Consider the following 55,015-nt stretch of genomic DNA (forward strand, 5'->3'; position numbering starts at 1 on the left):
ACTGCGCGGTACTGCGGGTGTTGCGGTCAGTCCTTGCCGGACTTCAGAGCCTCCATCGCGCGCTCGGTCACATCGGTGACCTTGCCGAGCGCGGAAATGGTGACCACCAGGTTCTGGGCCCGGTAGTAGTCGATGATCGGCTCGGTCTGCGTGTGGTAGACCTCCAGCCGGGTGCGGACGGTCTCCTCGCTGTCGTCGTCACGCTGGTACAGCTCGCCGCCGCAGACGTCGCAGACGCCCTCGGTCGCCGGCTTGTTGTACTCCACGTGGAAGACGTGCGAGCCGTCGTTCCGGCAGATCCGGCGGCCGGCGATGCGCTTGACCACCTCGTCCTCGGGGACCTCCAGGTCCAGGACCGCGTCGAGCTTGGTGCCCTCGTCCTTCAGCATGGCGTCAAGCGCCTCGGCCTGACCCACGTTGCGCGGGAAGCCGTCCAGCAGGAATCCGTTCTCGGCGTCCGACTGGGACATGCGGTCCTTGGCCATCCCGATGGTGACCTCGTCCGGAACCAACTTGCCGGCGTCCATGAAGGAGCGGGCCTGCTTGCCAAGGTCGGTGCCCTGGCTGATGTTGGCGCGGAAGAGATCGCCCGTGGAGATCTGCGGAATCGACAGGTTCTTGGCAAGGTACGCAGCCTGCGTTCCCTTGCCGGCACCGGGCGGCCCGACGAGGACGATTCGCATCAGCGGAGGAACCCTTCGTAATTGCGCTGCTGGAGCTGACTCTCGATCTGCTTCACGGTCTCCAGACCCACACCCACGATGATGAGGATGCTCGTCCCGCCGAACGGGAAGTTCTGGTTCGCGCCACCGAAGCTTGCCAACGCCATCGTCGGCACAAGAGCGATCAGACCCAGGTACAGCGAGCCCGGCCAAGTGATCCTGTTGAGTACGTAGCTCAGATACTCGGCAGTAGGTCGACCAGCCCGGATACCCGGGATGAACCCACCATACTTCTTCATGTTGTCGGCGACTTCCTCGGGGTTGAACGAAATCGCCACATAGAAGAAGGCGAAGAAGACGATCAACAGGAAGTACGCCGTGATGTAGTACGGGTGGTCGCCCTTGACCAGGTTGTCCTTGATCCAGGTGGCCCAGCCCGCGGTGGAGTTCGAGAACTGGACGATCAGGGCGGGGATGTAGAGCAGCGAAGAAGCGAAGATGACGGGGATAACACCCGCCTGGTTGACCTTCAGCGGAATGTACGTGGACGTGCCGCCGTACGACCTGCGACCGATCATCCGCTTCGCGTACTGCACCGGGATCCGGCGCTGGGCCTGCTCGACGAAGACGACGAGGCCGACCATCACGAAGCCGATCAGGATGACGGTGCCGAACTCGATCCAGCCGTCGGCCAGCTTGCCGCTGGTCTTGATGGCCCAGAGCGAGCCCGGGAAGCTGGCGGCGATCGAGATGAACATCAGGATCGACATGCCGTTGCCGATGCCGCGGTCGGTGATGAGCTCACCGAGCCACATGACGGCCGCGGTACCCGCGGTCATCGTGATGACCATCACGATGGTCGTGAAGATCGACTGGTTGGGCACGATGTCCTTGGCCACCGGGCAGCCGCTGAAGAGCGCGCCGCTGGTGGCGGTGGCCACCAGGCCGGTGCCCTGGAGGATGGCGAGCGCGACGGTCAGATAACGCGTGTACTGCGTGATCTTGGCCTGGCCGGACTGGCCTTCCTTCTTGAGCGCCTCGAGTCGGGGAATGACCACGGTCAGCAGCTGAAGGATGATGCTGGCCGTGATGTACGGCATGATGCCGAGCGCGAAGATCGTGATCTGCAGCAGTGCACCACCACTGAACATGTTCACCAGACCGAAGAGGCTGTTGTTGCCCTTACTGGCCTGATCAACACACATCTGGACGTTCTCGTAACTCACTCCCGGTACCGGGATGTGGGCCCCGAGCCGGTAGATCACGATGATGCCGAGCGTGAAGAGCAGCTTCTTGCGCAGGTCGGGCGTCTTGAACGCCCGGGCGAACGCGGTGAGCACGGTGCCTCCTGCGACCCCCCGCGCAGAGCGTAGAGGTGACGGTCTTGAGGATCGACGAATACGTAAACAGCCAAAGTCCCCGGGCAGTAGCCCAGGGGTTACCACACAACGACGCACGCCACCTTACCGGCGACCATGCCCCCCTAGGAACGACCAACCGGGGATGCCCCAAATGAGAGGCATCCCCGGTCGGGTGGTTCAGGCCATCGAGTTGTCTCAGACGAGCTCGGTGACGGTACCGCCGGCGGCGGTGATCTTCTCCTTGGCGGAGCCGGAGACGGCGTCAACCGAAACCTGCAGCGCCACGGAGATCTCGCCCTGTCCGAGGACCTTGACGAGGTGGTTGTTGCGCACGGCACCCTTGGCGACCAGGTCGGCCACGGTGACCTCGCCACCCTCGGGGTAGAGGGTCGCGAGCTTGTCCAGGTTCACGACCTGGAACTCGGTGCGGAACGGGTTCTTGAAGCCCTTGAGCTTCGGGAGACGCATGTGGAGGGGCATCTGCCCACCCTCGAAGCGCTCCGGAACCTGGTAGCGGGCCTTGGTGCCCTTGGTGCCACGACCGGCGGTCTTACCCTTGGACGCCTCACCACGACCCACACGGGTCTTGGCGGTCTTGGCGCCCGGGGCGGGCCGGAGGTCATGGGCCTTCAGCGGCTTGTTCTCCGCCATGTCAGTCGACCTCCTCAACCGTCACGAGGTGGCGCACGGTGTGAGCCATGCCGCGGAACTCGGGACGGTCCTCCTTGACGACGACGTCGTTCAGGCGCTTCAGCCCGAGCGAACGCAGCGTGTCGCGGTGGTTCTGCTTGCTGCCGATGTACGACTTCGTCTGCGTGATCTTGAGGCGAGCCATTACGCACCCGCTCCCGCACGCGCACGGAGAAGAGCCGCGGGGGCGACGTCCTCGAGCGGCAGACCGCGGCGGGCCGCGATCTCCTCGGGACGCTGCAGGCCCTTGAGGGCCGCCACGGTCGCGTGCACGATGTTGATCGCGTTGTCGGAGCCGAGCGACTTCGACAGGATGTCGTGAACGCCGGCGCACTCCAGAACGGCGCGCACCGGGCCACCGGCGATAACACCGGTACCGGGGGAAGCAGGCTTCAGCAGGACGACGCCCGCAGCCTTCTCGCCCTGGATCGGGTGAGGAATGGTGCCCTGGATACGCGGGACCTTGAAGAAGTTCTTCTTGGCCTCTTCCACGCCCTTGGCGATGGCCGCGGGAACTTCCTTGGCCTTGCCGTAGCCGACACCGACGGTGCCGTCACCGTCGCCCACCACGACCAGCGCGGTGAAGCTGAAGCGACGACCACCCTTCACAACCTTGGCGACGCGGTTGATCGCGACAACGCGCTCAACGTACGCGGTCTTCTCGGCGGCAGCTGCGCCGCCGTCACGGCCCTTCCGGTCCCGCCGCTCGCCGCCACCGGCACCGCTTCCGCGGCGCTGGGGTCCAGCCATTGGATTTACCTCTCTCTGTTACGTCCGCTGTGCGTAGGAACCGGGCTCAGAACTTCAGACCGGCTTCACGGGCGGCGTCAGCCAGAGCGGCAATCCGCCCGGCGTACTGGTTACCACCGCGGTCAAACACGACGGCCTCGACGCCTGCGGCCTTGGCACGCTCAGCGACCAGGGCGCCGACCTGCTTGGCCTGGCTGCTCTTGTCGCCCTCGCCACCACGGATGGAGACGTCCAGGGTCGACGCCGACGCGAGCGTGTGGCCCGCGATGTCGTCGATGACCTGAGCGACCATGTGGCGGTTGGACCGCGTCACGACCAAGCGGGGACGCTCCGGCGAACCGGAGATGTGCTTGCGGACACGGATGTGGCGACGCTTGCGGGCGGCGCGCTTGTATGCGTCGCCCTTGGCGATCTTCACGCCGTATGCCATGGCTACTTACCAGCCTTTCCGACCTTGCGGCGGATGACCTCGCCGGCGTACTTGACGCCCTTCGCCTTGTACGGGTCGGGCTTCCGCAGCTTGCGGATGTTGGCCGCGACCTCGCCGACCTTCTGCTTGTCGATGCCCTCGACAGACAGCTTGGTCGGGGACTCGACCTTGAAGGTGATGCCTTCCGGCGCCTCGACGACGATCGGGTGGCTGTAGCCCAGGGCGAACTCCAGGTTGGAGCCCTTCGCCTGGACGCGGTAACCGACACCGCTGATCTCGAGCGCCTTGGTGTATCCCTGGGTCACACCGGTGATCATGTTCGCCACCAGCGTGCGGGACAGGCCGTGCAGGGCCTTGTTCTGACGCTCGTCGTTCGGGCGCGTGACGCTGATGAAGCCGTCCTCACCCTTGGTGACCTCGATCGGCGCGGCAACGGTGTGCGTGAGGGTGCCCTTGGGGCCCTTCACGGCGACCGTACGGCCATCGATGGTGACGTCCACACCGGCGGGAACCTGGATGGGGAGCTTGCCGATACGCGACATGAGCTATTCCTCCGTTCCCGACTACCAGACGTAGGCGAGGACTTCCCCACCTACGCCCTTCTTCTGAGCCTGCTGGCCGGTCAGGAGGCCGTGGGACGTGGAGATGATCGCCACGCCCAGGCCGCCGAGAACCTTCGGCAGGTTGGTGGACTTTGCGTAAACACGCAGACCCGGCTTCGAGATGCGCTTGATGCCGGCGATCGAGCGCTCGCGGTTCGGGCCGAACTTCAGCTCGAGGACGAGGTTCTTGCCGACCTCGGCGTCCTCGACCTTCCAGCCGGTGATGAAGCCCTCCTGCTGGAGGATCTCCGCGATGTGCGACTTGATCTTGCTGTGCGGCATCACGACGGAGTCGTGGTACGCCGAGTTCGCGTTGCGCAGACGCGTGAGCATGTCTGCGATGGGATCAGTCATGGTCATGAATTGGCCTTCGGCCTCTCTCGCCGGGGTTTCCTGTATGCGCCATCCCTCTCCCCGCTCAGAGGCGGGACGGGTGCGGTGCGGGGACCTACGGCGTAGTAAGTCGGTCTAGGGCGGCAGGCGCCCAACCCCACAAGCCTACGACATGTGGGAGCGGGCTCCTGCCGACCAGATGCTTACCGAGAGCTTTCCGGTGATTCCCAACGCCCTGGGGGCGAAGGAGAATTACCAGGAGCTCTTGGTCACGCCCGGCAGCTCGCCACGGTGAGCCATCTCACGAAGGCACACGCGGCACAGGCCGAACTTGCGGTAGACGGAGTGGGGCCGGCCGCAGCGCTGGCAGCGCGTGTACGCGCGGACGCCGAACTTCGGCTTACGGGCGGCCTTAGCGATCAGAGCCTTCTTCGCCACGGTCAGTTCTCCTTGAACGGGAAGCCGAGGTGACGAAGGAGGGCACGACCCTCGTCGTCGTTGGTCGCCGTGGTGACCACGGTGATGTCCATGCCCCGGACCCGGTCGATCTTGTCCTGGTCGATCTCGTGGAACATGACCTGCTCCGTGAGACCGAAGGTGTAGTTGCCACGGCCGTCGAACTGCTTCGGCGACAGACCACGGAAGTCACGGATACGCGGCAGCGCGAGCGACAGCGTACGGTCCAGGAACTCCCACATGCGGTCACCACGGAGGGTGACGTGGCAGCCGATCGGCTGACCCTCGCGCAGCTTGAACTGCGCGATGGACTTGCGGGCCTTGGTCACGGCCGGCTTCTGACCGGTGATCGTGGTGAGGTCGCGCACGGCGCCGTCGATCAGCTTGGAGTCGCGGGCGGCGTCGCCCACACCCATGTTGACCACGATCTTCACGAGGCCCGGAACCTGCATGACGTTCTCGTACGAGAACTCCTCACGCAGCTTGCCGGCGATTTCCTCGCGGTACTTCGTCTTCAGACGCGGAGTGGTGGTGGTAGCCATCAGATGTCCTCACCCGTCCGCTTGGCAACGCGGATCTTGTTGCCTTCGTCGTCGAAGCGGTAACCGACGCGCGTGACGACCTTCTTGCCGTCCTTCTCCACGACGAGCTGAACGTTGCTCACGTGGATGGGGGCCTCGGTCGTGACAATGCCACCGGTCTGCGAACCGCGAGCGGTCTGACCGGCCTTGGTGTGCTTCTTGACCCGGTTGACACCCTCGACGAGGACGCGGTCCTGAGCGGGGTAGGCCACGATGACCTTGCCCTGCTTGCCCTTGTCCTTACCGGTGATGACCTGGACCAGGTCGCCCTTCTTGATCTTCATGCTTACAGCACCTCCGGCGCGAGCGAGATGATCTTCATGAACTTCTTCTCGCGCAGTTCCCGGCCCACCGGGCCGAAGATGCGGGTGCCGCGGGGGTCACCGTCGTTCTTCAGAATGACGGCGGCGTTCTCGTCGAAGCGGATGTACGAGCCATCCTGACGGCGACGCTCCTTGACGGTGCGAACGATGACCGCCTTGACGACGTCACCCTTCTTCACGTTGCCACCGGGGATCGCGTCCTTGACGGTGGCGACGATGACGTCACCGATGCCCGCGTAGCGGCGACCCGAACCACCGAGAACACGGATGGTGAGGATTTCCTTCGCACCCGTGTTGTCGGCGACGCGAAGTCGCGACTCCTGCTGGATCACGTCTATCTCCTGATCGTCTGCCGGTTCCCGGCGGGGAGTCCCGTAAATGCTTTACGCGACTCCCCGCCGAGCCTGGCGGAACTTGCCTGAGGGGAGTGCCCCTCAGGAATTACTTGGCCTTCTCGAGGATCTCGACGACGCGCCACCGCTTCGTGGCGGACAGCGGCCGGGTCTCCATCAGGAGGACGCGGTCGCCGACGCCGGCGGCGTTCTGCTCGTCGTGCGCCTTGAGCTTGTTCGTACGGCGGATGACCTTGCCGTACAGCGCGTGCTTGACACGGTCCTCGACAGCGACGACGACGGTCTTGTCCATCTTGTCGCTGACGACCAGACCCTCGCGGGTCTTGCGGAAACCGCGGTCGGTGTTCGTCTCAGTCACAGTCTTCTCGCTCATCAGACGCTCTCCACCGTCTCGATGCCCAGCTCGCGCTCGCGCATCAGGGTGTAGATCCGGGCGATGTCCTTACGGACGGACTTGAGCCGACCGTGGTTCTCGAGCTGCCCGGTCGCCGCCTGGAAGCGGAGGTTGAACAGCTCTTCCTTGGCCTCGCGGAGCTTGTTGAGCAGCTCCTCGTTGCCCAGCTCGCGCAGCTCGGACGCCTTGGTTCCGGCCGACATCACGCCTCACCTGCCTCGCGCCGAACGATGCGGCACTTCATCGGAAGCTTGTGAGCTGCGCGGGTGAGCGCCTCACGAGCAATCTTCTCGTTCGGGTAGGACAGCTCGAACATCACCCGACCGGGCTTGACGTTCGCGATCCACCACTCGGGAGAACCCTTACCGGAACCCATGCGGGTCTCGGCGGGCTTCTTCGTCAGGGGACGGTCCGGGTAGATGTTGATCCAGACCTTGCCGCCACGCTTGATGTGGCGGGTCATCGCGATACGAGCGGCCTCGATCTGGCGGTTCGTCACGTACGCCGGGGTCAGCGCCTGGATGCCGTACTCGCCGAACGCAACCTGCGTGCCACCCTTGGACATACCGCTGCGCTTCGGGTGGTGCTGCTTGCGGTGCTTGACCCTACGGGGGATCAGCATTTCGGTCAGGCCTCCGTTCCGGTGCTCTCGGCAGCCGGAGCGGCAGCGGCGGGAGCCTCGGCCTTGGGGGCCTCGGCAGCCGGGGCCGACTGCTGCTGCGGCTTGCGGCCGCGACCGCCACGCTCGCCACCGCGGCCACCACGGCCGGCCGGGCGGTCAGCGCCGCCACGGGCCGGGCGGTTGCCGGCGCGGGCAGCGGCGTTCTCGGCGCGGACCTCGGCGATGTTCTTGACGTCGCCCTTGTAGATCCAGACCTTCACGCCGATGCGGCCGAAGGTCGTCTTGGCCTCGAAGAAGCCGTAGTCGACGTTCGCGCGGAGGGTGTGCAGGGGCACACGGCCCTCGCGGTAGAACTCCGAGCGGGACATCTCGGCGCCACCGAGGCGGCCACCGCACTGGATCTTGATGCCCTTGGCGCCGGCCTTCATCGAGGACTGCATGCTCTTGCGCATGGCCCGACGGAAGGAGACGCGGGAGGAGAGCTGCTCGGCGACGGCCTGGGCCACCAGCTGAGCGTCCACCTCGGGGTTCTTGACCTCGAGGATGTTCAGCTGGACCTGCTTGCCGGTCAGCTTCTCCAGCTCGCCGCGGATGCGGTCCGCCTCGGCGCCGCGGCGGCCGATGACGATGCCGGGACGCGCGGTGTGGATGTCAACGCGGACGCGGTCGCGGGTGCGCTCGATCTCAACCTTCGAGATGCCGGCCCGCTCCATGCCCTTCGTCATCATGCGACGAATGGCGACGTCTTCCTTGACGTAGTCCTTGTACAGCTTGTCGGCGTACCAACGGGACTTGAAGTCCGTGGTAATGCCGAGCCGGAACCCGTGCGGGTTTACCTTCTGGCCCATTACCGGGTTCCTTCCTTGCTGCTGACGACCACGGTGATGTGGCTGGTCCGCTTACGGATCCGGTAGGCACGACCCTGGGCACGCGGACGGAACCGCTTCAGGGTCGGGCCCTCGTCCACGTACGCCTCGCTGATGACCAGCGAAGAGGCGTCGGTGTGGTCGTAGTTGTGTGCGGCGTTGGCGATGGCGCTGTCCAGCACCTTGCCAACCGGCACGCTCGCGGCCTGCGGGGCGAAACGCAGGACCGCCTGAGCCTCCGTGGCATCCATGCCACGGATGAGGTCCACCACGCGGCGGGCCTTCATGGGCGTGACGCGGATGTACCGCGCCTGGGCCCTGGCTTCCATGGTTGTCCCTTCGGTGTAAGTCATTAGTCGTTCCACTCCGCGATTAGCGGCGCTTCGACTTCCGGTCGTCCTTGACGTGGCCGCGGAAGGTGCGAGTCGGCGAGAACTCGCCGAGCTTGTGGCCGACCATCGACTCGGTGACGAACACCGGGACGTGGATCTTGCCGTTGTGCACCGCGATGGTGTGACCCAGCATGGCCGGGACGATCATCGAGCGACGGGACCAGGTCTTGATGACGTTCTTGGTGCCTGCCTCGTTCTGTACGTCCACCTTCTTGATGAGGTGGCCGTCGACGAAGGGCCCCTTCTTGAGACTGCGCGGCATCTAAACCCGCTCCTAGCGCTTCTTGTTCGTCTTGCGGCGGCGGACGATGTACTTGTTCGATGCCTTCTTCGGCGAACGAGTACGACCCTCCTTCTGACCCCACGGCGAGACCGGGTGACGACCACCGGAGGTCTTGCCTTCACCACCACCGTGCGGGTGGTCAACCGGGTTCATCGCGACACCGCGGACGGTCGGGCGGACGCCCTTCCAGCGCATACGGCCGGCCTTGCCCCAGTTGATGTTCGACTGCTCGGCGTTGCCGACCTCGCCGATGGTGGCGCGGCAGCGGGCGTCGACCAGGCGGATCTCACCCGACGGCATACGAAGGTGGGCCATGGTGCCCTCCTTCGCCAGCAGCTGCACGGAGGCACCCGCGGAGCGGGCGAACTTCGCGCCGCCGCCGGGCCGCAGCTCGATGGCGTGGATGGTCGTACCGACCGGGATGTTGCGCAGCGCCAGGTTGTTGCCGGGCTTGATGTCGGCGGCCGGGCCGTTCTCGACACGGTCACCCTGCGACAGGCCACGCGGCGCGATGATGTAGCGCTTCTCGCCGTCCGCGTAGTGGAGCAGCGCGATGCGCGCGGTGCGGTTGGGGTCGTACTCGATGTGCGCGACCTTGGCCGGCACGCCGTCCTTGTCGTGACGACGGAAGTCGATCACGCGGTAGGCGCGCTTGTGGCCACCGCCCTGGTGGCGAACGGTCACACGACCGGCGTTGTTACGGCCGCCCTTGCTGTGCAGCGGGCGGACCAGCGACTTCTCCGGCGTGGACCGCGTGATCTCGACAAAGTCGGCGACGCTGGAGCCACGACGGCCCGGGGTCGTCGGCTTGTACTTGCGGATACCCATTTCTCAGTCCTCGTCCGATTCCGGACGATCCAGACCGCCCTTAGGCGGTCGGACCGCCGAAGATGTCGATACGGTCGCCCTCGGCGAGGGTCACGATGGCGCGCTTCGTGTCGGCGCGCTTGCCGAAACCGGTGCGGGTGCGCTTGCGCTTGCCCTGTCGGTTGATCGTGTTGACCCCGGTGACCTTGACCGAGAAGACCGCTTCCACGGCCTGCTTGATCTGGGTCTTGTTGGAGCCGGGCGCGACGATGAACGTGTACTTGTTCTCGTCGAGCAGCGCGTAGCTCTTCTCGGACACGACCGGCTTGACGAGAACGTCGCGCGGGTCCGAGTAGGTCTTGCTGGTAACGGTCGCCTCGCTCATCAGGCGTCGCTCCCTTCGGTCTCAGCGGTCTGGGGGCCAGACACGAAGGACTCGAAGGCGGCCTGGGTGAAGACCACGTCGTCAGAGACGATCACGTCGTACGTGTTCAGCTGGCCCGGCTCCAGGATGTGCACCTGGGGCAGGTTGCGGGCGGACAGCCACGCGGCCTCGTCGGCACGGTCGACGACCAGGAGCAGGTTCTTGCGCTCCGAGATCTTGCCGAACAGCGTCTTGGCGGCCTTCGTGGAGACTGCACCGTCGACCACGCCGGTGACGACGTGGATACGGGAGTGACGGGCCCGGTCGGAGAGGGCACCGCGCAGGGCGGCGGCCTTCATCTTCTTCGGGGTCCGCTGCGAGTAGTCACGCGGCTGCGGGCCGTGGACGACGCCACCGCCGGCGAACTGCGGCGCACGGGTCGAACCCTGACGCGCGCGGCCGGTGCCCTTCTGGCGGTACGGCTTGCGGCCACCACCACGGACCTCGCCACGGGTCTTCGTCTTGTGCGTGCCCTGACGGGCAGCTGCCAGCTGGGCGACGACGACCTGGTGGATCAGCGGAACGCTGGTCTTGGCGTCGAAGATCTCCGCGGGGAGCTCGACGGTACCGGCCTTGTCGCCTGCCGGCGAAAGGATGTCAATGGTGCTCATTACCTCAAGCCCCCTTGGCCGCGGTACGGACCAGGACGAGGCCGCCGTTCGGACCGGGGACTGCGCCCTTGATGAGGAGCAGACCCTTCTCCGCGTCAACCGCGTGGATGGTCAGGTTCTGGGTGGTGACACGCTCGTTGCCCATGCGACCCGCCATGCGCATGCCCTTGAAGACACGGCCGGGGGTGGCACAGCCACCGATGGAGCCAGGCATACGGTGCACACGGTGGGCACCGTGGGACGCCTTGCCGCCCTTGAAGTTGTGACGCTTCATCACACCGGCGAAGCCCTTGCCCTTGCTCTTGCCCGTGACGTCAACCTTGACGCCGGACTCGAACACCTCGGCAGTGACCTCCTGGCCCAGCGTGTACTCGCTGGCGTCGGAGGTGCGGAGCTCCACCAGGTGGCGGCGCGGGGTCACGTCGGCCTTGGCGAAGTGGCCCTTGAGGGGCTTGTTCACCTTGCGCGGGTCGATCTCGCCGAAGGCGATCTGGACCGCTTCGTAGCCGTCGCTGTCGTTGGTGCGGATCTGGGTGACGACGCAGGGCCCGGCCTTGACGACGGTCACCGGGACGACCCGGTTGTTCTCGTCCCAGACCTGGGTCATGCCGAGCTTCTCGCCCAGGACGCCCTTAATGTTCTTAGCCATCTCGCGCGTCACCTCAGAGCTTGATCTCGATGTCGACGCCCGCCGGCAGGTCGAGACGCATCAGCGAGTCAACCGTCTTCGGCGTGGGGTCGAGGATGTCGATGAGGCGCTTGTGCGTGCGCATCTCGAAGTGCTCGCGCGAGTCCTTGTACTTGTGCGGCGACTTGATGACGCAGTACACGTTCTTCTCAGTGGGCAGCGGCACCGGGCCTGCGACCGACGCACCAGTGCGGGTCACCGTCTCGACGATCTTCTTCGCCGAGGAGTCGATGACCTCGTGGTCGTAGGCCTTGAGCCGGATGCGGATCTTCTGTCCCGCCATGGCTACTAGTAGTCCTGTCTCTCTCGTAACGCTCTGGAACCCGGGGGTTCTCCTGACTCCGTCTCCGACCCACGCGGTCGGGCGTGTCGCATCCCCTCTACGCAGATCTCCCGAAGGATTTCCCAACCAAGGGGGTGCGGGCCCGAGGACCGCAGGACCGGGGGCGGAACACCCACCGGGTGCCTGGCCGGTGCCCCACTGACGCTTCCCGGAAGATTCCCGTACGTCCGACCCGCAAGGGGTCGACGAGTACTGTGGGACTCGCTTCCGGTCCTCCCGGCGGGAGGCGCGCAGCATTGACACTCAACCGAGCAACCTGGTCAGTGTGCCATACGGGACATGAGCCTGGCCAATCGGGCGGAGGATCTTACCCCGCGCGCTCCTCCGGTCAAACGCGGGCGCGCGGCGGGCGGTGCCGATCCGGGCCTCCGGGGCGTGATGCGGGACGCGATGCGGGGCGAAATCGGGTGGGGCGCCGCCTGCTGCCCCGCCTAGAGTGACCGGCCGGAAGGACCGTCGTCACCGGGGGCATCGATCATGCGTACGCACTATCCGCGCACCCCGCACCTCCCCTGGTCCCCCGGCGCCACCTCGGACGACGTACGGATCGCGGACCTCGCCGGGCTGACCGGCCGCGAGGTCGTCGTCACCGAGAAGCTGGACGGCGAGAACACCACTCTGTACGCCGACGGGCTGCACGCCCGCTCGCTCGACTCCGCGCACCATCCCTCCCGGGGCTGGGTGAAGGCGCTCCAGGGCCGGATCGGGGCGCGGATTCCGGACGGGTGGCGGATCTGCGGCGAGAACATGTTCGCCCGCCACTCGATCCCGTACGACGGTCTGGAGAGCTTCTTCTACGGCTTCTCCGTCTGGGACGGGGAGCGCTGCCTGGGCTGGGACCGGACCGTGGCGTTCCTGCGGGAGCTGGGGGTACCGGCACCGCCGGTGCTGTGGCGCGGGGTGCTCGACGCCCGCGCGGAAAAGGCGCTGCGGGCGCTGCGGCCGGACACCGGACGGCAGGAGGGGTACGTGGTGCGGCCCGCGGACGGCTTCGGCGCCGCGGACTTCGGGCGGCTGGTCGCCAAGTGGGTGCGGCCGGGCCATGTGACCACCGGGACGCACTGGATGCACGCCGAGGTCGTACCGAACGGGCTGGGTCCGGCCGCCGCGCTGTGGGCCGTACGGTCCGGCGCCCCGGCCGACGCGGGGGCGCTGGCCGCCGCGGCGGGCGCGGATACGGATACGGATACGGATGCGGATGCGTATCCGGGCACGGAGGACGCCGGGGCCGTGGCGGCGACCACGGACGCGCTGGACGCGCTGGGGGTCACCGGCGAGGACCGGCTCGCCGGGGTGCTGGCCGCGCTGCTGCGCCGCTCCCGCCGCGCCGGGCTCGGCGGGGCGCTGGCCCCGGCGCTGGGGATGCCGCTCGCCCGGCGCGTCGCCGACCTCGTGGGACTGCACCCGGGGCTGCACCTCCCGTACCCGGACGAGGAGCGCCACGCCGGGCTGGCCCGGATGTCCCGCGCCGCCGCCCTGCCGGTGCTCCACGCGCTCGCCGGGGCCCTGGCCGAGAGCGGCGAGGCGCGCGAGCAGGTGGAGTGGTCGGCCCTGTACGCGCGTGAGGTGGTGGAGCCGGCCGGGCTGCGGGAGGCCTTCGACGACCTGGCGCCCGACGCCGCCGACCGCTGCCTGGCGCAGGCCCGCGAGGCGTACGCGCTGGGCCGGGTCGCCACCGCCGAGGAGGCCGTCGCCGCGACCTGGCGGTGGCGGGACGGGGACTTCCCCCGCCTGGTGCACCTGGTCGGGCCCTCGGGCAGCGGCAAGAGCACCTTCGCCCGGGGGCTCCCCGGCGTCGGCACGTACCTGTCGCTCGACGACCTGCGCCTGGCCCGGGGCTCGCGCGCCGACCAGCGGGCCAACGGGGACGTGCTGCGCGAGGGGCTCGACCGGCTGGACGCGGCGCTCGCGGCGGGCGGCACCGTCGTCTGGGACGCCACCTCGCTCAACGCCCACCAGCGCTCCCTGGTCCACGCGGTCGCCCGGCGCCGGGACGCGCTGCTCACCCACGCCGTGGCCCTGGTGGACGGGGCGGAGCTGGTCCGCCGCAACGGGCGCCGGGACCATCCGGTGCCGCCCGGGGTGCTCGACGCGCAGCTGCGCCGTTTCGTGCCCCCGTACCCCGGCCAGGCGCACCGCACCTGGTACATCGGCGCGAGCGGGACCGTGGAGGACAGGGCGTAGATGAGGACGAGCGAGGAGATCTACCACCGGGTCCGGTGGGACGGCCGGTTCGATCCGGCGCGCTTCGTGATGGGCGTGGCGCAGCGCGGCCGGGAGGCCAAGCGGGTGCCGCTGCCCCGGTTCACGCCCGGCGGGGAGGTGCCCTGGCACCGGGTGCTGTTCTTCGAGGCGGACGGCGAGCTGGTGTGGGACCGCTCCTCGGGCACGGACCGGATCGACGCGACGGAGGCCGGGCGGGTGCGGGTGCCGCGCCGGCTGCCGTCGCCGTACTTCGTCTCCCGGACGCCGCACGCGTACGCGGCGGACCGGTCGGCCTGGGTGCCGGTGGACGAGGAGGCCCGGACCCCGGAGCCGCGCTCCGGTCCGCTGACGGTGCTGACCTGGAACACCCTGTGGGACCGCTACGACAGCGAGCTCATCCACACCGCCCGGCGCAGGCCCCTCCTGCTCGACGCGCTGCGCGACGCGGACGCCGACGTCATCGCCCTCCAGGAGGCCGAACCCGCCCTGCTCGGTCTGCTGCTGGCGGCACCCTGGGTCCGCGCGGAGTACACCGTCTGGGCCGATCCGGCGGGCCGCGACACCGGGGAGTACGGTCTGCTGCTGCTCAGCCGGGTACCGGTGGCGGAGGCGGGGCTGCACGCGCTCGGTCCGCACAAGGCGGTCGCGGCGGTCGTCGTGACCGGTCCGGACGGGCCGCTCACGGTCGCCGTGACCCATCTCAGCAGCGACCACTCGGCCGACGGCGCCGGCCGCCGGGATGCCGAACTGGCCGATCTGGCAACGGGGTTGGCAGCGGTCGAGGGCGATCTGGCGCTGCTCGGCGACTTCAACGACGGCGGGAGCACCCCGCAGGACCGGCTGGGGATGGCGGACGCCTGGAGCCTCGCGCACGGCGCGGACGACCGGACGCCCACCTTCGACCCCTCGGTCAACGCGCTGGCCGCGGTCTCGTCGCTGACCGGGCGGGTCTCCCGGCTGGACCGGGTGCTGCTCCGCGCGGAAGGGCTGCGGCCCGCCTCGGCGGTGCTGCTGGGCCGGGTCCCGGCGCCGGACGGGCTGTACGTATCGGACCACTTCGGGGTGCGGGTGGAGCTGGCCGCCGGGGAGCTGCCCGCAATGGACGAGACGGACGCGGCGGACGAGGCGCGTGCGGCCGGTGTGGTGCGCCGGGTGGCCGCCGCGCTGCCCGGGGCGTCCGTCCACCTGACCGGCTCGCGGCGGATGGGCTGCGCGCTGCCCGGCGCGGACGTGGACCTGGTCGCGGTGCTGCCCGGGACGGTGGACCCGGCGGCGACGGTACGGAAGCTGCTGGCCGGGGCGCTGCCGGATGCCACCGGGCTGCGCGAGGTGGCCGGGGCCCGGGTGCCGGGACTGCGGTTCGCGCTGGACGGGCTCGGGGTCGACCTGGTGACCGTGGCGGCGGGGACCGTCCCCCCGGCCGGTGCGGTGGGCCGCCGGGACGAGCTGGGCGCGGCGGCGGCCGTCGCGCTGAGCGCGGTGAGCGACGCGGAGGCGGTGGCCGGGGCGGCGGACCCGCACCGGGCGGCGTTCGTGCGGCTGGCCCGGGAGGTGAAGGGGTGGGCGCGGGCGCGCGGCCTGGACTCCGCCCCGTTCGGCGGGCTGCCGGGCCTCGCGTGGGCGGTGCTGGCGGCCCGTACCGCCCGGGAGTCCGGGCAGTCGGCCCCGCTCCCGTTGCTGCGGCACTTCTTCGCGACCTGGGCCACCTGGGACTGGGCCGAGCCGGTCGGCGACGGGCTCCAGGCTTCCCCGGGCACCCCCGGCCCGCTCACGGTGCTGACGCCGACCGCCCCGGTCCGCTCCTGCACCGCCCAGGTGTCCCCTGCCGGGCGTGAGCTGATCGCCGGGGAGCTGCTGCGGGCCTGGGAGATCCTGGAGTCGGCCGCCGACGCCGGACCCGTACCGCGCGCCCTGCTCCGTACCCCGCCGTCCCCGTACGCGGACCACGCGGCGTGGGCGCTGGTCTCCGTGCGCCACGGGGCGGACGAGGGCCGGTTCCGCGGCCGGGTCCTCGCCCTGCTCGCCGCCCTCGCGCAGGCGGGCGCGCCGGACGCCCGCGCCTGGCCCCGCCCGTGCGGCTCGGACGCCACCCACGTCCAGTACGCCCTCGGCCTCGGCCGCACCCCGCCCGGCCCGGCCCGGCTCGCGGAGATCGGCGCCGAACTCCTCCGGGGCCTGCCCGACGCCACCCTCCACCACGTGCCGACGGGCCAGGAGCCGGAGCTACGGTGACGCCGCCGGGCACGCCCGCGCCCCGACGCCCGGTTCGGCGGGCGCCGGGGCGCGGCTGCTCAGTTCCTCACACGTGCGAGACAAAACCAGCCCACGCACGGGGCGCGAACGCCAGGCGCGGGCCCTCGGCGTCCTTGGAGTCGCGGACGTTCACCGCGCCGGGGGCCACCGCAACCTCGACACAGTCGCCTTCGTTGCCGTTGCTGCTGTAGCTGCTCTTGAACCAGGCCGCCTCGGAGACTTCTTGCCCTGAAGTCGTACGGGTCATCTCTCCCCCAGTCATCTGCTCGACGAAGGCCAGCGTCTCCGGGGCGCAAGCCCCTCGCCCAGGAGACGCTGCTGCTCAGTTCCTCACACGCGCGAGACGAACCCTGCCCACGCACCCCGCGCAAAGGCCAGACGGGGTCCCTCGACATTCTTGGAATCGCGGACGTGCACCGTGCCGGGGGCGGCCGCGACCTCGACGCAGGAGTCGCCTTCGCTCCCGCTGCTGTAACTACTCTTGAACCATTCCGGCTCGGAAGCATCCCCGGCAGAGGTCTCGCTGATCATGTCTCTCCCAGCAGTTGCTCGATGAAGGCCAGCGACTCCCTTGGCGCGAGAGCCTGGGCCCGGATCATCCCATAGCGCAGCTCAAGGATTCGGAGCTGTTTCGGGTCGAAGACTGGGCGTCCAGCGAAAGCACCGTCCGACCGACCTACCGCAGTCCCGTCCTCGAACTTCAGCACCTCGACTCCACCGTCCATCCCCGCATGATCCTCGCGATCGGTCGGCATCACCTGAATCTCGACATTCCTCAACTGCCCAATATCCAGGAGCCGTTCGAGCTGTCGCCGCAGCACCATTGTGCCCCCGATGGGGCGGCACAGAGTCACCTCCTCTTGCACGAAGCTGAGCGTGGGCATCGGCGACCGCTCGAAGACCGCCTTCCTGGCCATGCGCGCCGCCAGCACCCTTTCCACTTCATCGTGCGAGTACGCGGGCCGCCTCATCTCGAACAGGGCGCGTGCATATTCCGGCGTCTGCAGCAGACCATGGATGCTGTGGTTGCTGTACAGCCCCATCTCGACCGCACGCTTCTCCAGCTTCGCGAGCTCCCGGATCTTCTTCGGATACCGGACCTCCGCCACGTCCTTCTTCATCGCGGCGAGCTTTCCGCGCGCACCCAGGACCTCGTCCGCCTTGTCCAGGAGTTCCGGGCGGGGGATGCGGCGGCCGCCCTCCACCTTGTAGATCAGGTCCTCCCCGTACCCGACCAGGGCACCGAAGTCCCCGGCCCGCATCCCGGCCGCCTCCCGCCACGCCTTGAGCTGGCGGCCCACCGCAGCGACCACGGCCACGCCCGACTCGTCGTCGGGGTCCACCTCCCAGCCCAGCTCGTCCGCTCCGGCGTCGCCCTGCTCCGTACCGGTCTCGTCCACGCTCATCCGTGCTCCACCTCCGACGCGCCTGCCGTTCTCGGCCCAACCCCCGACGTGCCCCGACCGTCACCCCGGACAGCCGGGACAGCACTGGACAAGCACGGGACAATCACCGTACGTAGGGGCTCCGTCACTGTTCACGGTACGCAGGCGTGGCCACGCTGAGTGGCGTGAACCCACACATCACTCGAACCGAACATTCCGCTCCCACCCGGGAGTTCAGCGTGACGCTCTCCCCCACCCGCCGAGGGGCCAGGCTCGCCCGGCTGCTCACCACGGCGCACCTGGGCGAGTGGGGAGTTCCGCCGGAGTCGGCCGCGCACATCGTCGCCGAGCTGGCCGCCAACGCCGCCGTCCACGGCCGTGTACCCGGCAGGGACTTCCGGCTCAGCCTGGCCGTCCACCGTGACGAGCTGCTGCGGATCGAGGTGACCGACACCCGGGGCGAACGGCCGCCCGCCGCTCCCTCCGACCCCGGCCCGCACGCGGAGAACGGGCGCGGGCTGCTGATCGTCGAGGCGCTCGCCGACCGCTGGGGCACCGTCGCCGGGCCCGTCCCGCGCAAGACCGTCTGGGCGGAGCTGGACCTCGCACCGCGACCGGCTCACCGGGTCGCGGATATCCACGACCCGGTGGACCGCGACCCGAGGGACCGCGACCCCGTGGGCCACGACGCATAAAGCTTTTAAGAACCTGGAGAAATGACCCTCCCCACCCAAACCCGACCCACGTCACTCGTGGGGGTGATTCGGGGCAACTGGGCTGGATTTCACGCAGGTTTGCGGGTTTATGCTCACCGCGACAACCAACCAGACATACGTCGGCCCCCGACGAGATTCACCGTCTCAACCGGGGGCCTGACCACCGAGGAAGCAGAGACCTTCCTGATGGATGCTCAGCAGAATACCGCGCCCCCGTGCGCCCCGTCCGCCGTACGCGGCGACGCCGCACCGTCCACGCCGCCACCCGCGCCGTCGTCCGGCGTGATCCACGTCAACTTCCGCCACGCTTCGGGCTTCACCGTCGTCGGCAACCACCTCACACAGCACCGCGGCCTCTCGCTGACCGCGATCGGGCTCGCCGCGCACATCCAGTCGCTCCCCGCCGGAGCCAGGATCGGCATCAAGCGCCTCGCCGAACGCTTCCCCGAGAGCGAGACCCGCATCGCCGCCGCCCTGCGCGAGCTGGAAGCCCACGGCTACCTCCACCGCAGCCGCTTACGCCTCGCCGACGGACGTGTCGTCACCCGCACGGTCTCGTACAACCAGCCCGGCGCCACCGCCCGGCCCGCCCCGGTGGCCCGCCCACGCCCCAGCAAGCCCGTTCCCCCGGCCCCGCTCCCGCCCGCACCGCCTTCACCACAGCGGCAACGGCACCGGCCACAGCCCGAGGTCACACGCACGCCCGCACCCGCACCGGCGCTTCCGATCCCGGCTCCCGTCCCCGGACCAGCCCGCATTCCTGCACCTGCACCCGCACCAGCCCCCGTTCCCGTACCCGCCCCCACCGCGCGCACCCGGCCACTCCCTCCGCTCCCCCTGCCGCAGCACCTCACGCCGGAGCTGCTGCGCACGGCCGCCGCGCTCCTCGCCGACCTTCGCCGCCACGAGAGCCTGCTCGTCCTCTCCGAGCACGACATCGAGACCCTGGCCCCCGGCGTCGCCGCCTGGCTCGAACGCGACGCCCGCCCCGACACCATCCGCCACAAACTCACCACCGACCTCCCCGCCCCCTTGAAGCACCCGGCCAAACTGCTGCGCCACCGCATCACGGCGCTCCTCCCGCCGCCGCTGCCAGGGGCCGACGCCATCACGTATGTACGCCCCGGCCCCGCCGTCACCCCGTTCCAGAACTGCGACGGCTGCGACCGCGCCTTCCGCTCCCACCACCCCGGCCGCTGCCGCGACTGCCGAGCCGAACTCCACTCGGCCGCGTGACCGGAGCACCATCCGGCCTGCGAACATCCGTCCATGGACACCAACCCCACCACCTGGACCCTGCGCCCCGCCCGCCCCACGGACGTGGAGACCGTCGCCGAGCTCAGGGCCGTCGTGATGCGCCCCGACCTGGAGCGGCTGGGCCGCTACGACGAGCACCGCGTACGGCAGCGGCTGCGGGACGGGTACGCGCCGGAGCACACCTCGGTCGTCGAGGTGGGCGGGGATTTCGCGGGCTGCGTCGCCCTGCGTCCCGTCGAGGGCGGGCTGTGGCTGGAGCACTTCTACCTCTCCCCCGCCGTCCAGGGGCGCGGCATCGGCACCGCCGTACTCCGTTCGCTGCTGGCGCGGGCCGACGCCGAGGGCGCGACCGTGCGGCTGGACGTGCTCCGGGGCAGCGCCGCCCGCGCGCTGTACGAGCGGCACGGGTTCGCCGAGGAACGGAGCGATCCGGTCGACGTGTTCATGGTGCGTACGCCGGTGCGTTGAGCCGGCAGGGTCACGCCCCGGCGGGTGCCGGTCCGGGCACTGCTGACCGGCATGTCACCGAACGGGACCGGAGCCGACCGTGTCCGGTGAGGACGGCACGGCGTGCGGCCGAGGCATCGCCGCCGGATTCGGGAGTGCGGTTCCGCCGCGGCGAATCCACAGCAGGGCTCCCGCGAGCAGCGTCGCGCCTCCCCACAGCCAGGGCAGCGGGCCCGGCGGGAGGACACCGATGATCAAGCCGGTGAGGGCCCCCACCAGTTGCTGGGCGAGGGACTGGACGGACAGCGCGGTGGCCCGGCCCGAGCTGGAGACACGATGGTGCAGGAGGTCGTTCTCGCTCGGCCCCGCCGCGCCGAGCCCGAGGTAGACCAGGCCGTAGCCGATGGCCGCGAGGACCATGGAGCCGGCTCCTCCGAACGCCGCGGTGGCGCCGAGCAGGAACAGGCCGCTCGCGCTCGTACCGAGGCTCACCATGACCGCGCGCTCGCCACTGCCCGCGAGCCGGGCGGTCAGCGGGGCGAAGTGGCTGCCGATCCCCCCGCAGACGAATCCGGCGCAGGCGAGCGAGGCGAAGAGGACCGCCCCCGACTCCGATGCGCCCGTGAGGGCCGCGGCGCGGACCGGTGTGAGCAGTTCGATCGCGGCCAGGGCGCCGCCGGCGGCCCCCGCGCTGAGGAGCACCCGGCGGATCAGCGCGTCGCGGCCTCCCAGGCGCAGTCCGTCCACGACGGTGGCCGGGATGCCCCGGAGCACGCCGCGCAGGGTGGCCGCCGGTCGGGGCGGCTCGCGAAGAGCGGTCAGGACGTACAGCACGAACGCGATCTCGACCGCGGCGCCGAACAGCATCGGAACGGAAAGGGGCAGCACCAGCCCGGAGGTTGCCTCGGCGAGCCGTGCGCCGAGGTCGGGGCCGAGTCCGAGCAGCCAGGGAAGGGCGCCGCCGAGCAGGGTGCCGGTGGCGAGCGCGGCGGACGTCGCGGAGCTGCCGCGGGCCAGTCCGGCCCGCAGTTCGGCGCCGGGGCCCGAGTGCGCCTGGACGGTGTCGACGTACCAGGCTTCGGCCGGTCCGCTGGACAGGGCGCGGCCCGCACCCATCAGCGCCGTGCCGAGGCCGAGCAGCCAGGGAGCGGTGCCCAGGCCCACGAGGGTGAGGGCGGTCAGGTTCAGCAGGCCGGCGGCGGCCAGAATCGTGCGGCGGCCCAGGACGTCGGACAGACCTCCGGTGGGCAGTTCCAGCGCGGCGGCCGTGAGCGAGTGCGCGGCGAAGAAACCGGCGATGGCGGCCAGGGCGATGCCGCGCTCGGCGAACAGCAGGATCAGCGGCGCGATGGTCAGTCCCAGCGGCAGCCAGAACAGAACGCAGACCGTGGCGTAGCGGCGGCCCGCGGTGCGTATGTCCAGCGGCCCGGTCATGACGCGTCCCCGGGATCGGGCGCGGCGGCGGAGTCGGGCGCGGAGGCGGGATCCGGCGCGGGGGCGGGGGCGGCCCCGGAGGCAGCGGGGTCCCCGGCGGCGGAGTCGCGCGGTGCCAGGGGCAGCCCGGCGGTGAGGAGTACCACCTGCGCCGCCCGCGGGTCCTCCGCGTCGCGCGTGGTCAGCTCCGCGAGTTTCCGGCCGAGCACCTCCCAGAGTTCGGTGAGCGACTCCGGGGTCAGGCGGGGCATCAGGTCGGTGATCCCGGACGGCTCCACCCACTCCTGGCCCAGCCGCCCGTCGGCGATGTCGGCCTCGTGCCGGGCGAGAGAAGCCTCCAGGTGCTCGATCTGGGCCCGGTGCGACAGACCGGACCAGACTTCACTGCCCGGCGCGCCCCTCATCGCCTTGTTGCTCCAGGAGGTCGTGGCGTGCACGGCCTGCCAGCGGCGCTCCCGCCCGTCACGGTGCTCGGCCTCCGCGACGAACGCGTACTTCGCCAGCACCCGCAGGTGATAGCTGGTGGAAGCGGACGACTCCCCCGTCCTGACCGCGAGCTCGCTCGCGGTGGCCGGGCCGTCCTGCCGCAGCATCCCGAGCAGCCGGATACGCAGAGGGTGCGTGAGGGCCTTCAGGGCTGCCGCGTCCCGCTCGGGATCGAGTACGCGTTTCTGCTCTTCGCTGACCATGAGGGGAGCGTAGAACCATCCGGGCACTTTCCAAAAGTATTTTTGCAGAATTTCTTTTGGAAAACTGACCGAGGTCGCCCGGGGCGGGCGGCCGGAGGAACGGGGCGATCCGGTCGACGTGTTCATGGTGCGTACACCGGTACGTTGAGCTGACCGGGTCACACCTGCGGAAACCAGGCAACCCGCCCCCGTCGATCACCGTCTATCCCGGCGCAGCAGCGGCACTCCCCCCACCGCGGTCTGCGCATCCGGCATGCGGCACGGGGCCGCCCGCCGTGGGGAAGTGGACGGAGCACGGTGTGACGGATCGATCTGCCCTGCGCGAACCCGGTTCGGGGACGGCTCGGCGTACGGTGCTGGCGGCGGCCGGAGCGACAGGGCTCGCGGCCCTCACCGCCTGTACCGCACCCAGCCCGCCCCGGCGCCGCGACCCGGCCGCGGACCCGATGCCGGGGCTGCCGATCAGCACCTCGCACCCGGCCCTGATGCTCCAGGTCCTCGCCCACCCGGACGACGACCTGTACTTCATGAACCCGGACACCCAGCAGGCCCTCGACGGCGGCACCCCGCTCGTCTGCGTCTACCTCACCGGCGGCGAGGCCACCGGCGTCAACCGCATCCCGGGCCGCCCGCTGCCCGCGCCCGACAAGGCGGCGTACTCGTCCGCCCGCCACCAGGGCCTGCGCCAGGCGTACGCGACCCTGCTGGGCGTCCCGATGTTCGCCGAGTGGCACCGGTCGGTCATGGAGCTGGAGGGCGGCCACCGCGCGGAGCTCAACACCCTGCGCCACCAGGGCCGCAAGGTCGACCTGGTCTTCGTCAACACCGCCATGCACACCACGTACGGGCGGCTCGGGCTGCCCAGCCTCTGGCAGGACCGGCGCCTGGTGCTGCCGACCGTCGTCGCCGAGGGCTCCCCGCTGCGCAAGGCCGGCTCGTACACCTACGACGGGCTGATCGACGTGCTGGCGGGGCTCTTCGCGCACTACCGGCCGAGCATCGTGCACACCATGGACCCGGACCCGGACATCCAGCACAGCAGCGAGGCCGTCCGCATCTCCGACAGCGAGCAGCCGGGCTACTCCGACCACCCCGACCACACGGCCACGGCCCTGTTCACCTGGGCCTCGCTGATCCGGTGGGTGGCGCGCTCCACCCGGGACGGCGGCCAGGTGCCGAGCTTCGCGGTCACCTCGTTCCGGGGCTACTACAACCGGCACTGGCCGAAGAACCTGCCGCCCGCGGTGCTCGCCGAGAAGGCCTCGCACCTGGTCCCGTACGGCGGTGAGGCCGACTGGCGGTGCGGCAATCCGGCGGGGTGCGGGGACTACAACGTCGGCGGCGGCCGGCCGCTGACCAACCGCAAGGGCTGGGTGCGGTCCACCCACTACCGCTACCCCGGCCCCCGCCCCACCCTGGCCACCGAGCCGGACGGCCGCCTCGTCGGCTACGAGGTGCTGGGGCTGCGGGCGGTCCGCCGCCGGGAGACCGTGCCGGGCAGCGGGGTGTGGGACACGCCGGACGACCTCGGCGGCGGCCCGCTGGCCCCGGTCCTCGGCGGTACGACGCTGCCGGACGGGCGCCACGTCCTGGCCGGGCTGCGGTTCTCGGCCCTGGAGGGGCACGGCGGCGACAACGAGCGCGAGATCGTCGTACTCGAACAGCGCTACCCGGGCGGCGCCTTCCGCGCCTGGACGGGCCTGGGCAACCCGGAGCGCACCCACGACCACGGGCGCCGGCTCGGCGTCCCGGTCCTGGCCACCGCGCCCGACGGCCGGGTCCACCTCTTCGTACGGAACGCGGAGAAAGGTCTCAGCACCCGGGTACGGGAGACGGACGGCCGGTGGGGCGACTGGCGGGACACCGGCGGCGGCGAGGTCCAGGACGGGCTGAGCGCGGTGGTGGACGCCGAGGGCCGGGTCCATGTCTTCGCGGCGGGCCGGTTCGCGGTGCACCACTGGACGCAGGACGAGCCGGGCAAGGAGGTGACCGCCCGGACGCAGGTCACCGGGGTGCCGGTGCCCGGCGACGGCCCGGCCGCGCTGCCCGGGCCGGACGGCAGCATCGAGCTGTACTACCGCGCGGCGGCGAAGGCGGCCCTCACGACCGTGCGGACCGGGGAGACCGCCGAGGAGACCGGCATCGACGGATACGGCCGCCGGGTCCCGGACCGGGCGGGCTTCGACGGCTACGGCCCGGTCGCCGCCGCGGGCACCCCGGGCGCCCCGGTCCTCCTCGGCCGCACCGACTCGGGCCTGCTCCAGCTCCGTACCCCCGCGGGCCTCCTCGTACAGCGGGACCGCCCGGTGGCCCTGGACGGCCCGGTCCTCCACCTCACCCCGGCCGGCCGCCCGGTCGTCGCCGCCCTCGGCCCGGACGCCGTCCCCTGGCTCTGGCGGCCCTGAGACCGGGCCGGTTACCGGCCCCGGGCCGGAACCCCGGAACACACCGAAGGGCCCCGCCCCACCGCATAAGCGGCGGGACGGGGCCCTTCTTGGTGCTCGTTACGGAGCAACCAGGTCAGACAGCCAAGTAATTACTTGACGATCTTGGTGACCTGGCCGGCGCCCACGGTCCGGCCACCCTCACGGATGGCGAACTTCAGGCCCTCCTCCATGGCGACCGGCTGGATCAGCTGGACCGACATGACGGTGTTGTCGCCCGGCATGACCATCTCGGTGCCCTCGGGGAGGGTCACGACGCCGGTCACGTCCGTGGTACGGAAGTAGAACTGCGGGCGGTAGTTGTTGAAGAACGGGGTGTGACGGCCACCCTCGTCCTTCGACAGGATGTAGGCCTGGGCCTCGAACTCGGTGTGCGGCGTGACCGAACCGGGCTTGATGATGACCTGGCCGCGCTCGACGTCCTCGCGCTTGATGCCACGGAGGAGCAGACCGACGTTCTCACCGGCCTGGCCCTCGTCGAGCAGCTTGCGGAACATCTCGATGCCGGTGACCGTGGTGGTGGTCTTCTCCTGCTTGATACCGACGATGTCGACGGTCTCGTTGACCTTGAGGACACCACGCTCGATACGACCGGTGACGACGGTGCCACGACCGGTGATCGTGAAGACGTCCTCGATCGGCATCAGGAACGGCTTGTCGACGTCACGCTCGGGCTGCGGGATGTTCTCGTCGACGGCCTTCATCAGGTCGAGGACGGTCTGGCCCCACTCCTTGTCGCCCTCGAGCGCCTTGAGCGCCGAGACCTTGACGACCGGCAGGTCGTCGCCCGGGAACTCGTACTCGGAGAGGAGCTCACGGACCTCGAGCTCGACGAGCTCCAGGATCTCCTCGTCGTCCACCATGTCGGCCTTGTTCAGGGCGACGACGATGTACGGAACGCCGACCTGGCGGGCCAGGAGCACGTGCTCCTTGGTCTGCGGCATCGGGCCGTCGGTGGCGGCGACCACGAGGATGGCACCGTCCATCTGCGCGGCACCGGTGATCATGTTCTTGATGTAGTCCGCGTGACCCGGGCAGTCGACGTGCGCGTAGTGACGCGACTCCGTCTGGTACTCGACGTGCGCGATCGAGATCGTGATACCGCGCTGGCGCTCCTCAGGAGCCTTGTCGATCTGGTCGAAGGCCGAGGCCTCGTTCAGGTCCGGGTACGCGTCGTGCAGCACCTTGGTAATGGCGGCCGTGAGGGTCGTCTTACCGTGGTCAATGTGACCGATGGTGCCGATGTTGACGTGCGGCTTAGTCCGCTCGAACTTCGCCTTCGCCACTGGGTCCTCCTGTGGAGTGGTTCTGTACGCCTTGCTTCATCGGCGCCAGGGTGATCTTTGCTGGGATGCCGGGGCCGGGGGCATTCACCGCATTGCTTGCGCTCCGCGACGAATGCCCCACCAGGCTCCGGTGACAAGCCTAAAGCGTGAGCTCGGGTGAGTTACTCGCCCTTGGCCTTCGCGATGATCTCCTCGGCGACGTTCCGCGGAACCTCGGCGTAGGAGTCGAACTGCATCGAGTAGCTTGCGCGACCCGAGGTCTTGCTGCGGAGGTCTCCGACGTAGCCGAACATCTCCGAGAGGGGCACGAGGCCCTTCACGACGCGAGCGCCGCTGCGCTCCTCCATGGCCTGGATCTGGCCACGGCGGGAGTTGATGTCACCGATGACATCACCCATGTAGTCCTCGGGCGTGGTGACCTCGACGGCCATCATCGGCTCGAGAAGAACCGGGGACGCCTTCCGCGCGGCCTCCTTGAAGGCCTGCGAACCGGCGATCTTGAAGGCCAGCTCGGAGGAGTCGACCTCGTGGTAGCCACCGTCGAGAAGAATGACGCGGACGCCCGTCATCTCGTAGCCGGCCAGGATGCCGAACTGCATGGCTTCCTGGGCACCCGCGTCCACCGAGGGGATGTACTCCCTGGGGATACGGCCACCGGTGACCTTGTTGACGAACTCGTACGAGGCCTCGCCGCCCTCGATGGGCTCGATCGCGATCTGCACCTTGGCGAACTGACCGGTACCACCGGTCTGCTTCTTGTGGGTGTAGTCGACGCGCTCGACGGCCTTGCGGATCGTCTCGCGGTACGCGACCTGCGGCTTGCCGACGTTCGCCTCGACGCGGAACTCGCGCTTCATGCGGTCGACGAGCACCTCGAGGTGCAGCTCGCCCATACCACCGATGATGGTCTGGCCGGTCTCCTCGTCGGAGTGCACCTGGAAGGACGGGTCCTCCTCGGAGAGGCGCTGGATGGCGACACCCAGCTTCTCCTGGTCACCCTTGGACTTGGGCTCGATGGCGACCTGGATGACCGGGGCCGGGAAGTCCATGGACTCCAGGATGACCGGCGCCTTGTCGTCGCAGAGCGTCTCACCGGTGGTGGTCTGCTTCAGACCCATCACGGCGATGATGTCGCCCGCGCCCACCGAGTCGATCTCCTCACGCTTGTTCGCGTGCATGCGGTAGATCTTGCCGATGCGCTCCTTCTTGCCCTTGACCGAGTTCAGCACCGAGGTGCCGGACTCCAGGCGGCCCGAGTAGACCCGGACGAAGGTGAGCTTGCCGAGGTGCGGGTCGCTCATGATCTTGAACGCCAGCGCCGCGAGCGGCTCGTCGTCGGACGGCTTGCGCTTGACGACGACCTCGGGGTCCTTGACGTCCTGGCCCTCGATGGCCTCGACGTCCAGGGGCGAGGGGAGGTAGCGAACCACGGCGTCGAGCAGGGGCTGGACGCCCTTGTTCTTGAACGCGGTGCCGCAGAACACCGGGGTGACGGTCGTCTCGCCGTCCTTGCCGGAGTTGATGGTGATGCGACGGATGCCCTCGTAGAGCTGCTCCACGGAAGGCTCCTCGCCCTCCAGGTAGAGCTCCATGAGCGCCTCGTCGTTCTCCGCGGCGGCCTCGAGCAGCTTGGCGCGGTACTCCTCGGCCTGCTCGGCGAGCTCGGCCGGGATGTCGACGACGTTGTACGCCTCGCCCTTGGTCGCTTCCGCGGGGTAGACGAACGCCTTCATCGTCACGAGGTCGACGACACCCGTGAAGTCGGCCTCGGCACCGATCGGAAGCTGCATGACGATCGGGGTCGCGCCGAGGCGGTCCGTGATCATCTGGACACAGCGGAAGAAGTTGGCACCGGTGCGGTCGAGCTTGTTGACGAAGCAGATACGCGGCACGCCGTAGCGGTCCGCCTGACGCCAGACGGTCTCGGACTGCGGCTCGACGCCCGCCACACCGTCGAACACGGTGACGGCGCCGTCGAGGACGCGGAGCGAACGCTCCACCTCGACGGTGAAGTCGACGTGACCCGGGGTGTCGATGATGTTGATGGTGTGGTCAACATCATTGAGCGGCCAGTGGCAGGTCGTCGCGGCGGACGTGATCGTGATGCCGCGCTCCTGCTCCTGCTCCATCCAGTCCATCGTGGCAGCGCCGTCGTGGACTTCACCGATCTTGTACGAAACGCCGGTGTAGAACAGGATCCGCTCAGTGGTGGTCGTCTTGCCCGCGTCGATGTGGGCCATGATCCCGATGTTGCGGACCTTGGCCAGGTCAAGCGAAGTGGTGGCCATAAGGCTCAGTCTTCTCTCGGTCTCGATGTGGGTAGCGACTACCAGCGGTAGTGCGCGAAGGCCTTGTTGGACTCGGCCATCTTGTGGGTGTCCTCACGCTTCTTGACGGCAGCGCCAAGACCGTTGGAGGCGTCGAGCAGCTCGTTCATGAGGCGCTCGGTCATGGTCTTCTCGCGGCGGGCGCGGGAGTAACCCACGAGCCAGCGCAGCGCGAGGGTGGAGGCGCGACCGGGCTTGACCTCGATCGGCACCTGGTAGGTGGCGCCACCGACACGGCGGGACTTGACCTCGAGCGAGGGCTTGACGTTCTCAAGCGCGCGCTTCAGCGTGATGACCGGGTCGTTGCCGGTCTTCTCGCGGAGGCCCTCCATGGCGCCGTACACGATCCGCTCGGCGGTGGAACGCTTGCCGTCCAGCAGGATCTTGTTGATCAGCGAGGTGACAAGAGGAGAGTTGTAGACCGGGTCGATGATGACCGGGCGCTTCGGGGCGGGGCCCTTACGAGGCATTCTTACTTCTCCTTCTTGGCGCCGTAGCGGCTGCGGGCCTGCTTGCGGTTCTTGACACCCTGGGTGTCGAGCGAGCCGCGGATGATCTTGTAACGAACACCCGGCAGGTCCTTCACACGGCCACCACGCACGAGCACGATGGAGTGCTCCTGCAGGTTGTGTCCCTCACCCGGGATGTAGGCCGTGACCTCGATACCGGAGGTCAGACGCACACGCGCGACCTTACGGAGGGCCGAGTTCGGCTTCTTCGGGGTGGTCGTGAACACACGCGTGCAGACGCCGCGGCGCTGGGGCGAACCCTCGAGTGCGGGCGTCTTGTTCTTTTCGACCTTGTCCTGCCGGCCCTTGCGGACCAGCTGCTGGATCGTAGGCACTACTTCTCCGGTTTCTGTGTGCCGTTCGTGAAACTAACCTGGAACGTCACCGACCCACGCGGTCGGGTGTGTCGAATACTGCTGACTTCTGCCGCGAGGCAGGAGGAGCGCAGATTACGGTGGCCACTGACGGGCTCGGCATGCGGCTGAGGACACGCACACGAGCCCAGGCACACCCCAGGCACAAGGTCTGAGCGTACCTACCGCGTCGACTCCGGTCAAAACAAATCCGTCTCACCCCGATGCGCCGGAGTTCCGCCACTCGGGGCGGAGGGAATCGAGACAGCCGACCGGGGGCGGGCGGCAGGAATTCGACCTTGCCGGTCCGGGCACGGGGGTTCTCAGTACATTGAACCGCTCATGAACGACCGGGGGGACGGGATGACGGCCGCGGTGTACGCACCCGACGACGACGGACTCGACGACCAGGTGCCCTTCCTCGCCCGGCTGGAGCGCGAGGACCGGGTGGCCCTGCTCGCGCTGGGACGCGAGCTGCGCTTCGACGCCCGGACCGCCCTGCTCCGGCAGGACGAGCCGTCCGCGTACGTCCTGCTGATCCTCAACGGCTGGACGAAGATCACCACCTCCGCGCCCAACGGCTACGAGGCACTGCACGCCCTGCGCGGCCCCGGCGACATCGTCGGGGAATCGGCCGCGCTGACCGGTCGGCCGCGCTCGGCGACGGTGACGGCCCTCTCCCCCGTACGGGCCGCGGTCGTGACGCACGAGAAGTTCCGCGCGTTCGTGGCCGGCTCCCCCGAGGTGTCGCTCTCGCTCCTGGCACTGACCTCCGACCGGACGCGGGCCGCGGACCGGCGCAGCCTGGAGTTCGCGGCGATGACGGTGCGCGAGCGCTTCGCCGCTCTGCTGCTGGAGCTTGCGCGCACCCACGGCGCCCGTACGGACGAGGGCATCGAGCTGGACATCCCGCTCAGCAAGCAGGAGCTGGCCGGGGCGGTCAGCGCCTCCCGGGAGATGGTCCAGCGGCTGCTGAAGGACCTGCGCGAGCGGGGCGTCGTACGGACCGGGCGGCGGGCGCTGCTGATCGTGCGGCCGGACGCGCTCCGCCGGATCGCCCGGGCCGGGGAATCCGCCCGCCCCGCCGTCCGCCGGGAGGCCCCGCAGGCCCCGTAGCCCGGGCGGCCGGGACGGTCGGCGGCCGTTCCTCTGTGCACACGGTCACACACCGAGTGCGTCATCGTTCCTCACCGCCCCGGGCCTCCCGGCCCCACGCTCGTCTTCCCGGGCCGCTTCCCGGCCCCGGAGGACATGAGCGAGAGGCGTCCCATGAACGATCCGGTCAACAGCACGATCCTGCTGCTCGACATCGAGAAGTACAGCGAGCGCGACGACGTCGAGCAGGCGTTCCTGCGCCGCATGCTCTACGACCTGACCGACCGGGCCCTGCTGGCCGCCGGGATCGACGAGACCCGGCGGCGGCGGGCGGACCGCGGCGACTCCGTGATGGAGCTGATCGACGCCAACTGCTCGGTGATCGCCCTGCTGCGGGCGCTGCTGACCGAGATGCCCGCCCGGCTGCACAGCCAGAACCGGCGTGCCTCCGCCTCGGCCCGGATGCGGCTGCGGGGAGTGGTCGCCTCGGGGTTCGTCGCGGTGGACCCGCTCGACGGCTGGGTGGGCAGCGATCTCAACCACGCGTGCAGGCTGCTGGACGCGGAGGCGCTGCGGGAGGCGCTGCGGGAGCGCCGGGACGACTTCGCGCTCTGCGTGTCCGACACGGTCTACCAGGGGGTCGTACGGCACAGCCACACGGGCGTTCCGGCGGAGGAGTTCCGCTCCGTCACGGTGGACAGCAAGAACGGCCCGCTCGACGCGTGGCTGCACGGAGCTCTTCCGCAGGAGGACCCGAGGGGTGCGGACGCCGCCCCGGCCGCCCCGCGGCCGACGGTGCCCGGTCCCGCCCCCGCTGCCGGCTTCGGCGGGGCCCCGATCACCGGTGGCGTCTTCGGCGGCACCAACCACGGCATCGGCGGCGGCACGTTCCACGGGAACGTCAGCTTCGGCGACGGCGGCCGGGGCGAGCGCCGGTGAGCGCCGAGGAACAGGCGCAGCCCGCCCAGCCCCCGGCCGGGGACGACCACGGTGCCGAACCGCCGGAGTCCCATCAGGCCGAGGAGGAGGGCGTCGGCGCGGCGGAGACCGACCAGCCGCAGCCCGCCTGGGCGGCCCGGCGGGACCTGGAGAGCCACACCCCGCGGACCATGGGGTTCGGGGACAACGCCCGGATCGGCGGGGGTGTCCTCGGCGGGACCAACCACGGCATCGGCGGCGGCACGTTCCACGGGGACGTCCTGCAGCGGACCGAGATCACCTACCAGTTCGGCGCGTCCTTCGCCCTCCACACCTCGGGCGAGATCGCCCCGTCCGCCCTGGCGGGGCTGGCCGCGCGCTTCGTCCCCGGGCGGAACGACTTCGAGGCGCTGGCCGGCCGGCTCCGCGACGAGCACGTGCTGGTTCTCTCGGGCCCGTACTTCGCGGGCCGGCGGACCGCCGCGCTCATGCTCCTGCACCGGATCGGCGCCGATCCGGTGCGGGCGGTCGACCGGGACACCACCCCCGACCAGCTCACCGCCGGGCTCAAGGGCGGCGAGCCGGACGGCGGCCGGACCGGGCACATCCTGTGCGACCTGGTCACCGAGCCGGGCCGGCCGCTGCGGGAGGCCGATCTGCTGGCCGCGCGCAAGGAGCTCGGTGAGGACGCGTATCTGGTGATCACCACGGGACCGGCCGCCCTGCTGGAGGACGTACCGGTGGCGGAGTGGCGGACGCCCGCGCCGAGTGACGTCCTGGCCGCGCATCTGGCGGCGCTGCTGGGCGGCGCGGAGCGCGTACCGGAGCTGATGGCCCTGCCCGCCGCGGCGGCGTTCCTCGAACGCAGCCATCAGCCGCGTGAGGCCGCCGGATTCGCCCGACTCCTGGCCGAGTACGCGGACGGGGACGGGGAGGCCGATGCCGCGGGCCTCGACGGCTTCTCCCTGGTCGCGCTGGAGAGCCAGGTCCAGGAGTGGTTCGAGGACGACGGGACCGTACTGCACCTGCGTGAGAAGGCGTTCCTCGTCGCACTGGCCGCCTTCGACGAGGGGCCGTACGCCCTGACGGCGGAGCTGGGCGATCTGCTCTACGCCGCCCTCCGGAGGACCGAGAGCCGACTGGACCCCTCCGTCCCGGTCTTCGGTACGCACATCGGCAAACGGCTCCAGCTGGCGCGGGCGCGCCGGTTCGAGGCGGAGGAACCCACCGAATGGGGTCCGGTCCAGCAGGTGAAGGCCGCCTTCCTCGACGAGCGGACCCCGCTCGTGCTGCTGCGCGAGATCTGGACCGGGCACCCCTCGGCGCGGCCCGCGCTCGTGCACTGGCTGCGGCAGCTGGCCGGGGACGGGCGGCCCTTCGTCCGTACTCGCGCCGCCTCCACCGTCGCCGTGCTCGCCCACACCGATCTGCCGTCCGCCATGGCGCTGGTCATCGAGCCGTGGGCCGCGTCCCGCCTCTACCGGCACCGGAGCGTCGCCGTCAGCGCGCTCACGCTCGCCCACGTACTGGGCACCCCTCATGTGCCGCGGATCCTCGACGCCTGGTGCGAGAGCGAGGAGCCGTCGCTGCGCTGGGTGGCCATCCGGGCCCACGGGATGATCGGGCCGGAGCGCCCGGCGGAGGCCCTGGCCGCCCTGCGCGCGGCGGCCCGGCACGAGGCGGCTCGGCCGGAGCCCGATCCGGATCTGACGGGGCAGCTCGCCGAGTCCGTGGAGCTGCTGCTGCTGTCGGCCGCGGGCGAGGCGGTGATCGCGGAGCTGGTGCGGACGGTGCACGACGACCGGCCGGCGGCCGGTCTCGCGCTCGGCGGCTTCCTCGGAGCCTGCCGCCGTACCGAGGAGGACGACCGCCACGGCCTGCCGAGCGTGCTGGCCCGGTACGCGCGGGCCTCGGCGGCGGGCACCCCCGGCGCCCCCGGCATCGCCGAGCTGTGGCGTACCGCGCTGGGCGACCGGGGCCACACCCGCAACGCCCTCGATGTGCTCCGCCGCTGGGTGCTCGCGGCGGACCGCGCTCCCGGCACCGAGTGGGCGCTCGCCGCCCTGCTGCCCCCGCTGGTCACCACGGGGCCGGAGTACCAGCGGATCAGTCACCTCCTGCGGACCATGCCCGGCGAGGACGGCGCCGGTCCCCCGCCCGTGGCGGGCCGGCTGCTGACCGTGCTGCCGCGCCCCTGATCCGCGTACGCCTCCTTCTTCCTCCCTCTGCGACAGGAGAATTCCCATGTCCGAATTCCGCCGAGCCCCCGACTGGGACCAGCGGGCCGACCGCGGTACGCGATTGACCGACCCGGTGGTCACGGTCCGGCAGCTGTCCCGTTTCGGCTTCTCCCGCCGCCCGCTCACCCGGATCGACCACGCCCTGGTCTTCTCGGCCGCGGACGGCTCGTACGAGACCTACCTCCCGCCGCTCCGCCCCACCAGGGCCTCGGCCGCCGCGAAGCGCTACACCGCGGTGTACGAGGTCGACATGGGGGTCCATCCGGTACGCGAGAAGATCACGCTGCCGAGCGACGACGACGCCTTCGAGTTCGCGGCGGTCGTCGAGCTGTCGTGGCAGGTCGTGAGTCCCGAGCGGTTCGTGGCGAGCCGGCACCGTGATGTGCCGCGGCTGCTGGTGGGCGAGCTGGAGCGGGCGGCCCGCTCCGTCACCCGGCGCTATCCGGCCGCCCGGAGCGCCGCGGCCGAGGAGGCGCTGCTGCGGGAGATCGGCGCCCAGGTGGCGCTCGGCGCCCGAGCCGGGCTCACGGCGGACTGGACGGTCCGGCTGCGCGGCGACCAGGAGGTCATCGACCACGTCCGGCGCATGCGCTCCATCGACCACGAGGCCACCGAGCAGATCCGCACCGAGCTCCTCGGCGGGGAACACGATGCCGCGGTCGACCGGCGGGCCAGGGAGCAGGACACGCTCCAGTCGGGGCGCGCGGCCGAGTTCGAGGAGCAGCAGCACCGGCTGAGGCTCCGGCAGCAGCAGTGGCAGCACACCGAGGAGGTCGACCGGGCACGCGCCCTGCTGGAGCTCCAGCAGGTGAACGCGGAGAAGATCGCGTTCTACGAGAAGTACCTGGAACAGGGCGGCGTCCGTGCGTGGGCGCTCCATCTCTCGGCCCACCCCGAGGACACCCGGCTCGTGGCGTCGAGCCTGCGCGAGGACCAGCTCCGGGTGATCAGGTCCCAGCTGGAGCTGGCGAAGGAGCTGCTGAAGGGTGACAGCGCGGAGAACCACGAGCTGGAGGCGCCGAAGCAGCACGCGTTCCAGGCCGTGATCGACGTACTGGACCAGCACCTTCCGGGCGTCACCGCGCACAGCACGGCCGGAGGACGGCTGACCGTGTCGATGCCGCAGGACGCCGCGGAGGCGGCACCGGACGTGAAGGTGCCGGGCATGCGGTCCGGTGCCCCCACGGCGTTCGCCGGCTGGCAGCCCCCGCCCGGCTACGGCAGCACCCCCCTGGCACCGGCCGGCGAGAAGGCGGGCCCGACCGAGAAGGCCGGCCCGGAGAGGACCACCGACGAGAAGGCGGACAAGGAGGGGGCGGGCGCATGACCGACCACGCACCGGCCCGCTCCGTCGAGGCAGGCGACCGGCTCCTGGACGGCCTGCGGGCCGAGGTCGCCCGGGCCGACAGCAAGGCGTCCGTACTGGTCGCCGCGCTCGGCATGACCGCGGGCGTGCTCAGCGGCTGGCTGGCGGGCAGCACCTGGCGGCCGGGCTCGCTCAACGGCACCGGGACAGCCCTGTGGTGGACGGGCATCGGCGGTCTGGCCGCCGCGCTGGTCTCCCTGCTGATGGCCGTGCTCCCGCGCTACCACCGCAGCACCTGGATCCCCGGGGAGCCGCTCACCTACTTCGGGGACATCCGGGACGCCGCCCGGCGCGGCCTCCTGCCGGAGGCGCTCGACGCCACCGAGAACTCCCGGACCGCCGCACTCGTCACGGCCCTGGCCGAGACCAGCCGGATCGCCCTGTGCAAGCACCGGTGGATACGGGCCGGGCTGCTCGCCTACTCCCTGGGCGCCGTCCTGCTCCCCGCCTCGCTGCTGCTCGGCTGACGCCCCGACCGCCAAAGGATGATCACGATGTCACCGACCTCCCGGCCCCGGGATCCGGGCGACGGACGCGTACCGTCCCCGGACCCGAACCCTGATCCGCCCGCCACCGCGCCACCGCCGCCCGAGGACACGGTCCCCGAGGACACGGTCCCCGACGATCTGGTCTACGAGCACGGGCCCGGCCGCCGCGTGTACTACGCGGCGCGTCAGCGGCGCATGGACCTCACCGCCGTGGGGCAGCTGGCACTGGCCCTGCCCGCGTTCCTGACGAGCGCGCTGGTGGTGCTGCTCGCGGGTGTGCTCCTGGAGATCGGGGCCGGGGTGCCGTTCTGGATACCGGCCGCCCTCTGGGTGGTCTCCGGTGCCCTGGTCTTCCATCCGCCCACGGAGGACCTGCTCGCCCGCTATCTGTTCGGGCTGCGGCGGCCGATGCCCCAGGAGGCCGCCCGGCTGGAACCCGTCTGGCGGGAGGTGACGGCCGTCGCCGGGGTCGACGGGTCCCGCTACCGGCTCTGGGTCGAGGAGAGCGACGGCCTCAACGCGCTCGCCGCGGCGGGGCACATCGTGGGGGTCACCCGGTATGCGCTGGAACAGCTGTCGAGCCGGCGGCTGGCCGCCGTGCTCGCCCATGAGCTGGGACATCACAGCGGCGGCCACGCGTGGTCCCTGCTGCTCTGCCACTGGTACGGGCTGCCCGGACGGCTGGTGCGGCGGGCGCTCCGGGCGATGGCGGCGTCCCTGGTCACACCCGCCCGGTGCGCCGTCTACCTGGCCGGGGGCGTCCTGCTCCTCGCGCTGGGCGGTCTCGGCTCCACCGCCACCCGGATCCTCTACGGGCTTCCGCTGCTGCTCGCGCTCCCGTACCTGTCGGCGGCCGTGGGACGGCGTGCCGAGCTCCGTGCCGACCGGCACGCCGCGGTGCTCGGCTTCGCCCCGGACCTCGCGGAGGTGCTGGAGACGCTGCACGCGGACGGGCTTCCGGCCGACGTGCCGGTGCCCGTCCGGCTGCTCTCCACCCACCCCGACGTCCCGACCCGGCTCTACCACCTGCGGCGCTACCTGTAACCCGGCACGGATGAAAGCGCAAAGGCCGAAGGGCGGCCACCCCGTGCGATACGGGGTGACCGCCCTCCGGGCGTTTCAGGCGGCTCGCCTACTGGTTGTACGGACCGTAGTCGTAGTCCTCCAGCGGAACGGCCTGGCCGGAGCCGGTGCCGAACGGCGAGTAGTCCATGTCGTCGTAGCCGACGGCCGAGTACATCGCGGCCTTGGCCTCCTCGGTCGGCTCGACCCGGATGTTGCGGTAGCGGGACAGGCCCGTACCGGCCGGGATGAGCTTACCGATGATGACGTTCTCCTTGAGGCCGATGAGGCTGTCGGACTTGGCGTTGATCGCCGCGTCCGTCAGCACTCGGGTCGTCTCCTGGAAGGAGGCGGCCGACAGCCAGGATTCCGTCGCCAGCGAGGCCTTGGTGATACCCATCAGCTGCGGACGGCCGGAGGCGGGGTGACCGCCCTCGGTGACCACACGACGGTTCTCGGTCTCGAACTTCGAGCGCTCGACGAGCTCGCCCGGCAGCAGCTCCGCGTCGCCGGACTCGATGATCGTCACGCGGCGCAGCATCTGCCGGATGATGATCTCGATGTGCTTGTCGTGGATCGACACACCCTGCGAGTTGTAGACCTTCTGGACCTCGCCGACCAGGTGCACCTGGACCGCACGCTGGCCGAGGATGCGCAGCACGTCGTGCGGGTTGGTGGCACCGACGGTGAGCTTCTGGCCCACCTCGACGTGGTCGCCCTCGCCCACCAGCAGACGGGCACGCTTGGAGATCGGGAAGGGGATCTCGTCGCTGCCGTCGTCCGGGGTGACGACGATCTTCTTGGTCTTCTCGGTCTCCTCGATCCGGACCCGGCCCGCGGACTCCGAGATCGGGGCGACACCCTTGGGCGTACGGGCTTCGAAGAGCTCGACGACTCGGGGCAGACCCTGGGTGATGTCGTCACCGGCCACACCACCGGTGTGGAAGGTACGCATCGTCAGCTGGGTACCGGGCTCACCGATGGACTGGGCGGCGATGATGCCGACCGCCTCACCGATGTCGACCAGCTTGCCGGTGGCGAGCGAGCGTCCGTAGCAGAAGGCACAGGTGCCGACCGCCGACTCGCAGGTCAGGACCGAGCGGGTCTTGACCTCCTCGACGCCGTGCATGACCAGCTGGTCGATGAGCACGTCACCGAGGTCGACGTTGGCCGGCGCGATGACCTTGCCGTCGACGACGACGTCCTCGGCCAGCATGCGGGCGTAGACGCTGGTCTCGACGTCCTCGGTCTTGCGGAGGACGCCGTCGGCACCCTTCTCCGCGATCTTCAGCTTGAGGCCGCGGTCGGTGCCGCAGTCCTCCTCGCGAATGATCACGTCCTGCGAGACGTCCACCAGACGACGGGTCAGGTAACCCGAGTCGGCGGTACGCAGGGCGGTGTCCGCCAGACCCTTACGGGCACCGTGCGTGGAGATGAAGTACTCCAGCACGGACAGGCCCTCGCGGAAGGACGCCTTGATGGGACGCGGGATCGTCTCGTTCTTGGCGTTGGACACCAGACCACGCATACCGGCGATCTGACGCATCTGCATCATGTTTCCTCGGGCACCCGAGTCAACCATCATGAAGATGGGGTTGGTCCGCGGGAAGTTCGCGTTCATCGCCTCGGCGACCTCGTTGGTCGCCTTGGTCCAGATCGCGATGAGCTCCTGCGTGCGCTCGTCCTTGGTGATCAGACCGCGCTCGTACTGCTTCTGGACCTTCTCGTCCTGCGCCTCGTAGCCCGCGACGATCGCCTTCTTGGCCTCGGGGACCACGACGTCGGAGATGGCCACGGTGACACCGGAACGGGTCGCCCAGTGGAAGCCCGCCGCCTTCAGGTTGTCGAGCGTCGCCGCCACGATGACCTTGGGGTAGCGCTCGGCGAGGTCGTTGACGATCTCGGAGAGCTGCTTCTTGCCGACCGAGTAGTCGACGAACGGGTAGTCCTCGGGCAGCAGCTCGTTGAAGAGCGCACGGCCCAGGGAGGTACGCAGCCGGAACGAGTCGCCCGGCTGGAACTCCTGCTCGCCCTCCTCGGCGACCGGCGGCACCCAGCCACGCGGCGGGATGGTGCCCACCGGGAAGCGGATGTCGACCTTCGCCTGGAGCGACAGCTCGCGGGCGTCGAAGGCCATGATCGCCTCGGCCGTGGAGCCGAAGGAGCGGTCCTGTCCGACGACCTCGCGCTCCTCCTCGTCCGTGGTGAGGAAGAACAGGCCCAGCACCATGTCCTGGGTCGGCATGGTGACGGGACGGCCGTCGGCCGGCTTCAGGATGTTGTTCGAGGACAGCATCAGGATGCGGGCCTCGGCCTGCGCCTCCGCGGAGAGCGGCAGGTGCACGGCCATCTGGTCACCGTCGAAGTCCGCGTTGAACGCGGTGCAGACGAGCGGGTGGATCTGGATGGCCTTGCCCTCGACCAGCTGCGGCTCGAAGGCCTGGATGCCGAGGCGGTGCAGCGTGGGCGCACGGTTCAGCAGGACCGGGTGCTCGGCAATGACCTCTTCGAGGACGTCGTACACGACCGTGCGGCCGCGCTCGACCATCCGCTTCGCCGACTTGATGTTCTGCGCGTGGTTCAGGTCGACCAGGCGCTTCATCACGAACGGCTTGAAGAGCTCCAGCGCCATGGCCTTCGGCAGACCGCACTGGTGCAGCTTGAGCTGCGGACCGACGACGATCACGGAACGCGCGGAGTAGTCCACACGCTTGCCGAGCAGGTTCTGACGGAAACGACCCTGCTTGCCCTTGAGCATGTCGGACAGCGACTTCAGCGGACGGTTGCCGGGGCCCGTGACCGGGCGACCACGACGGCCGTTGTCGAAGAGCGCGTCGACGGCCTCCTGGAGCATGCGCTTCTCGTTGTTCACGATGATCTCGGGCGCGCCGAGGTCGAGAAGCCGCTTCAGGCGGTTGTTGCGGTTGATCACGCGGCGGTACAGGTCGTTCAGGTCGGAGGTCGCGAAGCGGCCACCGTCCAGCTGCACCATCGGACGCAGGTCCGGCGGGATGACCGGCACGCAGTCGAGCACCATGCCCTTGGGCTTGTTGCTGGTCTGCAGGAACGCGGAGACGACCTTGAGGCGCTTGAGCGCACGGGTCTTCTTCTGGCCCTTGCCGGTGCGGATGATCTCGCGGAGGCGCTCGGCCTCCTCGTCGAGGTCGAAGGACTCCAGGCGCTTCTGCAGCGCGGCGGCGCCCATGCAGCCGTCGAAGTACGTGCCGAAGCGGTCACGCAGCTCGCGGTAGAGCAGCTCGTCGCCCTCCAGGTCCTGGACCTTGAGGTTCTTGAAGCGGCTCCACACCTCGTCGAGACGGTCGATCTCGCGCTGCGCGCGGTCGCGCAGCTGCTTCATCTCGCGCTCGGCACCCTCGCGCACCTTGCGGCGCACGTCGGCCTTGGCGCCCTCGGCCTCCAGCTCGGCCAGGTCGGTCTCGAGCTTCTTGGCGCGGGCTTCCAGGTCGGCGTCGCGGCGGTTCTCGATCTGCTGGCGCTCGACGGAGACGTGCGCCTCCAGCGACGGCAGGTCGCGCGTACGGCGCTCCTCGTCCACGAACGTGATCATGTACGCGGCGAAGTAGATGACCTTTTCCAGGTCCTTCGGCGCGAGGTCGAGGAGGTAGCCCAGGCGCGACGGGACGCCCTTGAAGTACCAGATGTGGGTGACGGGAGCGGCAAGCTCGATGTGACCCATGCGCTCACGGCGCACCTTGGCGCGCGTGACCTCGACGCCACAGCGCTCACAGATGATGCCCTTGAAGCGGACACGCTTGTACTTGCCGCAGTAGCACTCCCAGTCCCGGGTCGGACCGAAGATCTTCTCGCAGAAGAGTCCGTCCTTTTCGGGCTTGAGCGTGCGGTAGTTGATGGTCTCCGGCTTCTTCACTTCGCCGTGGGACCAGGTACGAATGTCGTCCGCGGTGGCGAGGCCGATCCGCAGCTCGTCGAAGAAGTTGACGTCGAGCACTTGTCGTCAATCCCTCTTTCGGGGGTTCGAGCCCCCTCGCGTCAGGCGAGAAATCGGGGCACTTCAGCAATGGTCTGAACGGGTCCGGGGAGAGCCGGCCGGATCACTGGGATCCGGCCGGCCAACCCGTCAGACCTCTTCGACGCTGCTCGGCTCGCGCCGGGACAGGTCGATACCGAGCTCCTCCGCCGCGCGGAAGACGTCCTCGTCGGTGTCGCGCATCTCGATGGACATGCCGTCCGAGGACAGCACCTCCACGTTGAGGCAGAGCGACTGCATTTCCTTGATGAGCACCTTGAAGGACTCGGGAATGCCCGGCTCGGGGATGTTCTCGCCCTTGACGATGGCCTCGTAGACCTTCACGCGGCCGGTCACGTCGTCGGACTTGATGGTCAGGAGCTCCTGGAGGGCGTATGCGGCGCCGTATGCCTCAAGGGCCCACACCTCCATCTCACCGAATCGCTGTCCACCGAACTGAGCCTTACCACCCAGCGGCTGCTGGGTGATCATGGAGTACGGGCCCGTCGACCGCGCGTGCAGCTTGTCGTCGACGAGGTGGTGCAGCTTGAGGATGTACATGTAACCGACCGAGACCGGTTCCGGGAACGGCTCGCCGGAGCGGCCGTCGTACAGGTTGGCCTTGCCGGAGGGCTGCACCAGGCGGTCGCCGTCGCGGTTCGGGATCGTGGCCCCGAAGAGGCCGGAGATCTCGTCCTCGCGCGCACCGTCGAAGACGGGGGTGGCGACGTTGGTGCCGGGGGCGACCTGGTCGGCGCCGATGGCCTGGAGCCGCTTGGCCCACTCGTCACCGAGGCCGGAGACGTCCCAGCCGCGGCTGGCGAGCCAGCCGAGGTGGATCTCCAGGACCTGTCCCGGGTTCATTCGGGACGGGACACCCAGCGGGTTGAGGATGATGTCGACCGGGGTGCCGTCCTCCAGGAACGGCATGTCCTCGATCGGGAGGATCTTCGAGATGACGCCCTTGTTGCCGTGACGGCCGGCGAGCTTGTCACCATCGGTGATCTTGCGCTTCTGCGCGACGTAGACGCGGACCAGCTGGTTCACGCCCGGCGGCAGCTCGTCGCCCTCTTCGCGGTCGAAGACGCGGACGCCGATGACCTTGCCGATCTCGCCGTGCGGGACCTTCAGCGACGTGTCGCGGACCTCGCGCGCCTTCTCACCGAAGATCGCGCGGAGCAGGCGCTCCTCGGGGGTCAGCTCGGTCTCGCCCTTGGGCGTGACCTTGCCGACGAGGATGTCACCGGCGACGACCTCGGCACCGATCCGGATGATGCCGCGCTCGTCGAGGTCGGCGAGGACCTCCTCGGAGACGTTCGGGATGTCCCGGGTGATCTCCTCGGGGCCGAGCTTGGTGTCACGGGCGTCGACCTCGTGCTCCTCGATGTGGATCGAGGAGAGGACGTCGTCCTGCACGAGGCGCTGCGACAGGATGATCGCGTCCTCGTAGTTGTGACCCTCCCACGGCATGAACGCCACGAGCAGGTTCTTGCCGAGGGCCATCTCGCCGAACTCGGTGGCCGGACCGTCCGCGAGGACCTGGTCGGCGACGACCCGGTCGCCCTCGGAGACGACGACCTTCTGGTTGACCGAGGTGCCCTGGTTGGAGCGCATGAACTTGGCGATGCGGTACGTGGTGTACGTACCGTCGTCGTTCGTCACGGTGATGTAGTCCGCGGAGACCTCCTGGACCACACCGTCCTTCTCGGCCTTGAGCACGTCACCGGCGTCGGTGGCGCAGCGGTACTCCATGCCGGTGCCGACGAGCGGGGCCTCCGACTTAATCAGCGGCACCGCCTGACGCATCATGTTCGCGCCCATGAGGGCACGGTTGGCGTCGTCGTGCTCCAGGAAGGGGATCATCGCGGTCGCGACGGACACCATCTGGCGCGGCGAGACGTCCATGTAGTCCACGTCGGTCGGCGGGACGTAGTCGACCTCGCCGCCACGGCGGCGGACCAGCACGCGGGACTCGGCGAACCGGAGCTCGTCGGTCAGCGGCGCGTTGGCCTGCGCGATGACGAAGCGGTCCTCCTCGTCGGCGGTGAGGTAGTCGACCTCGTCGGTGACCTGGCCGTCGACGACCTTGCGGTACGGCGTCTCGATGAAGCCGAAGGCGTTGATCCGGCCGTAGGAGGCCAGCGAGCCGATCAGACCGATGTTCGGACCTTCGGGCGTCTCGATCGGGCACATGCGGCCGTAGTGCGAGGGGTGCACGTCACGGACTTCGAAGCCGGCCCGCTCACGGGAGAGACCACCCGGGCCCAGCGCGTTGAGACGACGCTTGTGCGTCAGACCCGACAGCGGGTTGTTCTGGTCCATGAACTGGGACAGCTGGCTGGTGCCGAAGAACTCCTTGATGGAGGCGACGACCGGCCGGATGTTGATCAGGGTCTGCGGCGTGATCGCCTCGACGTCCTGGGTGGTCATGCGCTCGCGCACGACGCGCTCCATACGGGCGAGACCCGTACGGACCTGGTTCTGGATCAGCTCACCGACGTTACGGATACGGCGGTTGCCGAAGTGGTCGATGTCGTCGGTCTCGACGATGATCGAACGACCGGACTCGCCGACCGTCTCGGTCTCACCGGCGTGCAGCTTGACCAGGTACTTGATCGTCGCGATGACGTCGTCGCTGGTGAGCACACCGGCGTCCAGCGGCTCGTCGGCGCCGAGCTTCTTGTTCACCTTGTAGCGGCCGACCTTCGCGAGGTCGTAGCGCTTCGGGTTGAAGTAGAGGTTCTCCAGCAGCGTCTGAGCGGCCTCGCGGGTGGGCGGCTCGCCCGGGCGCAGCTTGCGGTAGATGTCGAGCAGCGCGTCGTCCTGGCCCTGGGTGTGGTCCTTCTCCAGGGTGGCGCGCATGGACTCGTACTCGCCGAACTCCTCGAGGATCTGCTCGGTCGTCCAGCCGAGAGCCTTCAGGAGAACGGTGACGGACTGCTTGCGCTTGCGGTCGATACGGACACCGACCATGTCGCGCTTGTCGATCTCCATCTCCAGCCAGGCACCCCGGGACGGGATGATCTTGGCGGAGAAGATGTCCTTGTCGGACGTCTTGTCGATGGAGGAGTCGAAGTAGACACCCGGCGAGCGGACCAGCTGCGACACGACGACACGCTCGGTGCCGTTGATGACGAAGGTGCCCTTGTTGGTCATCAGCGGGAAGTCGCCCATGAAGACCGTCTGGGACTTGATCTCGCCGGTTTCGTTGTTGGTGAACTCGGCGGTGACGAAGAGCGGGGCGCCGTACGTGAAGTCGCGCTCCTTGCACTCGTCGATCGAGTTCTTCGGGGGCTCGAAGCGGTGGTCGCGGAAAGTCAGCGACATCGACCCGGAGAAGTCCTCGATCGGCGAGATCTCCTCGAAGATCTCTTCCAGGCCGGACTTGGTGGGGACGTTTTGTCCGCTGTCCAGAGCAGCCTCGACGCGAGCCTTCCATGCGGCATTGCCGAGGAGCCAGTCAAAGCTCTCGGTCTGCAGCGCGAGGAGGTTCGGAACCTCGAGGGGCTCCTTGATCTTTGCAAAGGAGATGCGCAGCGGGGCGGTGCTGGCACCGTTGTTCGTATTCGCGGTCGAGGCGTTGCGCGAGGCGGCCAAGAGGGGGTCCTTCCGAGGGCTCGGACTCACTACGCGCGTACCGGTCCCAAGCCGGACACGGTGACAGTCATTCCCTGACGCGGACCAAAAGGCCAGGTCAGAGGCGATCAGTCATCGGTGCTCAAGCGAGGGCATGCCCCTGGTGACGGGCAGGAGGCAGCTAACAGGCAGCGCAAAGGGTCAGTGTAGCCAAACGGCACACTGATGTCCAGTGGGGGTTCTCAGAGACCCACGTCGCTCTCAACAGCTGTTCTCAACACCCATGGCTAGAACCTTTGCGCGCGGTGCGCTCTTCTTTACTGCCCGCTCCGTCCTCGATCCATGCCTCGGATCCCGGATCGATGTGACGACGCGTCCTGAGAATTGCGCGCCGCGTGCGGTTCGTCAAGGCCCTCCTACGGGGAGGAGGCCCCGCGGCCCCCGTCCGGCCCGCCTTCCGGCGCCGGTCGGCCGCCCCGAGAGGCAACGGCGATGATCACCATACTCGTCAACGCGGGAAGAGCAAGGCAGCCGCATCGGGTACGCCGAAGGGCGACCACCCCGATGGGTGATCGCCCTTCGTCAGATGACGTCCGTGCCACGCGGCACGGGGCGCCAGGAGGAGTCAGAGGACTCCTTGAGTCACTTGACCTCGACGGAAGCGCCGGCGGCCTTGAGGGACTCGGCAGCCTTCTCGGCGGCCTCCTTGGCGACCTTCTCGAGGACCGGCTTCGGGGTGCCGTCGACGAGGTCCTTGGCCTCCTTCAGACCCAGCGAGGTCAGCTCACGCACGACCTTGATGACCTGGATCTTCTTCTCGCCGGCGCCGGTGAGGATGACGTCGAACTCGTCCTTCTCCTCGACGGCCTCGGCAACGGCGCCCGGGCCGGCCGGACCGGCGACGGCGACGGCCGCGGCGGCGGTGACGTCGAACTTCTCCTCGAAGGCCTTCACGAACTCGGCGAGCTCGATGAGGGTCATCTCTTCGAACTGCGCGAGCAGGTCGTCCTGGGACAGCTTCGCCATGATGGCGTCCTTCCACTAATTCGGCAGGTGCCGGATGTACATGTAGGCGGGCGTACGTTCGGCCCGCTGCGACCGTCTCCCTAGTGGGCGACGATCATTGCGCGAGCCGAGTTACTCGGCACCGCCCTGCTCTTCGAGCTTGACGCGAAGCGCCTCCGCGGTGCGGACGAACTTCGACGGCAGCGCCTGGAAGAGCGAAGCAGTCTGGGACTGCTTGCCCTTGAAGGCACCGGCCAGCTTGCTGAGCAGAACCTCGCGGGACTCGAGGTCCGCAAGCTTCTTGATCTCATCGGCGGACAGCGCCTTGCCATCAAGGACACCGCCCTTGATGATCAGGTTCGGGTTCTCCTTGGCGAAGTCACGAAGACCCTTCGCCGACTCCACCGGGTCACCGGTGATGAAGGCAACCGCCGTCGGACCGGTGAACTGGTCGTCGAGCGAGGTGATCCCGGCCTCGTTGGCCGCAATCTTGGTCAGCGTGTTCTTCACCACGGCGTACTGGGCGTTCTCACCGAGCGAACGACGCAGCGTCTTGAGCTGCGCCACGGTGAGACCCCGGTACTCGGTCAGCACGGCGGCGTTCGAGCTGCGGAACTGGTCCGCGAGCTCGGCTACCGCGGCAGCCTTGTCGGGCCTTGCCATGAGCGTCGGCCTCCTTCCGGGTGATGAGGACCGCTCAGAAGGGGCCGGGAAAGACGAAACGCCCCGGCGCAGGCGCCAGGGCGTAGCTCGACCGAATGAGATCCGGGAGCTTTCCACAGTCACCTGCGCAGGTCGCCCGTACTCAACGGATCCTTCGGTCACCGACCCTCTTGCGAGAGTGCGGCAACGACCAGCGGTCTTTGGCTTCTGTAGGAGAGTACGCGACCGTGGTCGCGCCGAGCAAATCCGTCCCGCCCGGGGCGGACCGGGGGCGTCAGGAAGCGGCCCCGCCGGCTCCCTGCTGCTGCTTCAGCAGCTCGGCGAAGTCGACCGTGTCGGCGGCCGGCGGCTGCTCGACGGAGGCCTTCGTCCCGTAGTCGCTGTAGTACACCGTGGAATTGAGCTCGCCGGTCTTCATCTGGCCGCGCTCGACCTTCTTGACCAGCAGGTCGTTGGCGTCGACCCAGATGTCGACCTGCTCGGTGGTGATGCCCGCGTCGCTGAACTGCTTCTTCAGCTGCTCCAGCTGGCCGGCGTCGAGCGCGGAGTTCTTCGCGGTGAGCGAGGCCACGTCGACGGTGCCGGAGTAGTGCGTGGCCTGGACGCCGCGCACGTCCTCCGTGCCGACCTTCTGCACGTCGCCGGAGGCCAGCAGCGACTTCACGCCCTGGTCGGGGGTGGTGTTCTGCATCTGCTGCTTCATCGCCTCGCCGGAGGCGCCCGCCATCTTGGCGAGGTCGGCGTAGCGGTAGCTGATCCAGTGCTTGCCGCCGGCCTGCGCGGCGAAGCCGTCGCCCATGTTGACGACGTAGCCGTCCTTGAAGTAGCGGGCCTGCATCGTGCCGTCGCCGCCGGACTGCTTCACGGCGTCCGCCATGCTGCCACCGGTGTAGGTGATCTCCATGGAGCCGGTGAGCCCGTCGGACCAGTCGATGACGCCGGTCTGCTTCATGGACATCATGGTGCCCATCTGCGTGGTGCCCTCGACCTTCGCCGACCGCTCCCCGCCGGTCTTCTTCTGCACGTTGCGCAGCGCGGCGATCGGGTCGGCCTTCACCACTCCGCCGGCCTTGTCCGTGCCCCGGTCCGCGCTCTTGCCGCTGTCCGATCCGCCGCAGGCCGCGACCGACGTCAGCGCCGCCGCCGCCATCACGGACAGGCACACGCGCCGCACGGTACTGGTCCTCATGTCAGCTTCCACCCCTCGTTCGGCTCTGTCGTGGCCTCACGCTAACGCACGGCTGTGACACGGCCTCCGGCATTGCACAGACGAGGACGGGCCCCGCACCTCGAAAGGTTGCGGGGCCCGTCCTGTCACGCGTGACGCGGCCTGGTACCGAGCCTGGAGGCTCAGACGGCGGCCGGGTCCTCCTCGACGAGGAGGTTACGGGTGCGGTTGGCGTCCAGCGGGATGCCGGGGCCCATCGTGGTGGCCAGGGCGGCCTTCTTGATGTAGCGGCCCTTCGCGGCGGACGGCTTCAGACGGAGGACTTCCTCCAGCGCCGCCGCGTAGTTCTCCACCAGCTTGGTCTCGTCGAACGAGGCCTTGCCGATGATGAAGTGCAGGTTCGAGTGCTTGTCGACGCGGAACTCGATCTTGCCGCCCTTGATGTCGGTGACAGCCTTGGCGACATCGGGGGTGACGGTGCCGGTCTTCGGGTTCGGCATCAGACCACGCGGACCGAGCACACGGCCGAGGCGGCCGACCTTGCCCATGAGGTCCGGGGTGGCGACGACGGCGTCGAAGTCCAGGCGGCCCTTGGCGACCTCGTCGATGAGCTCGTCGGCGCCGACGATGTCGGCGCCCGCGGCTTCCGCGGCCGCAGCACGGTCACCGGTCGCGAAGACCAGGACCCGGGCGGTCTTGCCGGTGCCGTGCGGGAGGTTCACGGTGCCACGGACCATCTGGTCGGCCTTGCGCGGGTCGACACCCAGACGGAAGGCGACCTCGACGGTGCTGTCGAACTTCGTGGTCGCGGTCTCCTTGGCGAGACGGACGGCCTCGAGCGGGGCGTAGAGGCGCTCCCGGTCGACCTTGGCGTCCGCAGCCCGGAGGTTCTTGCTGCGCTTCACTGCTGCTCCTGTGGTTTCAGAGAGTGGAGTCGTGGTGCGGGCCAGCGCTTGGCCCTACCACTGAGGACGTGAGGGGCTGAGTCAGCCTTCGACCGTGATGCCCATGGAACGGGCGGTGCCAGCGATGATCTTCGACGCGGCGTCGAGGTCGTTGGCGTTCAGGTCGGGGAGCTTCGTCGTGGCGATCTCACGGACCTGGGCAGCCGTCAGCTTGGCGACCTTGGTCTTGTGGGGCTCGCCGGAGCCCTTCTCCACGCCCGCAGCCTTGAGGATCAGCTTGGCGGCCGGCGGAGTCTTCGTGACGAAGGTGAAGGAACGGTCCTCGTAGACCGTGATCTCCACCGGCACGACCATGCCACGCTGCGACTCGGTCGCGGCGTTGTAGGCCTTGCAGAACTCCATGATGTTGACGCCGTGCTGACCGAGCGCGGGGCCGACCGGCGGGGCCGGGTTGGCCGCACCGGCGTTGATCTGGAGCTTGATAAGCCCCGTGACCTTCTTCTTCTTGGGAGGCATTGCTCTCTCCGGGTCCTAGTGAGAGTGTTTCGCCGCCGTCCGATCATCCGGATGGAGGCATACCGCACAACGATAACGGGTATAGCTGCGCGACCAAAAACCGAGCAGGTCAGACGGGCTTCTCAGCCGATCTGACCTGCTCGGTAGGCATGTGTCCAGAATCCGCCCGGGAGGGCCTTAGTTCTTCTGGATCTGGTCGAAGCTGAGCTCGACCGGGGTCTCGCGGCCGAAGATCTCGACCAGGCCCTTGACCTTCTTCGAGTCGGCGTTGATCTCGTTGATCGTCGCCTGGAGCGTGGCGAACGGGCCGTCGGTGACGGTGACCGAGTCGCCCACCTCGAAGTCGAGCACCTGGACCTCGACCTTGCGGGCCGGAGCCGGCTTGCCCTCGGCCTCGGCGGCCTCGCGGGCGGCCTTCTCCTCGGCCTCGGGGGCGAGCATCTTGACGATCTCGTCCAGGGTCAGCGGGTACGGGTCGTAGGCGTTGCCCACGAAGCCGGTGACGCCGGGCGTGTTGCGGACGACGCCCCAGGACTCGTTCGTCAGGTCCATGCGCACCAGGACGTAGCCCGGGAGCTTGTTCTGGCGGACGTTCTTGCGCTCACCGTTCTTGATCTGGACGATCTCTTCCTCGGGCACCTCGGCCTGGTAGATGAAGTCCTCGACGTTGAGCGAGACGGCGCGCTGCTCCAGGTTGGCCTTCACGCGCTTCTCGTAACCGGCGTACGTGTGGATGACGTACCACTCGCCGGGCAGGCCGCGCAGCTCCTCGCGCAGCGCCGTGACGGCGTCGACGGGGGCGGCCTCCTCGGCCTCCTCCTCGCCTTCGGCGTCCTCAGCCTCTTCGGCCTCTTCGGCGTCCTCGGCCTCTTCGGCGTGCAGAGCGGCTTCCTCGGCGGGCTCGCCCGCGGCGGCGTCGGCAGCTTCGGCCTGGTCCGGCTCCTCGGCGTCCGCCGCCTCGACGATGTCGAGCTCGTCCTCGGCGGACTCGAAGGCGCCCGCCGTCGGCTCGACGGCGTCGTTCAGGTTCGGGTCAGACACGGTGGCTGCTTCTTCCTGGATACAAATGGGTGGAACATGCGAAAGGGGCGCCCATGAGGCGCCCTCCGCGGGATCAGCCGAAGACGTACTTGATGACCCGCTGGAATCCGAAGTCAATCACGGTCACCAGGCCGATCATGACGACGACGAAAGCAATCACCACAGTGGTGTACGTCGTCAGCTGGCTGCGAGTGGGCCAGACGACCTTGCGCAGCTCGGCGATGATCTGGCGGTAGAACAGCGCGAGGCGGCCCAGAGGGCCCTTCTTTCCGCGCTTGCCGCCCTTCCGGGTCTTCTTCTTCGACTCGGGTACTTCATCCTCGGCATCAGGCATGTCGATGGAGCCCACGGCGTCCGTCACGCTTCTCACCTGATTCCGGGTCGTGGCCGTGCCGCGCCCGGTGGAGCCGCACGGCGATGCAATGAAGTACGTACATGCGCACACATCCTGGCGAAGGAGTGTGTAGCAGGGCCGGAGGGACTTGAACCCCCAACCGCTGGTTTTGGAGACCAGTGCTCTACCAATTGAGCTACGACCCTTTGTGGTTTCCACCAACCTACCGCATCTTCCCGGATGGTCCCGGTGCAGGAACGGTGCGGCTGGTGAAGGCCAACGACAGGTGAGTGTACGTGCTCAACGGCCCCGCGTCGAACAGATAGCTCCGGACAACTCCTGGTCGGATCCCGTCCGCATGCCGTCCGGGCGGTGTCCGGACCCTGAAACCCTTGCGCCGACGGGGATCACCGTCTGGGACCATGGGGGTCATGAGCGCTGCTACCTCCCCCTCCGAGCGCCGGGTCTCCGCCCGCATCGCTGCCATCTCCGAGTCCGCCACCCTCGCCGTCGACGCCAAGGCCAAGGCCCTCAAGGCCGCCGGTCGTCCGGTGATCGGCTTCGGTGCCGGTGAGCCCGACTTCCCGACGCCCGGCTACATCGTCGACGCCGCGGTCGAGGCCTGCCGCACCCCGAAGTACCACCGGTACACGCCGGCGGGGGGCCTCCCGGAGCTCAAGGCCGCCATCGCGGAGAAGACGCTGCGCGACTCGGGCTACGAGGTCGACGTCTCCCAGATCCTGGTGACCAACGGCGGCAAGCAGGCCATCTACGAGGCGTTCGCCGCGATCCTCGACCCGGGCGACGAGGTCATCGTCCCCGCCCCGTACTGGACGACCTACCCGGAGTCGATCCGGCTGGCCGGCGGTGTGCCGGTGGAGGTCGTGGCGGACGAGACGACCGGCTACCGGGTCTCCGTCGAGCAGCTGGAGGCGGCGCGCACGGAGCGCACCAAGGTCGTCCTGTTCGTCTCCCCGTCGAACCCGACCGGGGCCGTGTACAGCGAGGCCGACGCCGAGGCGATCGGCCGCTGGGCCGTCGAGCACGGCCTGTGGGTGCTGACCGACGAGATCTACGAGCACCTGGTCTACGGCGACGCGAAGTTCACCTCGCTGCCCGCGATCGTGCCCGAGCTGCGCGACAGGTGCATCGTGGTCAACGGCGTCGCCAAGACGTACGCGATGACCGGCTGGCGGGTGGGCTGGCTCATCGGCCCGAAGGACGTGGTCAAGGCCGCGACCAACCTGCAGTCGCACGCCACGTCCAACGTCTCCAACGTGGCCCAGGTCGCCGCGCTGGCCGCCGTCTCCGGGAACCTGGACGCGGTCGCCGAGATGCGTACGGCCTTCGACCGGCGGCGGCGGACCATCGTCCGGATGCTCAACGAGATCGACGGCGTGTTCTGCCCGGAGCCCGAGGGCGCGTTCTACGCGTACCCCTCGGTGAAGGAGCTGCTCGGCAAGGAGATCCGCGGCCGGCGTCCGGCCACCTCCGTCGAGCTGGCGGCGCTGATCCTGGACGAGGCCGAGGTCGCGGTCGTCCCGGGTGAGGCGTTCGGTACGCCGGGCTACCTCCGGCTGTCGTACGCCCTGGGCGACGACGACCTGGTGGAGGGCGTCTCGCGGATCCAGAAGCTGCTGGCCGAGGCGAAGGCCTGAGCAGTCACTGAATTCAGTGGGTGCGGCCCCCGGCTCCGGCCGGGGGCCGCTCATTTGTTCGCGGTTCACCCCTGATTCGGGAACCGGCTACCACCGGACCCCGCGCATACGGCAGGATCCGGGGATGGAGCGTGATGTACGGCTGTTGCCCAAGGCCCACCTGCACCTGCATTTCACCGGGTCGATGCGGCCAACGACCCTGCTCGAACTCGCCGACAAGTACGGCGTCCGCCTGCCTGACGCGCTGACCAGCGGCGAGCCGCCCGAACTGCGGGCCACGGACGAGCGCGGCTGGTTCCGCTTCCAGCGGCTCTACGACATCGCCCGCTCCTGTCTGCGGGAGCCGGAGGACATCCGGCGGCTCGTGCGCGAGACGGCTCAGGAGGACGTCGCGGACGGCTCCGGCTGGCTGGAGATCCAGGTCGACCCCACCTCCTACGCCCCGCTGCTCGGCGGGCTGATCCCGGCGATCGAGATCATCCTGGACGCGGTGGACGGCGCGTCCAGGGACACGGGGCTGCCGATCCGGGTCGTGATCGCGGCGAACCGGATGAAGCATCCGCTGGACGCCCGCACCCTGGCCCGGCTCGCGGTGCGGTACGCGGACCGGGGCGTGGTCGGCTTCGGGCTCTCCAACGACGAGCGCCGCGGGATGGCCCGGGACTTCGACCGGGCCTTCGCCATCGCCCGTGAGGGTGGTCTGCTGGCCGCGCCGCACGGCGGTGAGCTGTCGGGCCCTTCCAGCGTGCGGGACTGCCTGGACGACCTCGACGCGGCCCGGGTCGGGCACGGTGTGCGGGCCGCCGAGGACCCCCGGCTGCTGCGCAGGCTGGCGGAGCGCCAGGTGACCTGCGAGGTCTGCCCGGCGTCGAACGTGGCGCTGGGCGTGTACGAGAAGCCCGCCGACGTCCCCCTGCGCACCCTGTTCGAGGCCGGGGTGCCGATGGCGCTGGGCGCGGACGACCCGCTGCTCTTCGGTTCCCGGCTGGCCGCGCAGTACGAGTTCGCGCGGCGCCATCACGCCTTCACGGACGAGGAGCTGGCGGAGCTGGCCCGGCAGTCGGTACGTGGTTCGGCCGCCCCGGCCGCGGCCCGGGAGGAGCTCCTGGCGGGCGTCGACGCCTGGCTGGCGAAGCCCGCGGGCTGAGCCCCGCCGCCCGGTCCGTCACACCTCGATGCCGCGCATCAGGGTCCGGGCCAGGGACGCGGCGAACGCGTCGAGCGGCTGCGGGGGTTCGCCGCCCTCCAGGGCCTCGTAGGCGAACGCCCGTTGCGCGCAGGCCCCGATCAGCAGCGAGGCGGCCGCGTAGGTGTCCGCGTCACCCCGTACCCGCCCGGCGGCCTGTTCGGAGCGCAGATAGGCGTCCAGGCCGCGGATCGGCATGTGCGGGCCGGTGCCGAGCTCCCGCATCGCCGCGTGGTGGCGCTCCTTGAGGCGGGGGTCGGCGTAGAGCGAGGCGACGATCGGGAAGCTCTGCTCGTAGAAGAGCGCGGCCTGGCGGGCGATCTCGGTGAGGTTCTCCTCGACACTCCGCTCCCCCGCCCCCGGGGAGAGCAGGAGCTGCTTCAGCAACGGGTTGAGCTTGGGCAGCCGTTCCGTGAGCACGGTCACGAACAGCTCTTCCTTGCTCGCGAAGTGCTTGTAGAGCGCGGCCTCCGAACAGCCCGCCGCGCGGGCGATCTCCTTGGTCGTGGCGCGGGCCAGGCCGATGGTCAGCATCAGCCGGTGGGCGGCGTCGACGATCCGGACGCGGGCCGGCTTCTGCTCCATGGGATCTCCGGAAGGTTCTTGACGAGGTAGTGAGTGCCCACTCACTCTAGAGGTGAGTGAATACTTACTCACCCCGGGAGGGTGCGCGATGAGGATCACGGTGTTCGGCGCGACGGGCGGTGTGGGGCGGGAGCTCGTCCGCCAGGCGGTGGCGGCGGGGCACGAGGTGACGGCCGTGGTCCGCGATGCTTCGCGGCTGCCCGCACCGCTCTCCGGGGCGCGGGTGTGCGCGATGGCCCGGCTGGACGATCCGGAGGCGCTGCGCGAGGCGGTCGAGGGCCGGGACGTGGTGCTCTCCGGCCTCGGCTCGCGCGGCCGGAAGGCGGACGGGGTCGCCGAGCGGCTCACCGGCTCGGTGCTGGCGGCGATGGAGGCCGCGGGGACACGGCGGCTGGTGGTGGTCAGCGCGGCCCCGGTCGGCCCCCGCCCGGCCGACGACCCGCTGCCCGACCGGCTGGCCCGCAAGGTGGTCGGGGCGGTCCTCAAGGAGATCTACGCGGACCTGACCCGGATGGAGGCCGAGCTGGCGCGGAGCGCGACGGACTGGACGTCCGTGCGGCCGCCCAAGCTCACCGACGGGCCGCTGACCGGCACGTACCGCACGGTCGTCGGCGGCTTCCCGCGCAGCGGCCGGACGATCTCCCGGGCCGACGTGGCGCACGCGATGCTGGCGCTGGCCGGCGACCCGGCGGCGGTGAAGCAGGGCGTGGGCGTGGCGTACTGAGCGCCGCGCTACAGGCTGACGCCGACCGTCACCGGTTCGTTGACGAGCGTGACGCCGAACGCCTCGTGGACCCCCGCGACGACCTCGCGGGCGAGCGCGAGGAGGTCCTCGGTGTTCGCCTCGCCCCGGTTGGTGAGGGCGAGGGTGTGCTTGGTGGAGATGCGTGCCGGGCCCGTGCCGTACCCCTTGGTGAAACCGGCCCGGTCGATGAGCCAGGCCGCCGAGGTCTTGACGTGTCCCCCGTCCGCGGGGAAGGCGGGGGGCACGACCCCGGGGCCGAGGCGGTCGGCGACCCGGGCGAGGAAGTTCCCGTACGCCACCTCGTCGAGGACCGGGTTGGTGAAGAAGGAGCCCGCCGACCAGGTGTCGTGGTCCTGCGGGTCCAGCACCATGCCCTTGCCCGCGCGGAGCCCGAGCACCGTCTCGCGGGCGGCCGCCGCGGGCACCCGTTCACCCTGCTCGACGCCCATGGCCCGGGCCGTCTCCACGTACTTCAGCGGCGCGGAGAGGCCGCCCGCGTCCTCCAGCCCGAAGCGGACCCGCAGCACCACGAAACGGTCGGGTTCGGCCTTGAAACGACTGTGCCGGTACGAGAACGCGCAGTCGGCGTTCGGGATCGTGACCGTTTCCCCGGCCCGGCGGTCGTAGGCGACGACCTCCGTGATCGTGGAGGCGACCTCCTGGCCGTACGCGCCGACGTTCTGGATCGGCGTGGCACCCGCGGAGCCGGGGATTCCGGCCAGGCACTCGATGCCTGCGAGTCCGGCCTCCACGGTGCGGGCAACGGCGTCCGTCCAGACCTCGCCGGCGGCGAGCTCCAGGCTCGTGCCGTGCAGCGCGAAGCCCTTGGTGGCGATCCGCAGGGCGGTGCCGTCGAAGCCCTTGTCGCCGATGACCAGGTTGCTGCCGCCGCCGATGACCAGCAGCGGGGTGCCGTCCGCGTCGGCTTCCCGGACGGCGGCGATCACCTCGTCGTCGGTCGTCGCCGTGAGGAGGCGGGTGGCGGGGCCGCCCAGCCGGAAGGTGGTCAGCGGGGCGAGGGGCGCGTCATGGAGTTCCTGCACGGGGACAAGGGTACGGTCCGTGCCCCCGCCGCCCGGCCGGGGCACGGACCGTACGAACAGGCCGGCGTCCGCTCCCGCGTCGCCACGGGCCGCGGGGACCGGCGGGGCGACGAGGGCGGCGCGGCCCCGCGCCCCACGGTCCCTGCGGTCTCAGGCG

At 69.6% G+C, this 55,015-nt stretch carries 59 protein-coding genes and 1 tRNA gene (1 of these 60 cut by a window edge); 15 read left to right on the forward strand and 45 right to left on the reverse strand.

Annotated features, from left to right (window positions below):
• Positions 1 to 26: 26 nt before the first annotated feature.
• The 23 genes from ACFCV8_RS03570 to rpsJ form a co-directional block, all read right to left on the reverse strand.
• Complete coding sequence (locus ACFCV8_RS03570) at positions 27 to 683, reverse strand: adenylate kinase (RefSeq protein ID WP_376683596.1); 657 nt, start codon at positions 681 to 683, stop codon at positions 27 to 29.
• Positions 683 to 2,002, reverse strand: coding sequence for a preprotein translocase subunit SecY (gene secY, locus ACFCV8_RS03575; RefSeq protein WP_376683597.1), 1,320 nt, complete (start codon positions 2,000 to 2,002; stop codon positions 683 to 685). The genes ACFCV8_RS03570 and secY overlap by 1 nt, the downstream gene beginning before the upstream one ends.
• 216 nt (positions 2,003 to 2,218) lie before the next feature.
• Positions 2,219 to 2,674, reverse strand: coding sequence for a 50S ribosomal protein L15 (rplO, locus tag ACFCV8_RS03580; protein ID WP_376683598.1), 456 nt, complete (start codon positions 2,672 to 2,674; stop codon positions 2,219 to 2,221).
• 1 nt (position 2,675) lies between these two features.
• Positions 2,676 to 2,858, reverse strand: a complete 183-nt coding sequence (rpmD, locus tag ACFCV8_RS03585; protein ID WP_030914154.1) for a 50S ribosomal protein L30 — start codon at positions 2,856 to 2,858, stop codon at positions 2,676 to 2,678.
• On the reverse strand, positions 2,858 to 3,463 hold the full coding sequence (gene rpsE / locus ACFCV8_RS03590; RefSeq protein WP_030914151.1) for a 30S ribosomal protein S5: 606 nt from the start codon (positions 3,461 to 3,463) through the stop codon (positions 2,858 to 2,860). Before rpsE ends, rpmD begins: the two co-directional genes overlap by 1 nt.
• A gap of 46 nt (positions 3,464 to 3,509) precedes the next feature.
• Positions 3,510 to 3,893: a 50S ribosomal protein L18 gene (rplR, locus tag ACFCV8_RS03595; RefSeq protein WP_111337428.1), complete on the reverse strand. Its 384-nt coding sequence runs from the start codon at positions 3,891 to 3,893 to the stop codon at positions 3,510 to 3,512.
• 2 nt (positions 3,894 to 3,895) lie between these two features.
• Positions 3,896 to 4,435, reverse strand: a complete 540-nt coding sequence (gene rplF / locus ACFCV8_RS03600) for a 50S ribosomal protein L6 (protein WP_376683599.1) — start codon at positions 4,433 to 4,435, stop codon at positions 3,896 to 3,898.
• A gap of 21 nt (positions 4,436 to 4,456) precedes the next feature.
• A complete protein-coding gene (rpsH, locus tag ACFCV8_RS03605; protein WP_005313538.1) occupies positions 4,457 to 4,855 on the reverse strand; it encodes a 30S ribosomal protein S8 in 399 nt (132 codons plus the stop codon).
• A gap of 225 nt (positions 4,856 to 5,080) precedes the next feature.
• The gene (locus ACFCV8_RS03610) at positions 5,081 to 5,266 is read right to left on the reverse strand and encodes a type Z 30S ribosomal protein S14 (protein WP_003956452.1); all 186 of its coding nucleotides are present in this window, start codon (positions 5,264 to 5,266) and stop codon (positions 5,081 to 5,083) included.
• Between the two features lie 2 nt (positions 5,267 to 5,268).
• Complete coding sequence (gene rplE, locus ACFCV8_RS03615) at positions 5,269 to 5,826, reverse strand: 50S ribosomal protein L5 (protein ID WP_093540759.1); 558 nt, start codon at positions 5,824 to 5,826, stop codon at positions 5,269 to 5,271.
• Entirely contained in the window at positions 5,826 to 6,149 is a 324-nt protein-coding gene (gene rplX / locus ACFCV8_RS03620; protein WP_073786786.1) for a 50S ribosomal protein L24, read from the reverse strand. The genes rplE and rplX overlap by 1 nt, the downstream gene beginning before the upstream one ends.
• Before the next feature lie 2 nt (positions 6,150 to 6,151).
• Positions 6,152 to 6,520, reverse strand: coding sequence for a 50S ribosomal protein L14 (gene rplN, locus ACFCV8_RS03625; RefSeq protein WP_003966950.1), 369 nt, complete (start codon positions 6,518 to 6,520; stop codon positions 6,152 to 6,154).
• 109 nt (positions 6,521 to 6,629) lie between these two features.
• A complete protein-coding gene (gene rpsQ, locus ACFCV8_RS03630) occupies positions 6,630 to 6,914 on the reverse strand; it encodes a 30S ribosomal protein S17 (protein WP_030977953.1) in 285 nt (94 codons plus the stop codon).
• Complete coding sequence (gene rpmC / locus ACFCV8_RS03635) at positions 6,914 to 7,138, reverse strand: 50S ribosomal protein L29 (RefSeq protein WP_014047786.1); 225 nt, start codon at positions 7,136 to 7,138, stop codon at positions 6,914 to 6,916. The genes rpsQ and rpmC overlap by 1 nt, the downstream gene beginning before the upstream one ends.
• Positions 7,138 to 7,557 carry a 50S ribosomal protein L16 gene (gene rplP / locus ACFCV8_RS03640; RefSeq protein ID WP_072485538.1) on the reverse strand — a complete coding sequence of 140 codons (420 nt, stop codon included), beginning with the start codon at positions 7,555 to 7,557 and terminating at the stop codon, positions 7,138 to 7,140. Before rplP ends, rpmC begins: the two co-directional genes overlap by 1 nt.
• Positions 7,558 to 7,562: 5 nt before the next feature.
• A complete protein-coding gene (gene rpsC, locus ACFCV8_RS03645; RefSeq protein ID WP_093540760.1) occupies positions 7,563 to 8,405 on the reverse strand; it encodes a 30S ribosomal protein S3 in 843 nt (280 codons plus the stop codon).
• Positions 8,405 to 8,752 (reverse strand): 50S ribosomal protein L22, encoded by a 348-nt coding sequence (gene rplV, locus ACFCV8_RS03650; protein ID WP_004571827.1) that lies wholly within the window; start codon positions 8,750 to 8,752, stop codon positions 8,405 to 8,407. Before rplV ends, rpsC begins: the two co-directional genes overlap by 1 nt.
• A gap of 43 nt (positions 8,753 to 8,795) precedes the next feature.
• Positions 8,796 to 9,077: a 30S ribosomal protein S19 gene (gene rpsS / locus ACFCV8_RS03655; protein ID WP_003966956.1), complete on the reverse strand. Its 282-nt coding sequence runs from the start codon at positions 9,075 to 9,077 to the stop codon at positions 8,796 to 8,798.
• Between the two features lie 12 nt (positions 9,078 to 9,089).
• Entirely contained in the window at positions 9,090 to 9,926 is an 837-nt protein-coding gene (gene rplB, locus ACFCV8_RS03660) for a 50S ribosomal protein L2 (RefSeq protein ID WP_072485540.1), read from the reverse strand.
• Positions 9,927 to 9,966: 40 nt separating this feature from the next.
• Positions 9,967 to 10,290, reverse strand: a complete 324-nt coding sequence (rplW, locus tag ACFCV8_RS03665; protein WP_189544130.1) for a 50S ribosomal protein L23 — start codon at positions 10,288 to 10,290, stop codon at positions 9,967 to 9,969.
• Entirely contained in the window at positions 10,290 to 10,940 is a 651-nt protein-coding gene (gene rplD / locus ACFCV8_RS03670) for a 50S ribosomal protein L4 (RefSeq protein ID WP_093540763.1), read from the reverse strand. The genes rplW and rplD overlap by 1 nt, the downstream gene beginning before the upstream one ends.
• Positions 10,941 to 10,944: 4 nt before the next feature.
• Positions 10,945 to 11,589 carry a 50S ribosomal protein L3 gene (gene rplC, locus ACFCV8_RS03675; RefSeq protein ID WP_376683600.1) on the reverse strand — a complete coding sequence of 215 codons (645 nt, stop codon included), beginning with the start codon at positions 11,587 to 11,589 and terminating at the stop codon, positions 10,945 to 10,947.
• Positions 11,590 to 11,602: 13 nt separating this feature from the next.
• A complete protein-coding gene (gene rpsJ / locus ACFCV8_RS03680; protein ID WP_003948644.1) occupies positions 11,603 to 11,911 on the reverse strand; it encodes a 30S ribosomal protein S10 in 309 nt (102 codons plus the stop codon).
• 537 nt (positions 11,912 to 12,448) lie between these two features.
• Between rpsJ and ACFCV8_RS03685 the strand changes: the two genes are divergently transcribed.
• Positions 12,449 to 14,155 carry an RNA ligase family protein gene (locus ACFCV8_RS03685; protein ID WP_376683601.1) on the forward strand — a complete coding sequence of 569 codons (1,707 nt, stop codon included), beginning with the start codon at positions 12,449 to 12,451 and terminating at the stop codon, positions 14,153 to 14,155.
• Positions 14,156 to 16,408, forward strand: coding sequence for a poly(A) polymerase (locus ACFCV8_RS03690; RefSeq protein ID WP_376683602.1), 2,253 nt, complete (start codon positions 14,156 to 14,158; stop codon positions 16,406 to 16,408). It abuts the gene before it with no gap.
• Positions 16,409 to 16,475: 67 nt separating this feature from the next.
• Here ACFCV8_RS03690 and ACFCV8_RS03695 read toward each other — a convergent pair whose 3' ends face one another.
• The 3 genes from ACFCV8_RS03695 to ACFCV8_RS03705 form a co-directional block, all read right to left on the reverse strand.
• A complete protein-coding gene (locus ACFCV8_RS03695) occupies positions 16,476 to 16,676 on the reverse strand; it encodes a DUF397 domain-containing protein (protein ID WP_376683603.1) in 201 nt (66 codons plus the stop codon).
• A gap of 83 nt (positions 16,677 to 16,759) precedes the next feature.
• Complete coding sequence (locus tag ACFCV8_RS03700) at positions 16,760 to 16,960, reverse strand: DUF397 domain-containing protein (RefSeq protein ID WP_376683604.1); 201 nt, start codon at positions 16,958 to 16,960, stop codon at positions 16,760 to 16,762.
• Positions 16,957 to 17,835, reverse strand: coding sequence for a helix-turn-helix domain-containing protein (locus ACFCV8_RS03705; RefSeq protein WP_376683605.1), 879 nt, complete (start codon positions 17,833 to 17,835; stop codon positions 16,957 to 16,959). Before ACFCV8_RS03705 ends, ACFCV8_RS03700 begins: the two co-directional genes overlap by 4 nt.
• Positions 17,836 to 17,999: 164 nt before the next feature.
• Here ACFCV8_RS03705 and ACFCV8_RS03710 point away from each other — a divergent pair, with 164 nt between their 5' ends.
• The 3 genes from ACFCV8_RS03710 (at position 18,000) to ACFCV8_RS03720 (ending at position 20,255) form a co-directional block, all read left to right on the forward strand.
• Positions 18,000 to 18,509, forward strand: a complete 510-nt coding sequence (locus tag ACFCV8_RS03710; RefSeq protein WP_376683606.1) for an ATP-binding protein — start codon at positions 18,000 to 18,002, stop codon at positions 18,507 to 18,509.
• A gap of 207 nt (positions 18,510 to 18,716) precedes the next feature.
• Positions 18,717 to 19,766 (forward strand): helix-turn-helix domain-containing protein, encoded by a 1,050-nt coding sequence (locus ACFCV8_RS03715; protein WP_376683607.1) that lies wholly within the window; start codon positions 18,717 to 18,719, stop codon positions 19,764 to 19,766.
• Positions 19,767 to 19,799: 33 nt separating this feature from the next.
• Complete coding sequence (locus ACFCV8_RS03720) at positions 19,800 to 20,255, forward strand: GNAT family N-acetyltransferase (protein WP_376683608.1); 456 nt, start codon at positions 19,800 to 19,802, stop codon at positions 20,253 to 20,255.
• 54 nt (positions 20,256 to 20,309) lie between these two features.
• On the opposite strand, the gene ACFCV8_RS03725 is transcribed toward ACFCV8_RS03720, so the two are convergent.
• Both ACFCV8_RS03725 and ACFCV8_RS03730 read right to left on the reverse strand, forming a co-directional pair.
• Positions 20,310 to 21,668, reverse strand: coding sequence for an MFS transporter (locus ACFCV8_RS03725; protein WP_376683609.1), 1,359 nt, complete (start codon positions 21,666 to 21,668; stop codon positions 20,310 to 20,312).
• The gene (locus ACFCV8_RS03730) at positions 21,665 to 22,357 is read right to left on the reverse strand and encodes an ArsR/SmtB family transcription factor (RefSeq protein ID WP_376683610.1); all 693 of its coding nucleotides are present in this window, start codon (positions 22,355 to 22,357) and stop codon (positions 21,665 to 21,667) included. The genes ACFCV8_RS03725 and ACFCV8_RS03730 overlap by 4 nt, the downstream gene beginning before the upstream one ends.
• Before the next feature lie 299 nt (positions 22,358 to 22,656).
• Between ACFCV8_RS03730 and ACFCV8_RS03735 the strand changes: the two genes are divergently transcribed.
• Positions 22,657 to 24,762, forward strand: a complete 2,106-nt coding sequence (locus tag ACFCV8_RS03735; protein ID WP_376683611.1) for a PIG-L family deacetylase — start codon at positions 22,657 to 22,659, stop codon at positions 24,760 to 24,762.
• A gap of 131 nt (positions 24,763 to 24,893) precedes the next feature.
• Here ACFCV8_RS03735 and tuf read toward each other — a convergent pair whose 3' ends face one another.
• From tuf to rpsL, 4 genes are all read right to left on the reverse strand, one after another.
• Positions 24,894 to 26,087, reverse strand: a complete 1,194-nt coding sequence (gene tuf, locus ACFCV8_RS03740; RefSeq protein WP_356479249.1) for an elongation factor Tu — start codon at positions 26,085 to 26,087, stop codon at positions 24,894 to 24,896.
• A gap of 161 nt (positions 26,088 to 26,248) precedes the next feature.
• On the reverse strand, positions 26,249 to 28,375 hold the full coding sequence (fusA, locus tag ACFCV8_RS03745) for an elongation factor G (protein WP_376683612.1): 2,127 nt from the start codon (positions 28,373 to 28,375) through the stop codon (positions 26,249 to 26,251).
• A gap of 38 nt (positions 28,376 to 28,413) precedes the next feature.
• Complete coding sequence (gene rpsG / locus ACFCV8_RS03750) at positions 28,414 to 28,884, reverse strand: 30S ribosomal protein S7 (protein WP_072485550.1); 471 nt, start codon at positions 28,882 to 28,884, stop codon at positions 28,414 to 28,416.
• Positions 28,885 to 28,886: 2 nt separating this feature from the next.
• Positions 28,887 to 29,258, reverse strand: a complete 372-nt coding sequence (rpsL, locus tag ACFCV8_RS03755; RefSeq protein ID WP_003948652.1) for a 30S ribosomal protein S12 — start codon at positions 29,256 to 29,258, stop codon at positions 28,887 to 28,889.
• A 381-nt stretch (positions 29,259 to 29,639) separates the two neighbouring features.
• On the opposite strand from rpsL, the gene ACFCV8_RS03760 reads away from it, so the two are divergent.
• The 6 genes from ACFCV8_RS03760 (at position 29,640) to ACFCV8_RS03785 (ending at position 36,427) form a co-directional block, all read left to right on the forward strand.
• Positions 29,640 to 30,392, forward strand: a complete 753-nt coding sequence (locus tag ACFCV8_RS03760) for a Crp/Fnr family transcriptional regulator (RefSeq protein WP_376683656.1) — start codon at positions 29,640 to 29,642, stop codon at positions 30,390 to 30,392.
• A gap of 153 nt (positions 30,393 to 30,545) precedes the next feature.
• A complete protein-coding gene (locus ACFCV8_RS03765; protein WP_376683657.1) occupies positions 30,546 to 31,310 on the forward strand; it encodes a hypothetical protein in 765 nt (254 codons plus the stop codon).
• On the forward strand, positions 31,307 to 33,487 hold the full coding sequence (locus ACFCV8_RS03770; RefSeq protein ID WP_376683613.1) for a hypothetical protein: 2,181 nt from the start codon (positions 31,307 to 31,309) through the stop codon (positions 33,485 to 33,487). Before ACFCV8_RS03765 ends, ACFCV8_RS03770 begins: the two co-directional genes overlap by 4 nt.
• Positions 33,488 to 33,533: 46 nt before the next feature.
• The gene (locus ACFCV8_RS03775; protein ID WP_376683614.1) at positions 33,534 to 34,856 is read left to right on the forward strand and encodes a hypothetical protein; all 1,323 of its coding nucleotides are present in this window, start codon (positions 33,534 to 33,536) and stop codon (positions 34,854 to 34,856) included.
• Positions 34,853 to 35,362, forward strand: coding sequence for a Pycsar system effector family protein (locus tag ACFCV8_RS03780; RefSeq protein ID WP_376683615.1), 510 nt, complete (start codon positions 34,853 to 34,855; stop codon positions 35,360 to 35,362). Before ACFCV8_RS03775 ends, ACFCV8_RS03780 begins: the two co-directional genes overlap by 4 nt.
• Before the next feature lie 27 nt (positions 35,363 to 35,389).
• A complete protein-coding gene (locus ACFCV8_RS03785; protein ID WP_376683616.1) occupies positions 35,390 to 36,427 on the forward strand; it encodes a M48 family metalloprotease in 1,038 nt (345 codons plus the stop codon).
• A gap of 88 nt (positions 36,428 to 36,515) precedes the next feature.
• Here the strand turns inward: ACFCV8_RS03785 and ACFCV8_RS03790 are convergent, their stop codons facing one another.
• The 10 genes from ACFCV8_RS03790 to ACFCV8_RS03835 form a co-directional block, all read right to left on the reverse strand.
• On the reverse strand, positions 36,516 to 40,415 hold the full coding sequence (locus ACFCV8_RS03790; RefSeq protein ID WP_376683617.1) for a DNA-directed RNA polymerase subunit beta': 3,900 nt from the start codon (positions 40,413 to 40,415) through the stop codon (positions 36,516 to 36,518).
• Between the two features lie 129 nt (positions 40,416 to 40,544).
• Positions 40,545 to 44,030 (reverse strand): DNA-directed RNA polymerase subunit beta, encoded by a 3,486-nt coding sequence (gene rpoB / locus ACFCV8_RS03795; protein WP_376683618.1) that lies wholly within the window; start codon positions 44,028 to 44,030, stop codon positions 40,545 to 40,547.
• A 621-nt stretch (positions 44,031 to 44,651) separates the two neighbouring features.
• Positions 44,652 to 45,035, reverse strand: coding sequence for a 50S ribosomal protein L7/L12 (gene rplL / locus ACFCV8_RS03800; RefSeq protein WP_376683619.1), 384 nt, complete (start codon positions 45,033 to 45,035; stop codon positions 44,652 to 44,654).
• A 111-nt stretch (positions 45,036 to 45,146) separates the two neighbouring features.
• Positions 45,147 to 45,677 carry a 50S ribosomal protein L10 gene (gene rplJ, locus ACFCV8_RS03805; RefSeq protein WP_114246088.1) on the reverse strand — a complete coding sequence of 177 codons (531 nt, stop codon included), beginning with the start codon at positions 45,675 to 45,677 and terminating at the stop codon, positions 45,147 to 45,149.
• A gap of 274 nt (positions 45,678 to 45,951) precedes the next feature.
• Positions 45,952 to 46,866: a hypothetical protein gene (locus ACFCV8_RS03810; RefSeq protein ID WP_376683620.1), complete on the reverse strand. Its 915-nt coding sequence runs from the start codon at positions 46,864 to 46,866 to the stop codon at positions 45,952 to 45,954.
• 161 nt (positions 46,867 to 47,027) lie between these two features.
• A complete protein-coding gene (rplA, locus tag ACFCV8_RS03815; protein ID WP_376683621.1) occupies positions 47,028 to 47,750 on the reverse strand; it encodes a 50S ribosomal protein L1 in 723 nt (240 codons plus the stop codon).
• 81 nt (positions 47,751 to 47,831) lie between these two features.
• Positions 47,832 to 48,266 (reverse strand): 50S ribosomal protein L11, encoded by a 435-nt coding sequence (rplK, locus tag ACFCV8_RS03820; RefSeq protein WP_006126872.1) that lies wholly within the window; start codon positions 48,264 to 48,266, stop codon positions 47,832 to 47,834.
• A 177-nt stretch (positions 48,267 to 48,443) separates the two neighbouring features.
• A complete protein-coding gene (gene nusG / locus ACFCV8_RS03825; RefSeq protein ID WP_376683622.1) occupies positions 48,444 to 49,307 on the reverse strand; it encodes a transcription termination/antitermination protein NusG in 864 nt (287 codons plus the stop codon).
• A gap of 73 nt (positions 49,308 to 49,380) precedes the next feature.
• Positions 49,381 to 49,668 carry a preprotein translocase subunit SecE gene (gene secE, locus ACFCV8_RS03830; RefSeq protein WP_073786747.1) on the reverse strand — a complete coding sequence of 96 codons (288 nt, stop codon included), beginning with the start codon at positions 49,666 to 49,668 and terminating at the stop codon, positions 49,381 to 49,383.
• Positions 49,669 to 49,774: 106 nt separating this feature from the next.
• Positions 49,775 to 49,847, reverse strand: a tRNA-Trp gene (locus tag ACFCV8_RS03835).
• Positions 49,848 to 50,072: 225 nt separating this feature from the next.
• Between ACFCV8_RS03835 and ACFCV8_RS03840 the strand changes: the two genes are divergently transcribed.
• Together ACFCV8_RS03840 and ACFCV8_RS03845 are read left to right on the forward strand one after the other, a co-directional pair.
• Positions 50,073 to 51,299, forward strand: coding sequence for a pyridoxal phosphate-dependent aminotransferase (locus tag ACFCV8_RS03840; protein ID WP_376683623.1), 1,227 nt, complete (start codon positions 50,073 to 50,075; stop codon positions 51,297 to 51,299).
• Between the two features lie 124 nt (positions 51,300 to 51,423).
• Complete coding sequence (locus ACFCV8_RS03845; protein ID WP_376683624.1) at positions 51,424 to 52,446, forward strand: adenosine deaminase; 1,023 nt, start codon at positions 51,424 to 51,426, stop codon at positions 52,444 to 52,446.
• 18 nt (positions 52,447 to 52,464) lie between these two features.
• On the opposite strand, the gene ACFCV8_RS03850 is transcribed toward ACFCV8_RS03845, so the two are convergent.
• Positions 52,465 to 53,070 carry a TetR/AcrR family transcriptional regulator gene (locus ACFCV8_RS03850; RefSeq protein ID WP_376683625.1) on the reverse strand — a complete coding sequence of 202 codons (606 nt, stop codon included), beginning with the start codon at positions 53,068 to 53,070 and terminating at the stop codon, positions 52,465 to 52,467.
• A gap of 88 nt (positions 53,071 to 53,158) precedes the next feature.
• Between ACFCV8_RS03850 and ACFCV8_RS03855 the strand changes: the two genes are divergently transcribed.
• Positions 53,159 to 53,794: an NAD(P)-dependent oxidoreductase gene (locus ACFCV8_RS03855; RefSeq protein ID WP_376683626.1), complete on the forward strand. Its 636-nt coding sequence runs from the start codon at positions 53,159 to 53,161 to the stop codon at positions 53,792 to 53,794.
• Positions 53,795 to 53,802: 8 nt separating this feature from the next.
• On the opposite strand, the gene ACFCV8_RS03860 is transcribed toward ACFCV8_RS03855, so the two are convergent.
• Both ACFCV8_RS03860 and ACFCV8_RS03865 read right to left on the reverse strand, forming a co-directional pair.
• Positions 53,803 to 54,858: a UDP-N-acetylmuramate dehydrogenase gene (locus ACFCV8_RS03860; protein WP_376683627.1), complete on the reverse strand. Its 1,056-nt coding sequence runs from the start codon at positions 54,856 to 54,858 to the stop codon at positions 53,803 to 53,805.
• Between the two features lie 150 nt (positions 54,859 to 55,008).
• On the reverse strand, positions 55,009 to 55,015 hold the end of the coding sequence (locus ACFCV8_RS03865; protein WP_376683628.1) for a MaoC family dehydratase. 422 nt of this gene lie beyond the right edge of the window; only the last 7 of its 429 coding nucleotides appear in the window; its start codon lies off the right edge, out of view; the stop codon is at positions 55,009 to 55,011.

Origin of the sequence: Streptomyces sp. NPDC056347, from assembly GCF_042262625.1 — a bacterium.
Taxonomy (GTDB): Bacteria; Actinomycetota; Actinomycetes; order Streptomycetales; family Streptomycetaceae; genus Streptomyces.

Bases quoted from the DNA above. Each gene is read 5' to 3' on its own strand.
- ACFCV8_RS03570 (WP_376683596.1), bottom strand. From the start codon at position 683: ATGCGAATCGTCCTCGTCGGGCCGCCCGGTGCCGGCAAGGGAACGCAG.
- rplO (WP_376683598.1), bottom strand. From the start codon at position 2,674: ATGGCGGAGAACAAGCCGCTGAAGGCCCATGACCTCCGGCCCGCCCCG.
- rpmD (WP_030914154.1), bottom strand. From the start codon at position 2,858: ATGGCTCGCCTCAAGATCACGCAGACGAAGTCGTACATCGGCAGCAAG.
- rpsE (WP_030914151.1), bottom strand. From the start codon at position 3,463: ATGGCTGGACCCCAGCGCCGCGGAAGCGGTGCCGGTGGCGGCGAGCGG.
- rplR (WP_111337428.1), bottom strand. From the start codon at position 3,893: ATGGCATACGGCGTGAAGATCGCCAAGGGCGACGCATACAAGCGCGCC.
- rplF (WP_376683599.1), bottom strand. From the start codon at position 4,435: ATGTCGCGTATCGGCAAGCTCCCCATCCAGGTTCCCGCCGGTGTGGAC.
- rpsH (WP_005313538.1), bottom strand. From the start codon at position 4,855: ATGACCATGACTGATCCCATCGCAGACATGCTCACGCGTCTGCGCAAC.
- rplE (WP_093540759.1), bottom strand. From the start codon at position 5,826: ATGGCTACCACCACCACTCCGCGTCTGAAGACGAAGTACCGCGAGGAA.
- rplX (WP_073786786.1), bottom strand. From the start codon at position 6,149: ATGAAGATCAAGAAGGGCGACCTGGTCCAGGTCATCACCGGTAAGGAC.
- rpsQ (WP_030977953.1), bottom strand. From the start codon at position 6,914: ATGAGCGAGAAGACTGTGACTGAGACGAACACCGACCGCGGTTTCCGC.
- rpmC (WP_014047786.1), bottom strand. From the start codon at position 7,138: ATGTCGGCCGGAACCAAGGCGTCCGAGCTGCGCGAGCTGGGCAACGAG.
- rplP (WP_072485538.1), bottom strand. From the start codon at position 7,557: ATGCTGATCCCCCGTAGGGTCAAGCACCGCAAGCAGCACCACCCGAAG.
- rpsC (WP_093540760.1), bottom strand. From the start codon at position 8,405: ATGGGCCAGAAGGTAAACCCGCACGGGTTCCGGCTCGGCATTACCACG.
- rplV (WP_004571827.1), bottom strand. From the start codon at position 8,752: ATGGAAGCCAGGGCCCAGGCGCGGTACATCCGCGTCACGCCCATGAAG.
- rpsS (WP_003966956.1), bottom strand. From the start codon at position 9,077: ATGCCGCGCAGTCTCAAGAAGGGGCCCTTCGTCGACGGCCACCTCATC.
- rplB (WP_072485540.1), bottom strand. From the start codon at position 9,926: ATGGGTATCCGCAAGTACAAGCCGACGACCCCGGGCCGTCGTGGCTCC.
- rplW (WP_189544130.1), bottom strand. From the start codon at position 10,290: ATGAGCGAGGCGACCGTTACCAGCAAGACCTACTCGGACCCGCGCGAC.
- rplD (WP_093540763.1), bottom strand. From the start codon at position 10,940: ATGAGCACCATTGACATCCTTTCGCCGGCAGGCGACAAGGCCGGTACC.
- rplC (WP_376683600.1), bottom strand. From the start codon at position 11,589: ATGGCTAAGAACATTAAGGGCGTCCTGGGCGAGAAGCTCGGCATGACC.
- rpsJ (WP_003948644.1), bottom strand. From the start codon at position 11,911: ATGGCGGGACAGAAGATCCGCATCCGGCTCAAGGCCTACGACCACGAG.
- ACFCV8_RS03685 (WP_376683601.1), top strand. From the start codon at position 12,449: ATGCGTACGCACTATCCGCGCACCCCGCACCTCCCCTGGTCCCCCGGC.
- ACFCV8_RS03690 (WP_376683602.1), top strand. From the start codon at position 14,156: ATGAGGACGAGCGAGGAGATCTACCACCGGGTCCGGTGGGACGGCCGG.
- ACFCV8_RS03695 (WP_376683603.1), bottom strand. From the start codon at position 16,676: ATGACCCGTACGACTTCAGGGCAAGAAGTCTCCGAGGCGGCCTGGTTC.
- ACFCV8_RS03700 (WP_376683604.1), bottom strand. From the start codon at position 16,960: ATGATCAGCGAGACCTCTGCCGGGGATGCTTCCGAGCCGGAATGGTTC.
- ACFCV8_RS03705 (WP_376683605.1), bottom strand. From the start codon at position 17,835: ATGAGCGTGGACGAGACCGGTACGGAGCAGGGCGACGCCGGAGCGGAC.
- ACFCV8_RS03715 (WP_376683607.1), top strand. From the start codon at position 18,717: ATGGATGCTCAGCAGAATACCGCGCCCCCGTGCGCCCCGTCCGCCGTA.
- ACFCV8_RS03720 (WP_376683608.1), top strand. From the start codon at position 19,800: ATGGACACCAACCCCACCACCTGGACCCTGCGCCCCGCCCGCCCCACG.
- ACFCV8_RS03725 (WP_376683609.1), bottom strand. From the start codon at position 21,668: ATGACCGGGCCGCTGGACATACGCACCGCGGGCCGCCGCTACGCCACG.
- ACFCV8_RS03730 (WP_376683610.1), bottom strand. From the start codon at position 22,357: ATGGTCAGCGAAGAGCAGAAACGCGTACTCGATCCCGAGCGGGACGCG.
- fusA (WP_376683612.1), bottom strand. From the start codon at position 28,375: ATGGCCACCACTTCGCTTGACCTGGCCAAGGTCCGCAACATCGGGATC.
- rpsG (WP_072485550.1), bottom strand. From the start codon at position 28,884: ATGCCTCGTAAGGGCCCCGCCCCGAAGCGCCCGGTCATCATCGACCCG.
- ACFCV8_RS03760 (WP_376683656.1), top strand. From the start codon at position 29,640: ATGACGGCCGCGGTGTACGCACCCGACGACGACGGACTCGACGACCAG.
- ACFCV8_RS03765 (WP_376683657.1), top strand. From the start codon at position 30,546: ATGAACGATCCGGTCAACAGCACGATCCTGCTGCTCGACATCGAGAAG.
- ACFCV8_RS03775 (WP_376683614.1), top strand. From the start codon at position 33,534: ATGTCCGAATTCCGCCGAGCCCCCGACTGGGACCAGCGGGCCGACCGC.
- ACFCV8_RS03780 (WP_376683615.1), top strand. From the start codon at position 34,853: ATGACCGACCACGCACCGGCCCGCTCCGTCGAGGCAGGCGACCGGCTC.
- ACFCV8_RS03785 (WP_376683616.1), top strand. From the start codon at position 35,390: ATGTCACCGACCTCCCGGCCCCGGGATCCGGGCGACGGACGCGTACCG.
- rplL (WP_376683619.1), bottom strand. From the start codon at position 45,035: ATGGCGAAGCTGTCCCAGGACGACCTGCTCGCGCAGTTCGAAGAGATG.
- rplJ (WP_114246088.1), bottom strand. From the start codon at position 45,677: ATGGCAAGGCCCGACAAGGCTGCCGCGGTAGCCGAGCTCGCGGACCAG.
- ACFCV8_RS03810 (WP_376683620.1), bottom strand. From the start codon at position 46,866: ATGAGGACCAGTACCGTGCGGCGCGTGTGCCTGTCCGTGATGGCGGCG.
- rplK (WP_006126872.1), bottom strand. From the start codon at position 48,266: ATGCCTCCCAAGAAGAAGAAGGTCACGGGGCTTATCAAGCTCCAGATC.
- ACFCV8_RS03840 (WP_376683623.1), top strand. From the start codon at position 50,073: ATGAGCGCTGCTACCTCCCCCTCCGAGCGCCGGGTCTCCGCCCGCATC.
- ACFCV8_RS03845 (WP_376683624.1), top strand. From the start codon at position 51,424: ATGGAGCGTGATGTACGGCTGTTGCCCAAGGCCCACCTGCACCTGCAT.
- ACFCV8_RS03850 (WP_376683625.1), bottom strand. From the start codon at position 53,070: ATGGAGCAGAAGCCGGCCCGCGTCCGGATCGTCGACGCCGCCCACCGG.
- ACFCV8_RS03855 (WP_376683626.1), top strand. From the start codon at position 53,159: ATGAGGATCACGGTGTTCGGCGCGACGGGCGGTGTGGGGCGGGAGCTC.